This is a genomic window from Providencia sp. PROV_01 (assembly GCF_053098325.1).
Genome location: NZ_JBRFKD010000002.1, coordinates 57,345 through 115,015, shown reverse-complemented (window position 1 = coordinate 115,015; position 57,671 = coordinate 57,345). Strand labels below are relative to the sequence as shown.

53 protein-coding genes and 3 tRNA genes (2 of these 56 cut by a window edge) are annotated in these 57,671 nt (G+C 41.8%); 37 read left to right on the top strand and 19 right to left on the bottom strand.

Annotation, left to right across the window (positions count from 1 at the left end):
• Positions 1-464, bottom strand: partial view of a thioesterase family protein gene (locus ACU696_RS01190; protein ID WP_004907373.1) — the 5' portion only. 7 nt of this gene lie to the left of the window's left edge; the window shows 464 of its 471 coding nt (coding positions 1-464); the start codon lies at positions 462-464; the stop codon falls past the left edge of the window.
• Positions 465-618: 154 nt separating this feature from the next.
• Between ACU696_RS01190 and pldA the strand changes: the two genes are divergently transcribed.
• The 5 genes from pldA to ACU696_RS01165 all read left to right on the top strand — a co-directional run bounded on the left by pldA (position 619) and on the right by ACU696_RS01165 (position 6,351).
• Complete coding sequence (gene pldA / locus ACU696_RS01185) at positions 619-1,512, top strand: phospholipase A (protein ID WP_004907375.1); 894 nt, start codon at positions 619-621, stop codon at positions 1,510-1,512.
• A 110-nt stretch (positions 1,513-1,622) separates the two neighbouring features.
• A complete protein-coding gene (gene recQ, locus ACU696_RS01180; RefSeq protein ID WP_110731580.1) occupies positions 1,623-3,449 on the top strand; it encodes an ATP-dependent DNA helicase RecQ in 1,827 nt (608 codons plus the stop codon).
• 20 nt (positions 3,450-3,469) lie between these two features.
• A complete protein-coding gene (gene pldB / locus ACU696_RS01175) occupies positions 3,470-4,465 on the top strand; it encodes a lysophospholipase L2 (RefSeq protein ID WP_004907380.1) in 996 nt (331 codons plus the stop codon).
• Between the two features lie 13 nt (positions 4,466-4,478).
• Positions 4,479-5,291, top strand: a complete 813-nt coding sequence (gene yigL / locus ACU696_RS01170; protein ID WP_004907381.1) for a sugar/pyridoxal phosphate phosphatase YigL — start codon at positions 4,479-4,481, stop codon at positions 5,289-5,291.
• 256 nt (positions 5,292-5,547) lie between these two features.
• On the top strand, positions 5,548-6,351 hold the full coding sequence (locus ACU696_RS01165) for a tetratricopeptide repeat protein (protein ID WP_109912146.1): 804 nt from the start codon (positions 5,548-5,550) through the stop codon (positions 6,349-6,351).
• Positions 6,352-6,354: 3 nt separating this feature from the next.
• Here ACU696_RS01165 and ACU696_RS01160 read toward each other — a convergent pair whose 3' ends face one another.
• The 4 genes from ACU696_RS01160 to rsgA all read right to left on the bottom strand — a co-directional run bounded on the left by ACU696_RS01160 (position 6,355) and on the right by rsgA (position 12,182).
• Entirely contained in the window at positions 6,355-6,693 is a 339-nt protein-coding gene (locus ACU696_RS01160) for a hypothetical protein (protein ID WP_004907384.1), read from the bottom strand.
• 8 nt (positions 6,694-6,701) lie between these two features.
• A complete protein-coding gene (gene mscM / locus ACU696_RS01155; RefSeq protein WP_004907385.1) occupies positions 6,702-10,043 on the bottom strand; it encodes a miniconductance mechanosensitive channel MscM in 3,342 nt (1,113 codons plus the stop codon).
• A gap of 33 nt (positions 10,044-10,076) precedes the next feature.
• Positions 10,077-10,973 (bottom strand): archaetidylserine decarboxylase, encoded by an 897-nt coding sequence (gene asd / locus ACU696_RS01150; RefSeq protein WP_117162648.1) that lies wholly within the window; start codon positions 10,971-10,973, stop codon positions 10,077-10,079.
• A gap of 156 nt (positions 10,974-11,129) precedes the next feature.
• On the bottom strand, positions 11,130-12,182 hold the full coding sequence (rsgA, locus tag ACU696_RS01145) for a small ribosomal subunit biogenesis GTPase RsgA (RefSeq protein ID WP_109912144.1): 1,053 nt from the start codon (positions 12,180-12,182) through the stop codon (positions 11,130-11,132).
• A 110-nt stretch (positions 12,183-12,292) separates the two neighbouring features.
• Between rsgA and orn the strand changes: the two genes are divergently transcribed.
• From orn to ACU696_RS01125, 4 genes are all read left to right on the top strand, one after another.
• Positions 12,293-12,838, top strand: a complete 546-nt coding sequence (orn, locus tag ACU696_RS01140) for an oligoribonuclease (protein WP_110731581.1) — start codon at positions 12,293-12,295, stop codon at positions 12,836-12,838.
• 264 nt (positions 12,839-13,102) lie between these two features.
• A tRNA-Gly gene (locus ACU696_RS01135) sits at positions 13,103-13,178 on the top strand.
• A 40-nt stretch (positions 13,179-13,218) separates the two neighbouring features.
• A tRNA-Gly gene (locus ACU696_RS01130) sits at positions 13,219-13,294 on the top strand.
• Positions 13,295-13,333: 39 nt separating this feature from the next.
• Positions 13,334-13,409: transfer RNA gene (locus ACU696_RS01125), tRNA-Gly, on the top strand.
• 686 nt (positions 13,410-14,095) lie between these two features.
• Here the strand turns inward: ACU696_RS01125 and queG are convergent.
• A complete protein-coding gene (gene queG, locus ACU696_RS01120; RefSeq protein ID WP_110731582.1) occupies positions 14,096-15,277 on the bottom strand; it encodes a tRNA epoxyqueuosine(34) reductase QueG in 1,182 nt (393 codons plus the stop codon).
• Between the two features lie 287 nt (positions 15,278-15,564).
• Here queG and tsaE point away from each other — a divergent pair, with 287 nt between their 5' ends.
• From tsaE to rplI, 16 genes are all read left to right on the top strand, one after another.
• Positions 15,565-16,029, top strand: coding sequence for a tRNA (adenosine(37)-N6)-threonylcarbamoyltransferase complex ATPase subunit type 1 TsaE (gene tsaE, locus ACU696_RS01115; protein WP_004907392.1), 465 nt, complete (start codon positions 15,565-15,567; stop codon positions 16,027-16,029).
• 14 nt (positions 16,030-16,043) lie between these two features.
• Positions 16,044-17,330, top strand: coding sequence for an N-acetylmuramoyl-L-alanine amidase AmiB (gene amiB / locus ACU696_RS01110; RefSeq protein WP_196718309.1), 1,287 nt, complete (start codon positions 16,044-16,046; stop codon positions 17,328-17,330).
• 11 nt (positions 17,331-17,341) lie between these two features.
• Complete coding sequence (gene mutL / locus ACU696_RS01105) at positions 17,342-19,315, top strand: DNA mismatch repair endonuclease MutL (protein WP_196718308.1); 1,974 nt, start codon at positions 17,342-17,344, stop codon at positions 19,313-19,315.
• Complete coding sequence (gene miaA, locus ACU696_RS01100) at positions 19,308-20,249, top strand: tRNA (adenosine(37)-N6)-dimethylallyltransferase MiaA (RefSeq protein ID WP_109912139.1); 942 nt, start codon at positions 19,308-19,310, stop codon at positions 20,247-20,249. The genes mutL and miaA overlap by 8 nt, the downstream gene beginning before the upstream one ends.
• Positions 20,250-20,356: 107 nt before the next feature.
• Positions 20,357-20,650, top strand: a complete 294-nt coding sequence (gene hfq / locus ACU696_RS01095) for an RNA chaperone Hfq (protein ID WP_004906005.1) — start codon at positions 20,357-20,359, stop codon at positions 20,648-20,650.
• 92 nt (positions 20,651-20,742) lie between these two features.
• The gene (hflX, locus tag ACU696_RS01090) at positions 20,743-22,023 is read left to right on the top strand and encodes a ribosome rescue GTPase HflX (RefSeq protein ID WP_004907402.1); all 1,281 of its coding nucleotides are present in this window, start codon (positions 20,743-20,745) and stop codon (positions 22,021-22,023) included.
• 100 nt (positions 22,024-22,123) lie between these two features.
• Positions 22,124-23,329 (top strand): FtsH protease activity modulator HflK, encoded by a 1,206-nt coding sequence (gene hflK / locus ACU696_RS01085; protein WP_209101667.1) that lies wholly within the window; start codon positions 22,124-22,126, stop codon positions 23,327-23,329.
• A gap of 2 nt (positions 23,330-23,331) precedes the next feature.
• Positions 23,332-24,333, top strand: a complete 1,002-nt coding sequence (gene hflC / locus ACU696_RS01080) for a protease modulator HflC (RefSeq protein WP_109912137.1) — start codon at positions 23,332-23,334, stop codon at positions 24,331-24,333.
• 280 nt (positions 24,334-24,613) lie between these two features.
• Positions 24,614-25,915 carry an adenylosuccinate synthase gene (locus ACU696_RS01075; protein ID WP_004907406.1) on the top strand — a complete coding sequence of 434 codons (1,302 nt, stop codon included), beginning with the start codon at positions 24,614-24,616 and terminating at the stop codon, positions 25,913-25,915.
• A gap of 329 nt (positions 25,916-26,244) precedes the next feature.
• The gene (gene nsrR, locus ACU696_RS01070) at positions 26,245-26,667 is read left to right on the top strand and encodes a nitric oxide-sensing transcriptional repressor NsrR (RefSeq protein WP_004907407.1); all 423 of its coding nucleotides are present in this window, start codon (positions 26,245-26,247) and stop codon (positions 26,665-26,667) included.
• 42 nt (positions 26,668-26,709) lie between these two features.
• A complete protein-coding gene (gene rnr / locus ACU696_RS01065) occupies positions 26,710-29,178 on the top strand; it encodes a ribonuclease R (protein ID WP_209101670.1) in 2,469 nt (822 codons plus the stop codon).
• 85 nt (positions 29,179-29,263) lie between these two features.
• On the top strand, positions 29,264-30,013 hold the full coding sequence (gene rlmB, locus ACU696_RS01060; protein ID WP_004907412.1) for a 23S rRNA (guanosine(2251)-2'-O)-methyltransferase RlmB: 750 nt from the start codon (positions 29,264-29,266) through the stop codon (positions 30,011-30,013).
• A 155-nt stretch (positions 30,014-30,168) separates the two neighbouring features.
• A complete protein-coding gene (rpsF, locus tag ACU696_RS01055) occupies positions 30,169-30,564 on the top strand; it encodes a 30S ribosomal protein S6 (protein ID WP_004905988.1) in 396 nt (131 codons plus the stop codon).
• Positions 30,565-30,572: 8 nt separating this feature from the next.
• Entirely contained in the window at positions 30,573-30,890 is a 318-nt protein-coding gene (gene priB, locus ACU696_RS01050) for a primosomal replication protein N (protein ID WP_004907414.1), read from the top strand.
• 4 nt (positions 30,891-30,894) lie between these two features.
• Positions 30,895-31,122 carry a 30S ribosomal protein S18 gene (gene rpsR / locus ACU696_RS01045; protein ID WP_000135199.1) on the top strand — a complete coding sequence of 76 codons (228 nt, stop codon included), beginning with the start codon at positions 30,895-30,897 and terminating at the stop codon, positions 31,120-31,122.
• Between the two features lie 38 nt (positions 31,123-31,160).
• Positions 31,161-31,610, top strand: coding sequence for a 50S ribosomal protein L9 (gene rplI / locus ACU696_RS01040; RefSeq protein WP_164529242.1), 450 nt, complete (start codon positions 31,161-31,163; stop codon positions 31,608-31,610).
• Positions 31,611-31,734: 124 nt separating this feature from the next.
• On the opposite strand, the gene ACU696_RS01035 is transcribed toward rplI, so the two are convergent.
• Complete coding sequence (locus tag ACU696_RS01035; RefSeq protein WP_109912135.1) at positions 31,735-32,334, bottom strand: LysM-like peptidoglycan-binding domain-containing protein; 600 nt, start codon at positions 32,332-32,334, stop codon at positions 31,735-31,737.
• Between the two features lie 218 nt (positions 32,335-32,552).
• Between ACU696_RS01035 and ACU696_RS01030 the strand changes: the two genes are divergently transcribed.
• The gene (locus tag ACU696_RS01030) at positions 32,553-33,173 is read left to right on the top strand and encodes a peptidylprolyl isomerase (RefSeq protein ID WP_004907421.1); all 621 of its coding nucleotides are present in this window, start codon (positions 32,553-32,555) and stop codon (positions 33,171-33,173) included.
• A 124-nt stretch (positions 33,174-33,297) separates the two neighbouring features.
• Positions 33,298-34,038, top strand: a complete 741-nt coding sequence (gene cysQ / locus ACU696_RS01025) for a 3'(2'),5'-bisphosphate nucleotidase CysQ (RefSeq protein WP_004907423.1) — start codon at positions 33,298-33,300, stop codon at positions 34,036-34,038.
• A 44-nt stretch (positions 34,039-34,082) separates the two neighbouring features.
• Here the strand turns inward: cysQ and mqo are convergent, their stop codons facing one another.
• The 4 genes from mqo to ACU696_RS01005 form a co-directional block, all read right to left on the bottom strand.
• Complete coding sequence (gene mqo / locus ACU696_RS01020) at positions 34,083-35,576, bottom strand: malate dehydrogenase (quinone) (RefSeq protein ID WP_110731583.1); 1,494 nt, start codon at positions 35,574-35,576, stop codon at positions 34,083-34,085.
• An 8-nt stretch (positions 35,577-35,584) separates the two neighbouring features.
• The gene (locus ACU696_RS01015; RefSeq protein WP_004907427.1) at positions 35,585-35,974 is read right to left on the bottom strand and encodes a cupin domain-containing protein; all 390 of its coding nucleotides are present in this window, start codon (positions 35,972-35,974) and stop codon (positions 35,585-35,587) included.
• A 319-nt stretch (positions 35,975-36,293) separates the two neighbouring features.
• Positions 36,294-36,881, bottom strand: coding sequence for a GDP-mannose pyrophosphatase NudK (gene nudK / locus ACU696_RS01010; RefSeq protein ID WP_004907428.1), 588 nt, complete (start codon positions 36,879-36,881; stop codon positions 36,294-36,296).
• A gap of 114 nt (positions 36,882-36,995) precedes the next feature.
• Positions 36,996-37,400, bottom strand: coding sequence for a YgiW/YdeI family stress tolerance OB fold protein (locus ACU696_RS01005; RefSeq protein WP_447343220.1), 405 nt, complete (start codon positions 37,398-37,400; stop codon positions 36,996-36,998).
• A gap of 180 nt (positions 37,401-37,580) precedes the next feature.
• On the opposite strand from ACU696_RS01005, the gene qseB reads away from it, so the two are divergent.
• Both qseB and qseC read left to right on the top strand, forming a co-directional pair.
• Positions 37,581-38,243 carry a quorum sensing response regulator transcription factor QseB gene (qseB, locus tag ACU696_RS01000; protein WP_004907431.1) on the top strand — a complete coding sequence of 221 codons (663 nt, stop codon included), beginning with the start codon at positions 37,581-37,583 and terminating at the stop codon, positions 38,241-38,243.
• Positions 38,243-39,604 (top strand): quorum sensing histidine kinase QseC, encoded by a 1,362-nt coding sequence (gene qseC, locus ACU696_RS00995; RefSeq protein WP_164529382.1) that lies wholly within the window; start codon positions 38,243-38,245, stop codon positions 39,602-39,604. The genes qseB and qseC overlap by 1 nt, the downstream gene beginning before the upstream one ends.
• A gap of 169 nt (positions 39,605-39,773) precedes the next feature.
• Here the strand turns inward: qseC and ACU696_RS00990 are convergent, their stop codons facing one another.
• Complete coding sequence (locus ACU696_RS00990) at positions 39,774-40,334, bottom strand: YtfJ family protein (protein WP_164529239.1); 561 nt, start codon at positions 40,332-40,334, stop codon at positions 39,774-39,776.
• Between the two features lie 290 nt (positions 40,335-40,624).
• On the opposite strand from ACU696_RS00990, the gene ACU696_RS00985 reads away from it, so the two are divergent.
• Positions 40,625-40,831 carry a DUF1107 domain-containing protein gene (locus tag ACU696_RS00985; RefSeq protein ID WP_109912131.1) on the top strand — a complete coding sequence of 69 codons (207 nt, stop codon included), beginning with the start codon at positions 40,625-40,627 and terminating at the stop codon, positions 40,829-40,831.
• 75 nt (positions 40,832-40,906) lie between these two features.
• On the opposite strand, the gene ACU696_RS00980 is transcribed toward ACU696_RS00985, so the two are convergent.
• Both ACU696_RS00980 and msrA read right to left on the bottom strand, forming a co-directional pair.
• On the bottom strand, positions 40,907-42,274 hold the full coding sequence (locus ACU696_RS00980; RefSeq protein WP_109912130.1) for a hemolysin family protein: 1,368 nt from the start codon (positions 42,272-42,274) through the stop codon (positions 40,907-40,909).
• Between the two features lie 253 nt (positions 42,275-42,527).
• Positions 42,528-43,169 carry a peptide-methionine (S)-S-oxide reductase MsrA gene (msrA, locus tag ACU696_RS00975; RefSeq protein WP_196719594.1) on the bottom strand — a complete coding sequence of 214 codons (642 nt, stop codon included), beginning with the start codon at positions 43,167-43,169 and terminating at the stop codon, positions 42,528-42,530.
• 133 nt (positions 43,170-43,302) lie between these two features.
• Here msrA and tamA point away from each other — a divergent pair, with 133 nt between their 5' ends.
• Genes tamA through ACU696_RS00960 form a run of 3 tightly spaced genes read left to right on the top strand, consistent with a single transcriptional unit; the run spans position 43,303 to position 49,169 of the window.
• Positions 43,303-45,045, top strand: a complete 1,743-nt coding sequence (gene tamA / locus ACU696_RS00970) for an autotransporter assembly complex protein TamA (protein WP_004907439.1) — start codon at positions 43,303-43,305, stop codon at positions 45,043-45,045.
• The gene (gene tamB, locus ACU696_RS00965) at positions 45,042-48,818 is read left to right on the top strand and encodes an autotransporter assembly complex protein TamB (RefSeq protein WP_110731585.1); all 3,777 of its coding nucleotides are present in this window, start codon (positions 45,042-45,044) and stop codon (positions 48,816-48,818) included. Before tamA ends, tamB begins: the two co-directional genes overlap by 4 nt.
• Before the next feature lie 3 nt (positions 48,819-48,821).
• Positions 48,822-49,169: a gamma-glutamylcyclotransferase family protein gene (locus tag ACU696_RS00960; protein WP_004907442.1), complete on the top strand. Its 348-nt coding sequence runs from the start codon at positions 48,822-48,824 to the stop codon at positions 49,167-49,169.
• Between the two features lie 142 nt (positions 49,170-49,311).
• Here ACU696_RS00960 and ppa read toward each other — a convergent pair whose 3' ends face one another.
• Positions 49,312-49,842, bottom strand: a complete 531-nt coding sequence (ppa, locus tag ACU696_RS00955; protein ID WP_004905951.1) for an inorganic diphosphatase — start codon at positions 49,840-49,842, stop codon at positions 49,312-49,314.
• 206 nt (positions 49,843-50,048) lie between these two features.
• Positions 50,049-51,056, bottom strand: coding sequence for a class 1 fructose-bisphosphatase (gene fbp, locus ACU696_RS00950; RefSeq protein WP_004907443.1), 1,008 nt, complete (start codon positions 51,054-51,056; stop codon positions 50,049-50,051).
• Positions 51,057-51,219: 163 nt separating this feature from the next.
• Between fbp and mpl the strand changes: the two genes are divergently transcribed.
• The gene (mpl, locus tag ACU696_RS00945) at positions 51,220-52,602 is read left to right on the top strand and encodes a UDP-N-acetylmuramate:L-alanyl-gamma-D-glutamyl-meso-diaminopimelate ligase (protein ID WP_109912127.1); all 1,383 of its coding nucleotides are present in this window, start codon (positions 51,220-51,222) and stop codon (positions 52,600-52,602) included.
• A 5-nt stretch (positions 52,603-52,607) separates the two neighbouring features.
• Here the strand turns inward: mpl and ACU696_RS00940 are convergent, their stop codons facing one another.
• Complete coding sequence (locus ACU696_RS00940) at positions 52,608-53,060, bottom strand: DUF6122 family protein (RefSeq protein WP_004907447.1); 453 nt, start codon at positions 53,058-53,060, stop codon at positions 52,608-52,610.
• 87 nt (positions 53,061-53,147) lie between these two features.
• A complete protein-coding gene (gene argR, locus ACU696_RS00935) occupies positions 53,148-53,618 on the bottom strand; it encodes a transcriptional regulator ArgR (RefSeq protein WP_004907450.1) in 471 nt (156 codons plus the stop codon).
• Positions 53,619-54,110: 492 nt separating this feature from the next.
• Here argR and mdh point away from each other — a divergent pair, with 492 nt between their 5' ends.
• On the top strand, positions 54,111-55,049 hold the full coding sequence (gene mdh, locus ACU696_RS00930; RefSeq protein ID WP_004905937.1) for a malate dehydrogenase: 939 nt from the start codon (positions 54,111-54,113) through the stop codon (positions 55,047-55,049).
• Between the two features lie 72 nt (positions 55,050-55,121).
• Here mdh and ACU696_RS00925 read toward each other — a convergent pair whose 3' ends face one another.
• Positions 55,122-56,096: a LysR family transcriptional regulator gene (locus ACU696_RS00925; RefSeq protein WP_447343019.1), complete on the bottom strand. Its 975-nt coding sequence runs from the start codon at positions 56,094-56,096 to the stop codon at positions 55,122-55,124.
• Between the two features lie 260 nt (positions 56,097-56,356).
• On the opposite strand from ACU696_RS00925, the gene ACU696_RS00920 reads away from it, so the two are divergent.
• Positions 56,357-57,544 carry an amino acid permease gene (locus ACU696_RS00920; protein ID WP_227024203.1) on the top strand — a complete coding sequence of 396 codons (1,188 nt, stop codon included), beginning with the start codon at positions 56,357-56,359 and terminating at the stop codon, positions 57,542-57,544.
• A gap of 25 nt (positions 57,545-57,569) precedes the next feature.
• Positions 57,570-57,671, top strand: partial view of a cystathionine beta-lyase gene (gene metC, locus ACU696_RS00915; protein WP_110731587.1) — the 5' end (the start) only. The gene runs 1,071 nt beyond the window's last position; 102 of the gene's 1,173 nt are visible here — the first part of the coding sequence; its start codon is at positions 57,570-57,572; its stop codon lies off the right edge, out of view.

The following is a 57,671-nucleotide window of genomic DNA, read 5'->3' as shown; positions in this document are numbered from 1 at the left end:
ACCAGGTAAGTTGCCGTTGCTGTCGCAATATGCTGATTGTTTTCATTATGAAGTTCGCAGCGTGTAACGGCTATTTTATTACCATCTCTTAATAAGCTGGCACTGGCGGTAAAAAGTTGGCCTCGACCAGGGCGTAAATAATCAACTCGTAGGTCGATTGTTCCCATGCGAGACATTTTGTCGACAATCTCAGTATGAGTTAATGGATTAATGCGCTGCAAAATACGGTTAATACACACCATGCCTCCTGCAACATCTAAAACCGAAGCGATCACACCGCCATGTAAAATGTTCTGAGTGAAATTACCAATTAATTGCTGACGATTTTCAACGGTAAGCTGAACAAAATCATCATTTAGACTCATTAACTTAATCCCAAGTAATTGGTTAAATGGCATTTTATAAATAAATGCATGGCTCATTAACTCACTGGCTTCTTCTAAAGTATAAGTACGGTCATTCATCGTTTTCATCCTTTAAAAATATGTAAATAATAAGTTAACATTACGTGTAAATTATGTCTCTAACAAACGAATGAATAATCTTTCAACAGTTATTCAGTTTTGTGTGTAAAATAGGACAAACTTTTTTTGGACGATGTTGAAATAGGAATGACTAATGCGCGCTTTACCGATTTTGTTAAGTGCAGTGCTCAGCTTTTGGTCTGCTTCACTGTTTGCGACTGAAAATACAAGTATTCAGCCTGAACAAGATGTCAAAAATACCCTACCAATACGTGGAAGCATCATTTCAGGATTACTACAACACCATGATAATCCATTTGTATTGTATCCGTATGAATCGAATTACATCATTTATACCTATACCTCCTCGATGAATAAAAAAGCGATTTCTAGCTATAATTGGGGCGATGATGCGTTAAAGGATGAAGTTAAATTTCAACTAAGTTTAGCTTTTCCATTATGGGCCGGTATTGCTGGTGATGATTCCATTTTAGCCGTTTCTTATACTCAACGTTCTTGGTGGCAGTTAAGCAATAAAAAAGAATCTTCACCATTTAGAGAAACCAACTATGAGCCTCAGGTGTTTGTTGGCTGGCTAACTGACTACCAATTTGCGGGTTGGACGTTACGTGAGATTGAAACGGGCTTTAACCACGAGTCAAATGGGCGCTCAGAACCGACCTCTCGCAGCTGGAACCGTGTATATGCGAGGGCAATGGCGCAAAATGGTAATTGGCAAGTTGACCTTAAACCTTGGTACCGCATTCATGAAAGTGAAGGGCGTGATGATAATTCTGATATTACCAAATACATGGGCTACTATCGCTTAAAGGTAGGATATGCATTGGGAGATAGCGTATTTACTACGACTGGACGCTATAACTGGAATACCGGTTACGGTGGTGCAGAGTTGGGGTGGAGTTATCCAATTAGTAAACATGTGCGTTTTTATACCCAGTTGTTTAGCGGATATGGTGAGTCGATGATAGACTACAATTATCGCCAAACCCGTTTTGGTATCGGTGTTATGCTAAACGATATGTTGTAATGGAAGAAAAACTCAGTGCTCTATTCAGTTCTGAGTGAAATACCAAGTCATAAATCAACAACTTCGCTGCTCAATTGGGCAGCGGCTTGTTTTATCGATTGAGGAAGTTTGTGTCCACAGCTTGCGTCATTAACCAACTTTCATTGGCTGAACATGTGCTTAATAGTACATTTGGTTATCAGTCATTTCGCCCCGGGCAAGATGCTGTCATTGGGGCCATTTTAGATAACCGTGATTGCTTAGTGTTAATGCCAACAGGGGGCGGTAAATCCCTTTGCTACCAGGTCCCTGCTTTAGTTAAAGAGGGGGTCACACTGGTCGTTTCGCCATTAATATCATTAATGAAAGACCAAGTTGACCAATTAAGGTTACATGGGGTTAATGCGGCATGTTTAAATTCATCACAAACGTCACAAGAACAGCGTCAAATCATGGAGCTGTGCAGTCAGGGGGAAATAAAATTACTTTATGTTGCCCCTGAACGGCTATTAACTGATTATTTCCTAAGCCAATTAGCAGGGTGGAATATCACTTTGCTAGCCGTGGATGAAGCCCACTGTATTTCTCAATGGGGACACGATTTTCGCCCTGAATATCGTGCACTAGGCCAATTACGGCAATCATTACCTAATGTACCCGTGATGGCGTTAACCGCAACTGCAGATGAAACCACACGTGCAGACATTATTCGCTTATTGGAGCTACATGAGCCATTAGTTCATGTGAGTAGCTTTGATAGGCCAAATATTCGTTATACCTTAGTCGAAAAATATAAACCGTTAGATCAACTTTGGTTTTTTATTAAAGGCCAAAAAGGAAAAGCGGGTATTGTTTATTGTAACAGTCGCAGTAAGGTTGAAGAAACGACAGAGCGCTTGCAAAAACGAGGCCTAAGCGTTGCAGCATACCATGCAGGGTTAGAGGCTGCTCAACGGGAGTGGGTACAAGACGCATTTCTAAAAGATAATCTGCAAGTTGTCGTGGCGACAGTGGCTTTTGGGATGGGAATTAATAAATCAAACGTTCGGTTTGTTGCTCATTTCGATATTCCACGTAATATCGAAGCGTATTATCAAGAAACAGGGCGAGCAGGGCGTGACGGTGTTGAGGCCGAAGCCATTTTATTTTATGACCCGGCCGATATGGCATGGTTACGTCGTTGCCTTGAGGAAAAACCTGCAGGTATGCAGCAAGATATCGAACGGCATAAGCTGAATGCCATCGCGGCTTTTGCTGAAGCACAAACCTGCCGTCGTTTGGTGTTACTCAATTATTTTGGCGAAAATCGTCAGCAGCCTTGTGGTAACTGTGATATTTGCTTAGACCCGCCAAAACAGTACGATGGGTTAGTGGATGCGCAAAAAGCGCTATCCTGTATTTATCGTGTTGGTCAGCGGTTTGGTATCGGCTATATTGTAGAGGTATTGCGTGGTGCTAATAATCAACGTATCCGTGATTTAGGCCATGACAAACTGCCTGTTTACGGTATCGGTAAAGAACAAAGTAATGAACATTGGGTTAGTGTGATTCGCCAATTGATCCATTTAGGTATGATCACTCAGAATATTACGCATTTTTCAGCGCTTCAATTAACTGAGGCTGCACGGCCTATATTACGGGGTGAAGCGGCACTAAAACTAGCAGTTCCGCGTGTTTTAGTGGTAAAAAGCCGTAATCAACAAAACAAAATTTATCATGGCAATTATGATAAAAAATTATTTGCGAAACTGCGTAAATTACGTAAGTCCATTGCAGATGAAGAAAATATTCCACCATTTGTCGTGTTTAATGATGCAACATTAATTGAAATGGCTGAGCACACTCCAACTTCACCTGCCGAATTATTGTTAATTAATGGTGTTGGCGAGCGTAAACTCGAACGTTTTGGAGTGGCATTTATGGCACTTATCCAAGACCATCTTGAAGGTTATGAATGAATAAATAAGGAAACTGCAGGATGACGCCTGAAAACCTAAAAGAGAGTTGGCTGAATCGAGAAACTCAATTTTCTGCTTTTACAAATGGCCCGCTTTTAGATTTCTGGCAACATCGAGAAGAATCTCAATTTATGGGAGTTGATGATATTCCCATTCACTATGTCCGTTTTATTCATCCAAAGCACCATAAAGCGATAGTCATTTCACCGGGGCGTAGTGAAAGCTATGTGAAGTACCCTGAAGTGGCTTATGATTTTTATCATTTAGGCTATGATGTTTTTATTATTGATCATCGTGGTCAAGGGCGATCAGGGCGCATGTTAGCTGATCCTCAAAAAGGCCATGTTGAAAAATTCACTGATTACATTGACGATTTTGAAAAGTTCATTGAGCTTGAGGTTAAATATCGGCATTACCCAAAATGTTATGCATTAGCACATTCAATGGGAAGTGCTATTTTAGCAGGGTATTTGTTGCGAGATAACGTCACATTTGATGCCGCAACCTTATGTGCACCGATGATTGGTATTAATTTACCCATGCCTCGTTGGATGGCGAGCTTTATTGTTGATAGAGCGGAATCGCGCGAAAGCGTTCGTAATGATTACGCGGCCTCTACTGGGAAATGGCAGCCATTACCTTATTTAATCAATGTATTAACACACAGCTCGGAGCGTTATCGGCGCTACTTACGTTATTATGCCGATTATCCTGAATTACGCTTGGGTGGGCCAACTTATCATTGGCTACGTGAAAGTTTTGTGATTGGCGATGAGCTAATTGCGAAAGCGGGAGAAATTGATGTGCCACTGATGGTGTTGGAAGCCAGTGAAGAAAAAGTGGTCAGCAATAAAGAGCTACAAGCTTTTTGTCAAAGCCGACAAAAAGCGCAAATAGGACGAGAAGAAAAATTACCTCTCATTATTGAAGGGGCACACCATGAAATCCTATTTGAAGTGGATGCATTAAGAGCGATGGCGCTCAATGCTATCTGTGATTTTTTTGAGCAGTATTAGTTAGGGTTTGAATATGAAATATCCTGTAGTTGCTTCCGATTTGGATGGGACACTGTTATCTCCCAATCATGACTTAACGTCTTATACAAAAGACACTTTGAAACAGCTAGTAACTTCGCAAGATGTGCATTTTGTGTTTGCAACAGGCCGTCACCATGTGGATGTTGCTCAAATCCGTGATGGTTTAGGTATCGATGCGTATATGATCACGTCTAATGGTGCGCGGATCCATAATACCCGTGGTGACTTAATTTTTGAGCACAATGTTGCCCCTCAAATTGCTCATGAGCTGTGTTTAATGGAATTTGATAACCCTGAGCTTGTCACTAATTACTACCATGGTGATGATTGGTTTATCAACCGTGAAAGCCCTGAACAAAAAGAATTTTTTAAAGAATCGGTATTTAACTACCAGTTGTTTGACCGCCACAATTTTGTTACCTCTGAGGTCTGTAAAGTTTACTACACCAGTGAAGATCATGATTTGCTGGTGGATTTACAACGCCGTATTCAAGCTCGCTGGCAAGATAGAGTGAATGTAACGTTTTCACTGCGTAGCTGTTTAGAAGTTATGGCTGGTACTGTTTCTAAAGGGGAAGCTTTGAAGCAAGTAGCTGCTCTACATGGCTATACACCGAGTGATAGCATTGCGTTTGGTGATGGTATGAATGACAAAGAAATGCTGACGATGGCCGGAAAAGGCTGCATCATGCAAAATGCACATCAGTTGCTAAAAGATGCGTTACCACACATGGAAGTCATTGGCTCGAATAGTGATGATGCTGTTGCTCGTTATCTGAGAAATAAATACCTTAATAACGCATAATTCATTTTGTTATTTGAAATAGAGAAACCAGATAGGCAATATGTTTATCTGGTTTTTTATTATCGCAATTAGACTAGAAACGTAAGTTCCCACAGCGAAAATACAGCGAAACGTGCTTTTTGTGAAATTTAGGTCACTTTTCCTATTTTTTCTGACAAAAAGTAAATTTAAACTAGGAGGATGAGTGTTTAGGTCGATATTAATGGATAGCACTGTTTTCACAGGTTGCATATTGCACTGTTGAGGGTTCCTTAGGATGAAAAGAATTGCGTTAGTACTGTTGTTAGGCTCGATTTGTTTTAGTTCCGTTTTAACTGCTAAACCTACCACTGCGCCAGCATCGGCAACAGTAGCACAAGAGCCCTCGATTGAACAAATTACGCAGTTAGCGCAAAAAGGTGACCCTAAAGCCCAATTCCAGCTAGGTGAGCGTTATTTTAAAGGGTTAGGTGTTTCTCAAGATTCTAAAGCTGCGGCTGAGTGGTTCATCAAGGCAGGAAACCAAGGGAATTCAGATGCGCAATTCCGCCTTGGCACGATGTTCGTAAATGGTTTTGGTGTGCGTCGTGATTATGACAAAGCGATGCTGTGGTACGAACAAGCCGCTGCTCAAGGTGATACCCGAGCTGAAACAAACATGGCGATGATGTACGCGCAAGGCTTAGGTGTTACTCAAAACCTAGAAAAAGCGGCATTTTGGTTTAGAAAAGCTGCGCAGGGCGGGAATATACTGGCTCAATTCCAGATAGGCCAAATGTACTCGATTGGTAGTGGTGTTGATTTAGATGATGAGAAGGCGGTCTTCTGGTTTAGAAAAGCCGCGAAACAAAAAGATGCTAAGTCTCAAGACCGCTTAGGTGTCATGTACTCTGAAGGACGTGGCGTGAAGAAAAACTTGCAGCAAGCCTACGCATGGCTTGCAACTGCGGTTTACAGTGGTAACGCAGAAAGTCATCGTCTACAGAATAAGATTGCGGAGCAGTTAAGTCCTGAAGAATTACAGCAGGCACAAAAATTAGCGGAAGGTTATATTAAATCGTATGGTTTTAAAGCCAGCTAACGATTAAGCAGATGTGTGGGATACGATTTTGTATCCCACCAGTATGACAACCGATAATACAAGATAGCACCAAGAAAGCCGATAAAAACGGTTATTTCCCCAGCCTCGACGAATGGCAAGCTGCTGCTGTTTCGATGATAGCTTGCCACAAAGTACACGAAACCCGACGATATAAACCGCACAATACACTTGCCAAAGATATAGCGTATTAAATGCAAAAGCTTTTCCAACAATTAATAAGATAATTAATGGAATCAAAAAGAATAAAATCGACCCAACACGTTCAAGTTGGGCGATCCTCAAGATCACTAATTCGTCTTTTTCATCTAATTGTAATGGCATAATACGGCTTACAGTTCCCCAGATTTACGGCTTGGATTACGTCCTGAAAGATTGTTTGTCGCACTTTGCAGAGAGTTATCACGGACATCCACCCTTGCTTGGAATGGTGGGAATGGCAAGGTAATCCCTTGTTCAGCAAAGGATACTAGGATGTTTTGATGTATTTCATGGCGCGCAGGTAACCGGTGGCCCATTTCTGCGGCATAGACACGTAATTCAAAAATCTGAATACCTTGTTGTAAATCAACAAGATATACTTCAGGTGCCGGGTTGTCTAAAATCATCGTAGAGCGTTGAGCTGCACGTAAAATAGTATCTGTCACTAATTCACTATTGGCATCAGAAGGTGCAGGAATCGTCATGACAATACGTGTGATCGTGTCAGAAAGTGACCAGTTAATAAATTGTTCAGTAATAAATGCCTTATTTGGCACAATAATTTCTTTTCTGTCCCAATCTGTTAGCGTGGTTGCACGGGTATTGATCTTGGTAATACTGCCGGTCAAGTTACGGATAGTTACTGTATCTCCAATCCGGATCGGTTTTTCAAATAAGATCATCAACCCTGAGATAATATTAGCGAAGATTTCTTGTAAGCCAAAACCAAGCCCGACCCCCATCGCCGCTACAAGCCATTGTAGTTTTGACCACTCAATCCCTAACATAGAGAAGCCAACAATGGTCCCGATAATAGTAATCGTATACTTGGTTAGTGTGCTGATAGCGTAACCGGTACCTGGCGTTAAATCCAAATGTTGGAGTACTGCCAGCTCAAGTAAAGCGGGTAAGTTACGAACTAATTGGGCAGTAACGATAATAGTCAAAATAGCAATGAAAATAGAGCCCATGGTGATAGGTTGTACCGTATCAACGCCATTAACCGTTGAGGTCACATCCCATAAGCGAATATTTTCAAGGAAAGAGAATGCAGTATGTAGCTCAGACCATAGCCAAATTAATGAAACCAAGGCAATCATGGTTAAAATCGAACGAACTAACCCCACAGATTGGGTGCTAATGGTATCCAAGTCGATAACCTGTTCTTCGATATCAATATTTCCTTCGCTACTGGCGTTTGCTTGCTGGCTATCGTCTTCACCTTTAGCACGTTGCGCCAATATCTCAGCACGGCGTTGTTTCGCACGCTCGAAGGCTAATTTACGGCGCTGCATCGACATCCAACGGCGAATAGTATGATAAACGATAAGGATGACAAACCAAATGGCGACAGAAGTTTCTAAACGTGCAAGCAGGGCCTGTGAGGTTGAGAAATAACCTAAAATGGAGAAGAACCCAGCAACAATAGGTGCGAGTAATATCATCCACCACAAGGCCTTATTAACGATATTCTCACCGGACCCATGTCTATCTAAATAGAGAGGGATTTGTGAACGACGCAAGTTGTTGGTAATTAAGCTAAGTGCGACACATAAAAAGATAAAACAGAAACGACCAATACTGGCTGCAAATTCCCTATCGCTATAATGTTCAAAGGTAATAATTGCCATCACTAATGGAACGATGACAAAAATCGCCATTCGGTAATAACGCATCGCACGTTTAACGGAATCTTTGTCCCAACCGAAGTGAGAAATAAATAGCCCGGTTGGACGAGAAAAGGTTTCGCTGATCATAAACAACCACAATAAAGGTGTCGTCGCACTGACACCATAACCTATCGCCGCGGCCATGGGGTATTGCCATGCACTTTGTAAGCCATAGCCGATGGCTGACCACATCATAGGTAGAGGAAGAGCAACAATAATTGACCAGAAAATAGTTCGAATGGTTAAGTAGAACCGGTCTTGTGTCACCTTACCAATACGTAAACTGGAACGGTCAAGAAATGCTTGGTAGTGCTTACGCGTGCTAATACTGAAAATGACTAATGCTATCGAACCAAGAAGATACAAAAAGGTATCTTGAGTTGTCAGCATAACGTTCAGTGCACCAGCAAGTTGGGACAAGGTATCCAGTGAAAGTAATTGAGTAATATCAGTTACTAACATGACAGGATAGCTGATGCTTATTGGTGGAACATCTGCGACCCAGAAAAGATAACGGTTGGAAGCATCTTTGACTTCTTTTAATGCATCGGTTAATTGCCCAGTAGCGACATTAAGCTTCGTTAGCTCTAACATTTCAGCATCGAGGCCTGAAATTAAAGAGGTCAGTAGCTCTCGGCGGGTTTTAATTAATGACTGATAAACTTGCACTTGAGCTGCATTAAGCTCATGCTCGGTTTCTTGCTCGGTTGTATCTACTTTACCTAATCTATCGAGGCTATCTTCATAATTTAAGCGTTGTACGCGTAAATCAGCCATTTCACGATCAAGTTGTTGGCTTTTGGGGATATCAGGCAAACGAGAAAGCTGTGTTCTGAGAGCTTCCCCTAATGTACTTGAACTGCTGATCCACTGAGCTTGCTCGCGAATAGTTGTGAGTGCTTGGCGAGCATCACGGATACTGGTTGAAATTTCTGCTTGGCTATTGGTGATAGCGCTCATGCGCTGTGCCTGAGCGGTTAATTCCTGAGACATTTTGCGGTTAATATCAAGCTGCTCAGTTAAAAATGGCGTTAGTTCCCCTTGTGCGGCCAACATTTCCGTGTGTTCTAACGCTAAAATTGCTTTTTGTTGGCGTTGGGTATTTTGGAAATCACGTAGGTTTTGTAACTCAAGTTCCATACGTTGATAGCGTTTTTTGTATAATTCCAACGTAAGGCGTGAGATTTCTTGGCGGTTATTGGCAGAAAGCTGTGCCATTTCCAGTTCATTAACCGTTGACTTGCGAGCACTTACTTCGGCTTGAGCCAATGTATACTGGGCATCGGCTAATGGCGTTGACGGTGTACTCAGAGACTGAAAGCGCGAAGTGGCTTCAGTGAGTAAACGTCTGGCTTCAGAAAGCTGTTGTGGCAGAATATTTAATGATTCACTGATTTCGCGGCCTTTATCTTGCTCTTGCTGAGTTAAGCGGCTTTGATCGAGTAATTGGCTGCTAAGCTGAATAATACGTTGTTCAAGTTCACCTAAGCTGATACCCACTGGTATTGGGGCCGGCTCATCACTTTCATTAAGAATTTTTTGTCTTATTTCTTTGATAATTCTAGGAAAGTTATCAATGGCTTCTTGATAAGATTTGGCTTTTGCATCGGAATCACGTGTTTCACTCATCCAATTCAAAGCACCTTGTAATGCTTGTGCTATCTCTGCATCTTTGGGGTTGGTGCTTGACTCAAGTTGTTTGAGCTCCTGCTTAATCTGTGCTTCATCCTGCGCTGCAGTTGGTGCTGCAACGGAAGAGAAAACGATTAACAGACTAAGAAAAAAACTGATAATCACACGCACAGTGAGGAGCTCCTTCAAGAGATAATAATTTAACTAAACGTCGATGGATTCTTCTGTCACTGTATTTGCAACAGTTTCAGCGAGTAATTCGCCCATGCGAGTTGCATAACCGGGGATTAGTGATGAATTAAATGTCACTTTGTTAGGTTCAAATAAATTAATCACTGTTGAACCCAATTTAAACAGTCCCATTTCCTCACCTTTTTTCAAGAAAACAGCCCCTTCAGAGTCTAACTCAGGGTAAACCCAACGCTTAATGATGCCTTCACGAGAGGAGTTAACGCAACCGCTCCATACGGTTTCAATACTACCAACGATGGTTGCACCGACGAGGATCTGTACCATTAGGCCGACAGGGGTGTCAAAGACACAAATCAAGCGTTCATTACGTGCAAATAGATTGGGAACATTTTGTGCCGTCAACGGATTTACAGAGAATAAATCGCCAGGAACATAAATCATCTCTTTGAGCAAACCGTCACACGGCATGTGTACACGGTGATAGTCACTCGGGGAGAGGTAAGTGGTAATAAAGTCACCACCACGAAAACGTTCCGCTAATTGGTATTGGCCTGCAAGTAACGCTTCCACTGTGTAATTATGGCCTTTAGCTTGGAAGATAAGGTCATCATTAATCGGGCCTAATTGGCTAACTGCACCGTCAGCAGGTTGAGCAAGTTGGTGCTCTTTTTCGACAATCGGGCGTGCGCCTTCTTTTAGCAGACGGATAAAGAAATCATTAAAAGTGGCATAAGCAGTAAGTTCGCTTTTTTGCGCTTCATTCATGTTGACTTTATAGGCTTTTGCGAACAGTTTAATTGCCCATTGTGTCATGAAACCCGCATTGCGGCTTGCAAACCAGCCTGCAAATTCAGTAAGACATTGTTTTGGAAGCATATATTGCAAGCGAATTTTAATTTTATCTAGCACGTTAACCTCTGATTTTTAAAGGTATGTTAGCAAAAGGGCGGCTATTGTACACAGTTTACTCATCATATTTCAAACGGTCGCGTAACAGGCTAACCGTAATTAAATTATTTAGAGCTGTCTTAGCGTTAGGGAGTTAATTGTAAGCACTCACTAACATTATTTATCTTTTGCCGTAAAATTGCCACGAGGTTTGATTTGTTCCATGCTTTCTAAAATGCGATGGTAGTTTTCAAAACGTGATTCAGCAATTTTATTTGCTTCTACGGCTTCACGTAACAGACAACCTGGATCATCTAAATGTTTACAGTCACGGAATTTACAGCCACCAAGGTAATCTTTAAATTCGACAAATCCTTTGGTCACTTGTTCCGTTGTTAAATGCCATAAACCAAATTCGCGCACACCAGGGGAGTCAATCACATCGCCGCCCAACGGGAAGTGGTATAAACGAGCTGTTGTTGTTGTATGTTGCCCTAGCCCTGAGTTGTCTGAAACCTCATTGACTAAAATCATTTCTTCATTGTGAGGGAGTAATGCATTTAATAAACTTGATTTGCCCACACCAGACTGCCCAACAAATACTGAAACTTTACCTGCTAGCGCGTTAGTAAGTGCTTCCATGCCTTCGTTGGTATGGCTTGAAACTTCGAGAACTTGATAGCCAATATTGCTATAAATCGTCATTAAATCGCTTACCCACTCACGGTTTTCGTCGTCGAGTAGGTCGACTTTATTGAGAACGATAACAGGCTTAATCCCTGTGGTTTCGCAGGCAACTAAATAGCGGTCAATAATATTCAGCGAAAGCTCAGGTAAAATAGCGGAAACTACGACAATTTGGTCAATATTAGCAGCAATCGGTTTTAAGCCATCATAATAATCGGGACGAGTTAGAACAGAACGGCGTTCATGAACAGCTTCGACGATGCCATTTACTTTGATATCGCTCTGTGTGTTCAAGGCTGGCCGCCACACCACGTTATCCCCTGTTACGAGGGATGAAATAGTTCTACGCAAGTTACAGCGCTGGATAGTCCCGTCACTTGCTTGAATGTCAGCATGTTGCCCAAAACGGCTAATGACTAAGCCTTCTTGTGCTTCACCTAATTGGCTATCATCAATTTCAACTGTTTTTTGCTTTTTAAGTCTTTTTTGATGATTTTCTTGAACTCGGCGCTGTTGGCCTTTCGAAAGTTTCTGTTTAGCCACCTGTCCTCTCTTTACTATGGGCTGTATTTTAGGGGTTACTCACGCCTGTCACTGAAGGCATGAAGAGTGCTATCATACCTTAACTTCATAGAATGCAGTTAGGGTATATCATGCAAAAGAATGAGAATAATTTAATTTGGATCGATTTAGAAATGACGGGGCTCGATCCTGTTCGTGATCGTATTATTGAAATAGCGACTATTGTAACAGATAGCCATCTTAATATTTTAGCAGAAGGCCCTGTAATTGCAGTTCATCAAACGAATGAACAACTTGCTTTAATGGATGAGTGGAATGTAAGCACTCACACCAATAGTGGTTTAGTTGAACGTGTGCGCAAAAGTACCGTGAGTGAGCGTGAAGCTGAGCTAGCCACCATTGAGTTTTTAGAAAAATGGGTTCCCCAAGGGGCATCACCGATTTGTGGGAATAGTGTTGGGCAAGACAGGCGTTTTCTATTTAACTACATGCCTGAATTAGAACGCTATTTTCATTATCGTTATCTTGATGTTAGTACACTTAAAGAACTTGCACGTCGCTGGAAACCTGAAATTTTAGCAGGGTTTTCGAAGAAAAATACCCACCAAGCTCTTGATGATATTCGTGAATCGGTCGCTGAACTGGCTTATTATCGGGAAACATTTATTAAAGAATAAATGATTCGTTATGAAAGTCGCCATTGGCGACTTTCATTCGCGGTTTTTTCTCAATAAGTTAACAATGTTAACGTATTGAAATCAGTTTATTACAACGGGTGTTGATAAAATCACCATTGTGATTGAATTGTCAGCAAACGAATAAAAAAATAAAAATTTTGAGCGCAAGGGCTTGCTAGTATCTGAATTTTTCGTATAATGCGCTCCCCGTACCGATGAAGTTTTTGTTATTGAGTCGGCACGTGAAACATCCAGAAATGTGATGCGGGAATAGCTCAGTTGGTAGAGCACGACCTTGCCAAGGTCGGGGTCGCGAGTTCGAGTCTCGTTTCCCGCTCCAAATTTTCTTGATGTTTTAGCTAGAACACTATTTTCGTGATGCGGGAATAGCTCAGTTGGTAGAGCACGACCTTGCCAAGGTCGGGGTCGCGAGTTCGAGTCTCGTTTCCCGCTCCAAACTTTCTTAGTGTTTTAGTTCGATAGTACCCACCAAATGCGGGAATAGCTCAGTTGGTAGAGCACGACCTTGCCAAGGTCGGGGTCGCGAGTTCGAGTCTCGTTTCCCGCTCCAATATTTTCTTTATCTCTTAACTTTTCTTCTTAATTAAATCTCACATAATATTCATTTAACTTAATTTTATTTAAGTAAAATCACTTAGTGCATATGAACTGCGTTTGTTCACTGTTTTTATCCCTTGAACACTGGGATCTAAAAGGGTTTCGCGATCTTTTTTGGATCATATCCAGATTTGTGCTTGCATTCATTTTCAGGGCGCCATAGAATAGCCACCCCTTAGCAATAGGGTGTTTTACTTCCATCTCTAAGATGAAAACATGAAGTTTAAATAATAAACAAAAATATGCTTTTTTATTTACTTCGAGTGTTTTTTCATTTTAATCTTACTTTTTGGTCACTTTTGTATTGCTAGTTAACGTAAAATCAGTGTTTTTCTTTTCAACGCGACATTAGAAAGTTATCCACAGCTAACTCAATCAATCTGAGTTTTTATTGCGATTTGAAATAACTTATTACACAGAGTTATCCACAGGCTAATTAACAAATTCCTGCTGTGCTATTTAATTCTAGCGTTTAAGTTGTATTATTATAACTTGTTGATTTTATTGGTCTGTGAATTATTTTGTCAAAATGAGGCTAGCACAGCTTGCAAATTCTTTACCTATTGTCAGGTAAGCATTTTTTATTTTATTCACATCAATTTGACAATTCTTCATTCCGGATATATAGCAGGCTTTTTTCTAGGCGTCTCTCGGTAAACCTTTGTTAATAGCGCGTACAAGGCGTTTTTGCTGTGAAGTTTGAATTGTGACTTGGTTTGCATCGCGTCGGTTAAGCTGTTGTTGTATAGACCATTGGAAGTGCTCATCTAGCATTTCGTTGATCCCCAATCTATTTTGTAAAGCCAGTACAATACGGTCTTGATAAGGTGCATTACCTAGTGCCACACTGATATTTCGCAGCCACTTAATATAACCAATGCGGCGGATTGCAGAGCCTTCGGTCACCTTTAAAAAGGTTTTTTCATCCCATGAGAACAAGTCAAGTAGCTCTGGTGTATGTAAGTCCTTTCTTGGACTAAAATCATCTTCATCAGTAAGCTGGGAAAAACGGTTCCACGGGCAAATGAGCTGGCAGTCATCGCAACCATAGATCCGATTTCCCATGAGTGGACGAAATTCTTCTGGGATAGCACTATCTAGCTCGATTGTGAGATAAGAAATACAGCGTCTTGCATCGACGGTGTAAGGTTCAACAATCGCACCTGTTGGGCAGGTTGTCATACAAGCAACACAGCGACCACAATCTTCTTCGACAGGTTTATCAACAGGAACGGGTAAGTTAATCAATAACTCACCGAGAAAAAACCAAGATCCTGCTTCACGATTTAAGACTAATGAATGTTTCCCTGTCCATCCTAAACCTGCTTTAACTGCAAGAGGGCGTTCTAAGATTGGAGCGGAATCGACAAAAGGTCGAAAATTAAGATCATCGCTACTGGTGCCATCGGGCAGTATCACTCCGTTAAATTCACGACAATAGTCTAAAATACGATCTGAAAGTTGTTTTAGGCGTTTTTTTAATAGCTTGTGGTAGTCTCGTCCTAGGGCATAACGGCTGATATAACCTAATTCGGGGTTATTTAATGTACTGGCAAATGCGGCTTTGGCGGGCAAGTAATTCATACGCACACTAATGACACGTAACGTGCCTGGGTGCAGTTCGTGTGGTCTGGCTCGCATCATTCCATGGCGGCTCATCCATTCCATCTCGCCATGAAATTGTTTGTCTAGCCATGCTTGTAATTTGGGCTCTTCCGCAGAAAGGTCAGTATCGCAGATCCCTACTTGTTGGAAACCTGCTTCAATGCCCCATTGTTTAATATTCTGAGCGAGAAGATCGAGATCGAGGTATCTTGCCATCAGATCCTATCTTGATAAAGATTAAAACGGCAGGCACTCTATCATGACCTGCGTTGTTCATCAAAATGCATGAAAAATACCGTCAATATTGAGAACAATTATAGGATATTTCTGAACTCATCATTCAAGCAATGTTAATTAAGAAAAAAGCCCCATCTTAGGTTAATATAAGCGGTAATATTGATGTTTGTTGATATCTCTTTATGCATTTTGATCAGCAATATAAACTATGCATTTAAAGGATAAACAGGCGACACCGCCTATTAATGACATAATAAAAGAACAATATGAAAGAATGTACAATACAACTTGCCAATGAAGCGCAAACTGTTGCGTTAGGTAATGCTATCGCTAAGGCTTGCCATCAAAGCACTGTGATTCACTTATACGGTGATCTTGGTGCAGGGAAAACCACCTTTAGCCGAGGTTTCTTACAAGCGCTAGGTCATCAAGGCCATGTAAAAAGTCCAACTTACACATTGGTTGAACCCTATGAATTAGCAGATCGTCAAGTTTTCCACTTTGATCTCTATCGGTTAGCCGATCCTGAAGAACTTGAATTTATGGGAATTCGTGACTATTTTTCTGGAAATTCGATCTGTTTGGTCGAATGGCCGCAACAAGGTAAAGGTTTTTTACCTGAAGCGGATCTTGAGCTCCATCTGACCTATCAAGGCGAAGGGCGTCAGGCTCACTTTGTTGCTTTTTCTGCCAATGGGGAGTCGTTGTTAGAAGCATTACCCCTACTCTAAGGAAGCTATTGCTCATGTTGAATGCATCAATGCACAGAATAACAAAAAAGGGTTTTTTTACTGTTTTCGTCTTGTTTATGGTATCCGTTATGTGGCTGTTTGCTGCAAAAACACAAGCGGCAACATTATCGAATATTCAAGTTAACAATAGTCCATCACAAGCAGAAGTGGTACTAAGCTTTGTTGATGGTAAGCCTGATTACTCCTATTTCCCATTGCATTCACCTGAGCGCCTTGTTGTTGATATCAAACAGCGAGGCGAGATTATTGGCCTACCGCTTAAAGTTCCCGCAGGGGATCTTGTAAAACTAGTACGGGCAAGCCAACCTTCTGATAATCAACACAAACGCTTAGTTTTAGAGCTATCTCGTGCAGCTAAAACGAAAGCAGTACTTAAACAAGTTTCAGGTGAATATCAGTTGGTATTAATGATATCGACGGGAAATTCATCCGGTTCTACTTCCTTTAATCAAACCAATAATACGATTAAAGCAGCGGCAAATAGCGCTCAAGATAAGCCATTGAAGATAAATAATCCTGCGCCTGTTGCCACGCCAACACCGACTAAATATAAAAATATGCCGAAGGGCAGCAAGCAGGTAGTTATTGCGATTGATGCAGGGCACGGTGGAAAAGACCCTGGTGCGATTGGTAAGAATGGTTATAAAGAAAAGGATGTGACTCTTAGTGTTGCACGTAAGTTATACCAACGTCTTGAAGCCGACCCAATGTTTAAACCTGCGATGACACGTGATGGAGACTATTTTATTTCCGTTAGTGGCCGTTCTGATGTGGCACGTAAGAAAGGGGCTAATATGTTGGTGTCAATTCACGCAGATTCGGCTCCGAATAGCAGTGCACGAGGAGCATCAGTGTGGGTATTGTCTAATCGACGTGCAAACAGTGAGCTGGGTAGTTGGCTCGAACAACGTGAAAAACAATCTGAATTATTAGGTGGGGCGGGTGATGCGCTTAGTGGTGCGGACCCTTATTTAAGCCAAGCTGTTTTAGATCTACAATTCGGCCATTCTCAGCGTGTGGGGTACGATGTTGCGGTTAAAGTGATCGAACAGCTGCGAAAAGTGGGTAATATTCATAAAAGAACACCTGAGCATGCAAGTTTAGGTGTATTGCGCTCCCCAGATATCCCATCGATTTTAGTCGAAACTGGTTTTATTAGTAATACGGCAGAAGAACAGTTGCTAAAATCTAATGAATTCCAAGACAAAGTCGCAGAAGCTATCCATTTAGGATTACGTCAATATTTCTTGGCGAATCCAATACAAGCGGCACCACAATAAGGGGGGAAGACATGGCAATACATATTCTCTCCCCACAGCTAGCCAACCAAATTGCGGCAGGAGAAGTGGTCGAAAGGCCTGCGTCAGTGGTTAAAGAGCTCGTTGAGAACAGTCTTGATGCCGGGGCAACGCGTATTGATATCGACATTGAGCGTGGTGGAGAAAAACTGATCCGTATTCGTGATAATGGCTGTGGTATCGGTAAAGATGAACTGATTCTCGCATTAGCTCGCCATGCGACCAGTAAAATTGCCACTTTGGATGACCTTGAAGCTATTATGAGTATGGGGTTTCGCGGTGAAGCGCTAGCGAGTATCAGTTCCGTTTCACGTTTAACATTGACATCCAAGCCCGCAGACCAAACAGAAGCATGGCAATCATATGCCGAAGGCCGGGATATGGAGGTGATGGTTAAACCTGCAGCGCATCCCAATGGCACAACGGTTGAAGTATTAGATTTATTCTATAATACGCCAGCTCGCCGTAAATTTATGCGCACAGAAAAAACCGAGTTCGGCCATATTGATGAAATTGTTCGCCGAATTGCACTTTCTCGTCCTGATGTGGCTATTAACCTGACTCACAACGGGAAATTAGTAAAGCAATATCGAGCCGCTCATGATGAAGCGCAGCAAGAGCGGCGTCTCGGGACGATTTGCGGTACGGGTTTTCTGCAAGGCGCTTTGGCGTTATCTTGGGAACATAGCGACCTTGCTATCAAAGGGTGGGTTGTTTCTCCATCAATGACATCAGGTAGCGAAACGCAATATTGCTATGTTAATGGCCGTATGATGCGTGACCGCCTGATTAACCATGCTATTCGCCAAGCCTATGAAGGGCATTTAGACGAAAACCAACAGCCTGCTTATGTCTTGTATTTGACGATTGATCCAAAACAAGTTGATGTTAACGTACACCCAGCAAAACATGAGGTTCGTTTTCACCAAGCTCGCTTGGTACATGATTTTATTTATCAAGCGGTACGAACGGTATTATTAGAAGCTGCATCTATTGATGAGCTTCCGGGTATTGAACCAGCAAATATAGGGTTAGAAAATCGACCTTCTGCGGGGGAAAACTATTTTTCTTCACCAAACGTGACTCCCAAGCAGCAACATAAGACAGAAAATCATACGCTCATTGAAAATACCGTTCGAGAGTCTAAAATACCTTATGACCAGCCCAGCCACTTAAAGGATAGTGCCGCAAATCACGCTTTTTCTTCACCGAAGACAACGTCAGGTTTTTCAGAAAATGCGCCAGCAAAAACGTTTGGTTCAACGTATGACAAAAAAGCGGGTGAGCTGTATCAGAGCTTAATGTCAATTCCCGTTGCCTCTGAAGATAAAAAACCGCTTTTTCCTGAGCGTAAACCGATAAACTCGCCACCAATATCGTCACAACCTGTAGCAAAAAATGCGGATAACTACCTTTTTGGCAAGGTATTGACAATTTACGCAAAAAACTTTGCATTAATTGAGTCTTCGTTGGGGCTAATCCTGTTATCCTTAACGGAAGCTAATTATTTATTGAAATTGTCACAATTGTCACCGGGTGGCGGAGCCTTAAAGCCTCAGCCATTGTTAATACCTCTAAAAGTGTCACTTAAAAATGATGAAATAGAGGTTTTACAGCGGTACAAGGAACAATTGACAATATTTGGTATCGAAGCCACGATATTACATGGAAAAGTAACAATTCATACGGTATCGTTACCATTAAGAACACAAAATTTATCACAGCTTTTTTCTGAACTACTCGATTTTTTATCGAGAAAAGAAAGTGTCACTGACGAAGAGATTGCACAATGGCTCGCTAAAGCAGTTTCACAGGTTAAAACAGAAGAAAGTTGGAGTTTAGCACAGGCTGTTCAGTTGCTGGCTGATGTTGAGCGGGTATGCCCTCAGTGGGTAAAAAATCCCCCACCAACATTATTACAATTAATTAATTTACAATCCGTGGTAGCTACACTAACAAATGAGTGATTTAGCAACTCAGAAAAAACCTGACGCAATATTCCTAATGGGTCCAACGGCCTCAGGTAAAACCGCTTTGGCGATCGAACTTCGCAAGCATTTGCCTGTGGAAATTATTAGTGTCGATTCGGCATTAATTTACCGAGGAATGGATATTGGCACAGCAAAACCAACAGCGGAAGAACTCAGCCAAGCTCCCCATCGTCTGATTGATATCCTCGATCCGTCTCTACCATACAGCGCTGCCGATTTTCGCCGTGACGCATTAAATGCCATGGCTGAAATTACCTCACAAGGTAAAATTCCGTTATTAGTTGGCGGCACTATGTTGTATTTTAAAGCCTTATTAGAAGGACTTTCACCACTTCCTTCAGCTGACCCAACAGTTCGTGCTGAAATTGAACACATTGCGAAAGAACAAGGATGGGGAGAAATTCATCGTCGTCTTACTGAAGCTGACCCAGTTGCCGCGGCAAGGATCCACCCTAACGATCCACAAAGATTATCCCGTGCTTTAGAGGTATATCTCATTTCGGGACAAACTTTGACTGAAATGACACAAACAGCTGGGGAAGAATTACCTTATAATGTGTTTCAGTTTGCTATTGCGCCACAAGATCGTAAAATTTTACATGAGCGCATAGAACAACGTTTTCATCTGATGATAGATGCGGGTTTTGAAGAAGAAGTTCGCAAATTGCATCAACGAAATGATTTACATGTTGACCTCCCTTCAATCCGTTGTGTGGGATATCGGCAAATGTGGTCATATTTAGATGGTGAAATTAGCCATGATGAAATGATTTATCGGGGAATTTGTGCAACTCGCCAATTGGCAAAACGTCAAATTACCTGGTTAAGAGGCTGGGAGAATGTTCATTGGTTAGATAGTGAACAACCTCAGCAAGCGCTTAGCACCGTTATGCAGGTTATGCGTGCATAGGACTGATGTTTGTGTACAATTAGAACGTTAAGCGCAATTTTTGAGTAGTTACTTTTTGGAATCTAAAAGATTCTCTTTTAAAAACAACAAAATAAGGAAAACATAGAATGGCTAAGGGGCAATCTTTGCAAGATCCGTTCCTGAACGCATTACGTCGTGAAAGGGTTCCGGTCTCTATTTATCTCGTTAATGGCATCAAATTGCAGGGGCAAATTGAGTCTTTTGACCAATTTGTCATTTTATTAAAAAACACAGTTAGCCAGATGGTTTATAAGCACGCTATCTCGACTGTTGTCCCTGCTCGCCCTGTTTCTCATCATAGCGGTACTGCGGGTAGCACTGGCAATGGTAATTACCATTCAGGTAACCCTGCAGCGCAAGATGGCGAAGTAACTGAGTAAGTTTGTACGCTAAAAGACAAGGAAAGCATGGGTAGGGAGACTGTACCTGTGTTTTTCCTTTGCAATTATTGTTTAGCCTAAGAGGTTACACCTTGTTTGATAGGTATGAAGGCGGTGAACTAGCTGTATTAGTCCATGTCTTTTTTTCTCAAGAAAAAGATGTTGATAATCTGGCAGAATTTGAGTCACTTGTGACATCTGCTGGCGTAAAACCAGTACAAATAGTCACGGGCAGTCGTAAAGCCCCTCATCCAAAGTTTTTTGTTGGGGAAGGTAAAGCAGAAGAAATTGCCCAAGCTGTTGAGGAAAGTGGTGCAGATGTGGTGTTGTTTAATCATACTCTAAGCCCTGCTCAAGAACGTAATCTCGAAAGGATTTGCCAATGTAAGGTGGTTGACCGTACAGGGGTAATTTTAGATATTTTTGCTCAACGCGCACGTACACACGAAGGTAAGCTTCAAGTTGAATTGGCTCAGTTAAGGCATTTATCGACTCGCTTAGTGAGGGGATGGACGCACTTAGAGCGACAAAAAGGCGGGATTGGCTTACGAGGTCCCGGTGAAACTCAACTTGAGACTGACCGCCGGCTATTAAGAGATAAAATTAAACAAATCTTATCTCGTCTTAGTCGGGTGGAAAAACAGCGTGAACAAGGGCGTCAAGCGAGAAGTAAGGCTGATATCCCGACTATTTCGCTTGTCGGTTATACCAACGCTGGTAAGTCTAGTTTGTTTAACCGCATGACGGCCGCTGATGTTTATGCTGCTGACCAGTTATTTGCAACACTTGACCCAACACTTCGTCGTATTGATGTAGAAGATGTTGGTGTTGTCGTTCTTGCAGATACTGTGGGTTTTATCCGTCATTTACCCCATGATTTGGTTGCAGCTTTTAAAGCAACCCTGCAAGAAACACGTGAAGCAACGTTACTGCTGCACGTTATCGATGCAGCTGATAATCGCTTGGATGAAAATATTCATGCAGTTGAAAGTGTGTTAGAAGAAATCGAAGCGGATGAAATACCAACACTTTTAGTGATGAACAAAGTTGATATGCTGGAGGATTTTGTCCCGCGTATTGACAGAGATGAGGATAACAAGCCGGTTCGTGTCTGGGTTTCAGCGCAAACGGGCGATGGTATCTCATTGCTGCTACAGGCATTGACGGAACGTCTTTCAGGTGAAATCGCACATGTTGAATTGCGTTTACCACCGAATGAAGGCCGTTTACGTAGCCGTTTCTATCAACTTCAGTCAATCGAACGTGAATGGCAGGAAGAAGACGGCTCAATTGGCCTTGAGGTGCGTATGCCAATGGTGGATTGGCGGCGTCTGTGCAAACAAGAGCAGCAATTACCTGACTACGTTATTTAATTGTTTTGGTGATTAATGATGTAGTTAGGCAATGGAATTGATATTAAGAGCCCTATCGCTCTTAGCCCTGAAAATCAATCATAAAGAATGGAGCTAAAACATGGCGTGGAATCAGCCCGGTAATGACGGACAAGACCGCGATCCGTGGGGAAGCGGCAATAAAGGCGGCAACTCTAGCGGGAACAAAGGTGGTCGAAAACGTGGGGCTTATGATCTCGACGATCTCTTTCGTAAACTAGGCAGCAAGCTTGGTGGAAATAAAGGCAGCGGTGGTGATGGCGATAATAAACAACCATCACAAATCAGCGGCCGTTTAGGTATGTTAGCTCTTGCTGCTATCGTTGTTGTATGGGCAGGTTCAGGCTTCTACACCATCAAAGAAAGTGACCGTGGCGTAGTATTACGTTTTGGTGAATATAGTGGTGTTGTTGGGCCTGGTTTGAACTGGAAACCAACCTTCATTGATAGAGTTATTCCTGTCAACGTAGAAACCGTACGTGAACAAGCGACAAATGGCATGATGTTAACGTCAGATGAAAACGTGATCCGCGTTGAAATGAACGTTCAATATCGTGTTACCGACCCTGCGCAATATTTATTTAGTGTCACAAACCCAGACAATAGTCTGCGTCAGGCGCTAGATAGTGCTGTGCGTGGTGTAATCGGTCAGTCTGCGATGGAGCAAGTACTGACTACGAATCGTGCTTTTATCCGTGATGTAACACAAAAAGAGCTCGAAGCAACAATTGCGCCATACAAAATGGGTATCACACTGCTTGACGTCAACTTCCAGGCAGCGCGTCCGCCTGAAGACGTTAAAGCCGCATTTGATGATGTAATTGCAGCAAGGGAAGAAGAACAAAAAACCATTCGTGAAGCACATGCTTATCGAAACGAAGTTCTTCCTCTGGCAAAAGGTAACGCACAACGCTTAATTGAAGAAGCTGAAGCTTATAAAGCCAGTGTGGTCTTCAAAGCAGAGGGTGAGGTGGCAAGTTTTGCAAAAATGTTGCCTGAATATCGTGCTGCACCTGAGATTACCCGTGAACGTCTATATATCGAAACGATGGAACGTGTATTAGGTAATACACGTAAAGTGATAGCAAATGATAAGAGCAACAGCATGTTAGTGCTGCCGCTTGATCAAATCATGCGTGGTGCTAATACGAACGCTACATCAGCACCGAAAGTCAGTCCATCAGCCAGAATGGCGACGCCAAATAATAACGCGTCATCTAATGGCGCAACATCAGCTCAGCCAAACAGTGCTGTTCGTGGTGATGCAGTTAGAGTAGGGAGACAATAATCATGCGTAAATCGCTAATTGTTATCGTTCTGGCCATTTTGGCAGTCGCATACGCATCTATCTTTATTGTTCCTCAAACTGATCGCGGCATTGTCTTGCGTTTTGGTAAGGTTCTGCGTGATTCTGAAAACAAACCGATCATTTATGAGCCGGGTCTGCATTTCAAAGTACCATTTATTGAAACGGTAAAAATGTTGGATGCACGTATTCAGACACTGGAAATTCAGGCTGACCGCTATCTGACAAGTGAAAACAAAGACTTAATGGTGGATTCCTACCTGAAATGGCGCGTTACTGATTTCAGTCGTTACTATGTAGCGACTGGCGGTGGTAATCCATTCCAAGCGGAAACCCTGTTAAAACGTAAATTTAGTGACCGTTTACGTTCTGAGTTTGGTCGCTTAAGCGTAAAAGATATCATTACTGACTCACGTGGCCGTTTGACCATTGATGTCCGTGATGCTTTGAACAAAGGTACAGCAACTGACGATGCAACCAAAGAAGCGGATGCAGCGATTGCGGATGCAGCAAAACGTGTTGAAGAAGAAACAAACCTGAAGCCACTGGTTGTGAATGCAAACAGTATGGCGGCGTTAGGTATTGAAGTTGTCGACGTACGTATTAAACGTATCGAGCTACCAAACGAAGTTTCTGAAGCTATTTATGCGCGTATGCGTGCAGAACGTGAAGCAGTTGCACGTCAACACCGTTCACAAGGTCAAGAAGAAGCGACTAAGATCCGCGCTGTTGCAGATAAAACAGTAACAGAAACGTTGGCTGAAGCGGAGCGTACCGCACTGACTTACCGAGGTGAAGGTGATGCGATGGCAACAAAATTGTTTGCTGATGCATTCAACCAAGACCCAGAGTTCTATGCGTTTATTCGTAGCTTACGTGCTTATGAACAAAGCTTTAAGAGTGGTGATGACGTGATGGTCATGAGTCCAGACACTGACTTCTTCCGCTTTATGAAGGCACCAACTAAGCTTCGCGCGACAGATTAATAACAAGCTAAGTTGCGTGCAACCTAGCAAAATAACTGTTAATCTATTAAAGAAAAGCCCGCTTCGGTGGGCTTTTTTTCGCCTGTCGTTTTAAGTATAAGATTTTTCAGGGAAAATTTGAGCTGCTCAACTGATGGCATTCATTTTGAGTTTACGGCAGAAATAAAAAATACCATTTTACTTGCTTTCCAGAAAAAAATTTTTGTATTGCCAAAATATCACTGGAACAGTTCATTTTTGATGGTAGAATTCATTTTTAAGCAACCGAGTGTATTTCAAAATGGGTAAGAACGTTGTCGTACTGGGCACCCAATGGGGTGACGAAGGGAAGGGCAAGATCGTTGACTTGCTGACAGAGCGTGCTAAATACGTAGTTCGCTATCAGGGCGGCCATAATGCTGGCCATACTCTTGTTGTAAACGGTGAAAAAACCGTTCTCCACTTAATTCCATCCGGTATTCTTCGTGAAAATGTCATCAGTATTATTGCTAATGGTGTTGTTTTAGCGCCAGACGCATTAATGAAAGAGATGAAAGAATTGGAAGACCGCGGTGTTCCTGTTCGGGAACGTTTACGTCTTTCTGAAGCATGCCCACTGATCCTGCCTTATCATATCGCATTAGATAATGCGCGTGAAAAAGCACGTGGTTCCAAAGCGATTGGAACAACAGGTCGTGGTATTGGTCCTGCTTATGAAGATAAAGTTGCACGTCGTGGTCTACGCGTTGGTGATTTGTTTGATAAAGCCACGTTTGCAGAAAAATTAAAAGAAATTGTTGAATACCATAACTTCCAACTTGTTCATTATTATAAAGAACCTGCTGTAGATTACCAAAAAACGTTAGATGATATTATGGCTGTAGCGGATATCCTGACTGGCATGGTAATTGATGTTTCTGATCTGCTATATAAAGCAAATCAGAAGAATGAATTAGTGATGTTTGAAGGTGCACAAGGGACATTATTAGATATCGACCACGGTACTTATCCTTATGTAACCTCTTCAAATACGACCGCTGGTGGTGTAGCGACAGGTTCTGGTTTAGGCCCTCGCTATGTCAACTACGTATTAGGTATCATCAAGGCTTACTCAACGCGTGTTGGTGCAGGTCCATTCCCAACTGAGCTGTTTGACGAAGTGGGTGAGTTCCTGCGTGAAAAAGGCCAAGAATTTGGTGCAACTACGGGTCGTAAACGCCGTACTGGTTGGTTAGATATCGTTGCGATTAATCGTGCGGTACAAATTAACTCACTGTCAGGCTTCTGTATGACTAAACTGGATGTTTTAGACGGTTTAGAAGAAGTCAAAATCTGCGTAGGCTACCGTCGTCCAGATGGCAAAGTGCTTGAAACAACGCCTTTAGCTGCTGATGAGTGGGATGGCTTAGAGCCAGTTTATGAATCAATGCCAGGTTGGAAAGAAACAACTTTTGGTGTGAAACAAAGAGAATTACTGCCACAAGCAGCTCTGAATTACATCAAACGCGTTGAAGAACTAACGGGTATTCCAGTTGATATTATTTCAACCGGTCCAGATCGTTCAGAAACCATGATCCTGCGTGATCCATTTGACGTTGAGTAATAACACTGACTGCGCCTAATACAGGCGCAGTTTTTTACTGCTTTACCTCCTTCCACTATGCAGCTTCTTTGATAAAACAGTCAAAATTCCCCATAATGATTGAATCAAGTCACTTTTGTGTGCAAATTATGTGCAATTAAGTGCATATTTGACTTGTGTTATACGTTAAACTTTATTTAACGACATATAATTTATTAGCATGCTATATTTTGTTCAGAAAACTGAAAGTGTTGGGTTAGAAATAGCAAGCGTGAATTTTAAAATGAGTCGCATTTTTTAGGCCAATGATTTGCGGCCAACAGCGTTATAGCTAAAATTTTGAGGTGATTGTGCAACTGACTAGTTTTACAGATTATGGGTTACGAGCTCTTATTTACCTGGCATCCCTAGGTGAAGGGAAAATGACCAGTATTACAGAGGTCACCGAGGTTTACGGTGTATCGCGTAACCATATGGTAAAAATTATTAATCAGCTCAGTCACCTAGGTTATATTAAAGCCACTCGTGGCAAAAATGGCGGGATTACACTAGGACAACCAGCGGAATCAATTCGTATAGGGGACGTTGTCAGAGCATTAGAGCCCCTGACTCTTGTTAATTGTAGTGGCGAATTTTGCCACATTACACCTGCGTGTCGTTTAAAAGGTGTGCTACACCAAGCAATACAGCAGTTTTTACAAGAACTTGATCAATACACGCTGGCGGACATGGTGAAAGATAACAGCCCGCTCTATCAACTACTGCTTGACTAGCATTTGCGGTAGTTATGAATTCTGATGACAACGGAGGTAACGATGTCACAAGATCCTTTTCAGGAAAGAGAAGCAGAAAAATACGAGTCCCCAATTCCAAGTCGAGAATACATTCTTGACCTTATCTCGAAGCGTACTGCACCCGCTAATCGCGAAGAAATCGCACAATTATTGAATTTATCGACAGAAGATGAATTAGAGGCACTGCGTCGTCGGTTAAGAGCCATGGAACGGGATGGGCAATTAGTCTTCACTCGCCGTCAGTGTTATGCATTACCGGAGCGTTTAGACTTATTAAAAGGGAAAGTGATTGGCCATCGTGATGGCTACGGCTTCCTGCGTGTTGAGGGTAAAAAAGAAGATTACTATTTATCTCAAGACGAAATGAAACGCGCCCTACATGGTGACGTTATTCTAGCGCAACCTTATGGGCAAGACCGTAAGGGGCGGACAGAGGTTCGTGTTGTTCGTGTGTTAGAAGCGCGTAATAACCAAATTGTTGGCCGGTATTTTATTGAATCGGGTATGGGGTTTGTCGTACCGGATGATAGCCGTTTAAGCTTTGATATTTTGATTCCGAAAGATCGCGTCCTTGGCGCTCGTATGGGGAATGTGGTGGTGGTTGAATTAGTCACCCGCCCACAACGTCGCTCGCAAGCGGTGGGGAATATCATTGAAGTATTAGGCGAAACAATGGGAACAGGTATGGCGGTAGAGATCGCTTTACGTACCCATGAAATTCCACATTCATGGCCACCACAAGTTGAAAAACAAGTTGCGGACCTGAGTGAGAATGTCCCTGAGTCTGCAAAAAAAGGGCGCGTTGATTTACGTGATCTCCCTTTAGTGACCATTGATGGCGAAGATGCCCGCGACTTTGATGATGCGGTTTATTGTGCACCGAAAAAAGGCGGTGGTTGGCGCTTATGGGTGGCGATTGCGGATGTCAGCTATTATGTCCGTCCGCAAACAGCTCTAGATACAGAAGCTCGTAGTCGCGGTAACTCGGTATATTTTCCATCTCAAGTTGTTCCTATGCTCCCGGAAGTCTTATCGAACGGCCTGTGCTCACTGAATCCTGGTGTTGACCGCCTGTGTATGGTGTGTGAAATGACAGTATCGGCATCCGGTAAGCTTTCGTCATACAAGTTCTATGAAGCGGTTATGAGCTCTCATGCAAGGTTAACTTACACGAAAGTGTGGAAAATCTTGGAAGGAGACGAAGAGCTGCGTGAGCATTATAAAGCCTTAGTGCCGCATATTGAGCATCTGCACCAATTATATAAAGCACTGGATGCTGCACGTATTGAGCGTGGTGCAATTTCCTTCGAATCCGAAGAAGCGAAATTTATTTTTAACGCAGAACGCCGTATTGAAAGTATCGAACCGGTTGAGCGAAATGATGCACATAAATTGATTGAAGAGTGCATGATTTTGGCTAATATTGCGGCGGCTCGGTTTGTTGAGAAAAACGAAGAGCCTGCTTTATACCGTGTGCATGACCGTCCTAAAGAAGAAAGCGTGATGAATTTACGCTCAGTATTCAGTGAATTAGGGTTGACCCTACCGGGTGGAATGAAGCCAGAGCCGAAAGATTATGCGCAGGTAATGAATGAAGTGGCTGAGCGCCCTGACCATGAATTACTGCAAACCATGATTTTACGTTCGATGAAACAAGCGATTTATGATCCTGAAAACCGCGGGCACTTTGGCTTAGGTTTGAAATCGTATGCTCACTTTACATCACCAATTCGTCGTTATCCTGACCTGACGTTACATCGTGGGATAAAATATTTACTGGCGAAAGAACATGGTCATTCAGATAAGCGCTGGACGGAAACAGGTGGCTGGCATTCAGATATGGATAGCATGTTACAGCTTGGTGAGCACTGTTCAATGACTGAGCGCCGTGCGGATGAAGCGACGCGTGATGTGGCTGACTGGCTTAAATGTGATTTCATGCAAGACCAAGTTGGCCAAACCTTTACAGGTTTAATCACAAGCGTCACTGGTTTTGGTTTCTTTGTGCGTCTTAATGATTTATTTATTGATGGTTTAGTGCATATTTCAACGTTGGATAATGACTACTACCGTTATGATGCGGTCGGTCAGCGTTTAATTGGTGAGTCATCAGGTACCACTTACCGTCTTGGTGATGAAGTGGAAATTCGTGTCGAAGCTGTGCATATGGATGAGCGCACCATTGATTTCGCTTTAATTTCAACTACTCGTAAAGCGAAAAACCCGGGTAAAACAGCGCGGGACAAAATGAAGCAAGAAGTGAAAAACGCGACGCGTCCAGCTCGTCGAAAAGCGGATGCGAGCAAAGATAAAAACTTCGAGCCTGATTCTGCATTTCGTCGCTCAGAGAAAAAAGGGAAAAAAGCTGAAGCTAAGCCCGAGGCGAAAGGGAAAGGAAAAGGCAAAAAACCGTCTGATAAAACCAGAAAAATTACAGCAAAATTAAAAGCTAAGCGTGTTGCAAAAAAATCCCAAAAACAAGAGGGATAATGGTATTGCTGTAGTTATGAACCATCGTTATTAACCAAAGTGGCGTATTAGCGCCACTTTACTATTTATATAAATAAGAAATTTTATGAGCGAAATGATTTATGGCATTCACGCAGTGAAAGCCTTACTGGAGCGTTCACCGCAACGCATCAAAGAAGTCTATATTCTGAAAGGTCGTGAAGATCGCCGATTAATGCCGTTGGTGCATGAAATTGAAGCATTAGGTGTCGTCGTTCAAGTGGCGAATCGTCAATGGATGGATAGCCAAACTGAAGGTGCGGTTCACCAAGGCATCATTGCGAAAGTACTACCAGGTAAACAATATCAAGAAGGTGACCTGCCTGATTTATTGGAGAGCACACCATCGCCATTTTTATTGGTATTGGATGGCGTGACAGACCCACATAACTTAGGTGCATGTTTACGTAGCGCTGATGCGGCAGGTGTTCATGCTGTGATTGTTCCTAAAGATAAATCCGCTCAGCTTAATGCAACTGCGAAAAAAGTGGCCTGTGGTGCGGCAGAAAATATTCCTCTTATTCGTGTGACGAATCTAGCAAGGACATTGCGCTTGCTACAAGAATACAATGTATGGATTGTGGGAACGGCAGGTGAAGCTGACCACAATTTATATCAAAGCAAGTTAACGGGCCCGATAGCTCTGGTGATGGGAGCTGAAGGTGAAGGTATGCGTCGTTTAACTCGTGAGCATTGTGACGAGTTAATTAGCATTCCAATGGCAGGTTCTGTGTCATCATTGAACGTCTCTGTAGCAACAGGGGTTTGCTTGTTTGAAGCCGTGCGTCAGCGCTTATCCGTTTCTGTAGAAAAATAATATTTAGCGTAAAATTGCATCCATCTCTTGAGTTTTATATCAGGGATGGGTATAGTTACGCGTCAATTTTTTAGCCGCACTCAACAAGTTCCTTGCCTCCGCGGGCCGCGGTTAACCCAGACAGGAGGCTAATAATCCGTAAGGAGCAACTACTAATGCGTCATTACGAAATCGTTTTTATGGTCCATCCTGACCAAAGCGAACAGGTTCCGGGCATGATCGAGCGTTACAGTGCTGTTATCACTAACGCACAAGGTCAGATTCACCGTCTGGAAGACTGGGGCCGCCGTCAACTGGCTTACCCAATCAACAAACTGCACAAAGCACACTATGTTCTTCTGAACGTAGAAGCGCCGCAGGAAGCGATTGATGAGCTGGAAACTAACTTCCGCTTCAACGATGCCGTTATCCGCAGCATGGTTATGCGCTTAAAACACGCAGTAACAGAAGCTTCTCCAATGGTCAAAGCTAAAGACGAACGTCGTGGCCGTGACATGTCTGATGAATATCAGGATGAAGAAGTAGAAGAAACTGGGGATTCTGAAGAGTAATTGCGCAAGTGACCACTAATCGTTTGGTGCTCACAGGCACAGTCTGTAAAGCATTGATTCGAAAAGTGAGTCCGTCAGGCATTCCTCACTGCCAGTTTGTTTTAGAACATCGTTCGGAGCAACAGGAAGCGGGGTTGTCAAGGCAAGCATGGTGCAGAATGCCCATTATCGCCAGCGGACAAACCTTACAAGCTCATACTCACAGTATAACGGTCGGCAGTTGGATTACAGTAAGCGGTTTCATTAGTACCCATCAGGGTCGCAATGGGATCAGCAAGATTGTCCTCCATGCCGAGCAGATTGATTTGATAGATTCTGGAGACTAGCCATATGGCACGTTATTTCCGTCGTCGCAAGTTCTGCCGTTTCACAGCGGAAGGCGTTCAAGAGATCGACTATAAAGATATCGCAACGCTGAAAAACTATATCACTGAAAGTGGTAAAATTGTACCAAGCCGTATCACCGGTACTCGTGCAAAATATCAACGCCAGCTCGCTCGTGCTATCAAGCGCGCTCGCTACCTGTCTCTGTTACCATACACTGATCGTCATCAGTAATTGGTACAGTCCATTAACGACTAATAGAGGATAAGGTAATGCAAGTTATTCTGCTTGATAAAGTAGCTAACCTAGGTAGCCTGGGTGACCAAGTTAACGTTAAATCGGGCTATGCTCGTAACTTCTTAGTACCACAGGGCAAAGCTGTTCCTGCAACTAAGAAAAACGTTGAATTTTTCGAAGCTCGCCGCGCTGAACTGGAAGCTAAATTAGCTGACGTTCTGGCAGCAGCACAGGCTCGTGCAGCAGCTGTTACTGCACTGGGTTCTGTAACTTTAGCTTCTAAAGCTGGTGACGAAGGTAAACTGTTCGGTTCAATCGGTACTCGTGATATCGCTGACGCAATCACTGCGGCTGGCGTTCAAATCGCGAAAAGCGAAGTTCGTCTGCCAAACGGCGTTCTGCGTACTACTGGTGACCACGAAGTTCACTTCCAGTTACACAGCGATGTTTTCGCAGAGCTGAACGTTATCATCGTTGCTGAGTAATCAATAATGATGATATGCATCATTGGGTTATCCATGGTGCAAATAAAAAACACCGGCTAAGTCCGGTGTTTTTTGCTTTTTAGATATCTGTTTTTTTTATTTCATAAGCGTTTTTGCACTAATACTAAGGCGTTCTGTAATAACTCCCATCGCTTAATCGCGCAAAGCTATAGGTTTTTCCATCAGAACCGGTAGTTTCTAATAATTGAACTTCACCTTTTGAATTGGCTTTTAATCGAATTTTTTGCCCTTGACGTAAATTACTCAGTGGTTTTTCTGCACCTTCTACGCGAGCCATAATAAAAGCGTCATTGGCTTGTAAGTTATTATCACGAAACAGTTGTGCGAGAGTCTTCCCTTTTTGAACTCGGTAGTTTTGCCATTCGCTAGTTGAAGGGCGAGTGGTTTTGGGCTCAGGCGCTTTTTCTGGTGAAGTCACTATTGGAGGCTCATTGGGTGTGGGCTCAATAGGTTCTGGAATAATCTCAGGCTCAGTAGGTAAAAGTGGGGAATTACCTTCAGGTGTCGGCACTGGCTCTGGTACTGGTGGTGTAATAGTAGATTCAGGCATGACCTCAGGGGTAGTGGGTGGGGGAATGACAATCGGTTGGTTTTGAACAATATCGCTGGGGGATTTATCACTTGTAGGCCAAAAAAAAGCGACCACGACAATTAGAGCGAGCAGTGCAATACCATAGCGATGAAATTTTGAAAGTTTAAACATCACTCCTCCTTGATGAGGCAATGAGTAAATTAGACCGTATTAATACGCATACTAGCACCCTTTTTAGACATTTTTAGCGTTTAGCTGAATTTTTCAGAGAACACTGAATAAATTTGTCGGGAATCAATCAGTTTTATTCTTTAGATTCATTGTTTGGGTTTACCCATAAGGGTGAGGCTGCTATTCTTGGTTTTTCTCAAAATCATATGGGTATTTTCATGGCAAACCAAAATTTCGATTCGGTAGAAGCTCAAGCGAGTTATGGCATAGGTCTACAAGTTGGGCAGCAATTATTAGAGTCAGGGCTAGAAGGTTTAGTGCCAAATGCAATCCTAGCAGGTCTCGTTGATGCTTTAGAAGGCAATATGCCATCGGTACCTGTTGAAACTCTGCACAAAGCATTGCGTGAAGTGCATGAGCGTGCCGACGCTGTCCGTGTCTCTCGTCAGGCAGCATTAGCGGAAGAAGGCCAAAAATTCCTAGATGAAAACCAAAAACGTGATGGTGTTTCAACGACTGAGTCAGGCTTACAATTTTCAGTGATTAACCAAGGTGATGGTGCTATCCCATCCCGCTCAGACCGTGTACGTGTTCATTACACAGGGCGTTTAATTGATGGCTCTGTGTTTGATAGCTCAGTACAACGTGGTCAGCCAGCAGAATTTCCTGTAAGTGGTGTTATTCCTGGTTGGATTGAAGCATTGACTCTGATGCCAGTTGGTTCTAAATGGGAATTGTATATTCCTCATCAATTAGCTTATGGTGAGCGTGGTGCAGGCGCATCAATCCCGCCATTCAGCACATTAGTATTTGAAGTTGAATTACTTGAAATTTTATAATTTCTGTTAATTCAGTTCACAGCTAAAAAGCCTCATTGTCTTTGGACTTTGGGGCTTTTTTTATGGCGTTAATTTCACACAATTGCTACTCTTGCTATAAAGGGTCATCAGAGAGGTGAATAATATGCTACAGCAAATTTGCGAATTAGCTCAAGAAGCGGGTTATGCGATTATGGAAACTTATAATGCGCAAGAACCTTTACAGGTTGAACATAAAAGTGATAATTCGCCTGTGACCGAGGCTGATATTGCCGCCCACAATGTGATTACAGCAGGCCTTGCTCGCATTGCCCCTGATATCCCTCAACTGTCTGAAGAAGACCCTCCACAGTGGTCAACCAGGCAGAATTGGCAACGTTATTGGTTGATTGACCCATTGGATGGAACGAAAGAATTTATTAATCGTAATGGGGATTTTACGGTTAACATTGCACTGATTGAGAATGGCGTACCAACGATGGGGGTGGTATATGCCCCCGCGAAAGGGTTGCTATATTATGCGGAAGGAAATCAAGCCTGGAAGGAAGAAGGTGGCCACAAGCAACTTATTCATGTGAATGATGCTAAGCCTCCGGTGATTGTTATTAGCCGTTCTCATCAAGACAATGAATTAATGGATTATTTAAAACAAATGGGTGAACACACGACAGTAGAAATTGGTTCTTCACTCAAATTTTGTTTGGTTGCGGAAGGAAAAGCACAGCTTTATCCACGTTTTGGGCCTACGAATATTTGGGACACTGCTGCGGGTCATGCGGTTGCCATTGGTGCAGGTGCGAAAGTCGTTGATTGGCACGGAAAAACGTTAGACTACACACCGCGAGAATCCTTTTTGAACCCAGGTTTTCGGGTCATTTTATTCTAAATATTGGTAAAGGTTGGGAAGTGATTTCCCAACCTAATTAATAACTAATTATCTAGTTTCAGCACTTTGGCAGTAGCTGTACGAATATCTAAACAGGCTTTTGCATCCGTTTTTAAATCAATCCCATAGGTTGGAATGATATCTTTTAAACGTGTTTCCCATCCATCGGCTTTGAGTTGGTCATCAAAACAGGTTTTTAATACATTTAGTGCAATAAATGCCGCAGTGGAGGCCCCCGGAGATGCGCCCATCAATACAGTAAATGATTTATCCGCACTGGTAATCAGTTCTGTACCAAATTCTAAAACCCCTTTCTTATCATGGTCAGGCTTAATAATTTGTACTCGTTGCCCTGCAACCACCTCTTTCCAATCCTCATGCTGTGCTTCTGGGTAGAATTGTTGCAACATGGCAAATTGGTGAGCAGAAGTTTGCAGAACTTGGCCTACTAAGTATTCTGCGAGTGACCAGTTATCTTTCGCAACCGCAAGCATTGGTTCAATGTTATTCAATTTAACCGATTCAAACAGGTCTAAATAAGAGCCGTGCTTAAGGAATTTACTCGAAAAACCGGCATAAGGCCCAAATAATAGAGAACGTTTACCTCCAATAATGCGAGTGTCCAAGTGTGGAACAGACATTGGTGGTGAGCCTTTATCTGCTTTACCATAAACTTTTGCATGGTGGCGAGAAGCAATTTCTTCGTTATCACAACGCAACCAGATACCACTAACAGGGAATCCACCATACCCTTTTCCTTCAGGGATCCCAGATTTCTGCAGTAATTCGATTGCCCGCCCGCCTGCACCAACGAACACAAACTTCGCGGAAGTGATCGTTTTTTCATGCGTGAGTAGATTTTTAACTTCAATATTCCATCTGCCATCGGGGGTCTTTTTAACATCGATGACTTCATGTTTATAGTGAATTGAAAAACCGGATTGTTCGCTTAATTGTGCAATTAATAAATGCGTTAGTGCACCGTAATCGACATCAGCACCAGTATTAACACGGGTAACCGCAATCGCTTCTTTAGGGTCACGACCCTCCATGATCAAGGGAGCCCATTCGTTGATCTGTTTTGGATCATCACTGTATTCCATATTGTGGTAACAGTGGTGAGCAGACATCTGTTGGTAGCGTTGTTTTAAGAATTTTACATTGTCTTCACCCCAAACAAAGCTCATATGTGGGCATGGGTGAATAAAGTCACGTGGATCTTTAATTTTACCTTTGGTGACTAGATAAGACCAAAGCTGGCGAGAGAGATCGAACTCCGTATTGACTTCAAGCGCTTTACTGATATCCACCGTACCATCTGGGTTTGGTGGAGTATAGTTCATCTCACAGTTAGCGGCATGACCTGTTCCCGCATTGTTCCACGGATGGGAGCTTTCTTGGGCACAGTCGTTTAGCCTTTCAAAAACAGCAATCGTTAGCGAAGGCTCTAGTTCTTTGAGAAATGTACCAAGCGTTGCACTCATGATCCCTGCGCCGATGAGAGCAATATCGACATTTTCAGCAATCGGTTTATTCATGATGGCCTCTATTTTTTTGTTGGAGTAAAGCTAAGATTGGTACCTTCTTGATAGACAACATAAGCACGACGCCATGGCTCATCACCAATAAGCCGCCATTTATGGCCGGTTCCTGTATTATCTTGCGCAAGTAAGATATCACCAGGATTGATGATAAATTTAGAACCATCTTTAGTTTCGAATTCTAAAGTGCCGGAAAGGGTAATGACATAACGAGGAACAGGGTCTTGATGCCAATCAAAAGAACCGCCGGAAACTGTTTCACGGAAGGTCAGTTCACTGGCTGCAATGGCGGAGGTTTGGCTATCTCCTCCTGTGACATTATTGAGCTCAAGAGTGCCTTCTTCAAATAGAGAATTTCCATCTTCTCCTGTCCACATACGAACGCAGCGTATCATTTTATTTAGCTCCTTAATCACCGATTGTAGTGTATAACAATTATTTGATATTAATTGGATACAAAAATAAGACTCTTAAAATGATGATAAATAAAATTAAATATTATTTAAATTTAAGGTTTTTTAGCGGATAGGTCAAAGTGAAATATGTTTTATCTTGGAATTATGGTTTTATTTTTTAATAAAAGAATAAAATAATAAAAGTTGATTATCTTTTTACGATTATTTTTATTTTTATCGTTCGTTTAATGATTGATAAAAAATAGGAAAGCTCACTATGACTTTATTTTATCATTATGAGCTATCAGAGCTGGATTAGCTATTTGAGAATAGCGTTTAGGGCGAGGTATTGGATCAACATGATGGTTTTACCATCAACAATTTCTCCCGTTTTAATCGCATCAATGGCTTTAGAGAAAGGCCACTCTAAAACTTCAATATCTTCGCCTTCTTCCTTAAGTCCACCACCCGCGTTTTGACGATTATTATCACTGTATTCAGCGATGTAAAAGTGGAGTTTTTCGGTGACAGAGCCTGGGCTCATAAAGGCTTCAAAAACTTTTTGAATTTTATCGACTTTAAAACCCGTTTCTTCTTCGGCTTCAGCAATAATTCGTGTTTCTGGTGAGGCGTTTTCGAGTAAACCTGCGGCAGCTTCAATTAGAAAATCAGAATAGCCATTTATATAGACTGGCATACGAAATTGGCGAATTAATATAATGCTATTCTTTATTTTGTTATATAACAAAATAACGGCACCATTGCCTCTATCATAGACTTCGCGTTCTTGTTGTTGCCAACTACCGTCTCGTCGTTGTAACTCATAAGTATATTTTTTTAAAATATACCAATTGTCTGAAAGCAGTTTCTCTCGAATATTACGTATGTTGGGGAGTTTTACAGTCATTAAGCAGCCTTAGTAAGCAAAAATGATTTTGTTAATTTAACACTGTTAATTTCTGTATGAAATAGGATTTAGATGGGACCTACTTTAAAGCAGATCCCATTGTAAAGCTGTGAATTATTTAATGATTTGGATTTGTTTAACTTCGACTTCTCTTGAATTCCAGTCTTTATCAATTTTACCGCGAATTTCAACTTTGTCTTTTGGCGTTACGTTGATACCGTTCCAACGCTTTTCACTGATTTCTAAATTAATGGTGCCAGTACCATCAGTGAACTCATAATGTTTATTATCGAGTTGTTTAACGATATTACCACGTAAAATAACCCAGCTATCATCTGACATATCAAGTGCTTTTGCGACCGTCATTTCCCCACTATTTGGGCCGATGAAACCACCCGTTTGAGTCGTTTGAGTCGTTGTATTTATGGCTGCACCTGGGCCATCAAATCCACCATTTGCAGCGAAAGCAGGGGCACTTGCGAGTGCAGCAACTAAAGCGATTACAGGTAATTTTTTCATCATCAGTATCTCCAAATGGACATGAACTTGTTGTTTGTATGGAGGGTATTAAACCAAGTAAATCTTAACAGGATCTTAAGAAACATAATTAACGAATTATATTTTTAATTTTATTAATTATAGCTAGTCATCTCAAGACTGATGGGATAAATATAATAATATGCTGAGGTGGAGGATATTATGCGTATTCTATTAATTGAAGATGACAGGCTAATTGGTGATGGTCTAAAAGTGGGATTAACACAGCTAGGGTTTACGGTTGATTGGTTTATGGATGGTAAACAAGGGCAAATCGCTTTATTTGATGCACCCTATGATGCTGTTGTACTCGATCTTTCATTACCAAATATTGATGGCATGGATATTTTAAAATATTGGCGCAAGGAGGGGCGTGATGAACCTGTCTTGATTTTGACGGCACGAGATGCACTGGATCAACGTGTTCAAGGGTTACAACAAGGGGCTGATGATTATCTTTGTAAACCTTTCGCTTTAATGGAGGTTATGGCACGTTTACAAGCGTTGATCCGTCGTCGAAGTGGGCAATTGTCGTCTAAGCTTACACATGGTGATGTTGAAATGGACCCGATTGCAATGACAGTGACACAGCAAGGCGAACCTGTACAGCTAAAGGGTAAAGAGTTTGCCTTACTATCTTTATTTATGCATAACCCAAATAAAGTTTTCTCTCGTCCTTTAATAGAAGAAAAATTGTATAACTGGGATGAAGAGGTCTCTAGCAATTCTGTTGAGGTACATATCCACCATTTAAGGCGTAAATTAGGTAATAAGTTTATTCGAACCATTCATGGTGTTGGCTATCGATTAGGTGATGATAAATGATGAAGACATTTAGTCTTAGGCTGAAACTCACTTTAATGCTGCTCCTGTTAGCTTTGCTGACATGGGGGATCGCCAGTTCGTTAGCGTGGTACCAAAGCTATAAAACGATTAATGAGCTATTTGATACCCAGCAAATGGCGTTTGCTAAACGGCTATCTGTTTTACCATCAGACTTTGAATTGAGCCGGCCTTCCCTGACTAAAACCAAAAAATTATTGCGCAAGAACCGTGGCCATCAGGATGACGATGCATTGGCATTTGCTATCTTTTCACAGAATGGCGAAATGGTATTAAACGACGGTGATAACGGTAGAGATATTGTCTACCAATTTAAGCGAGAAGGGTTTACCGATGGGATGCTCCAAGGAAGTGACGACCCTTGGCGTTTGGTGTGGTTAAAATCTCAAGATGGTCAATATGTTATTGCAGTAGGGCAAGAGTGGGAGTACCGGCAAGAAATGGCGACCGATATTATGGTTGCACAATTTATGCCTTGGTTGATGGCTTTGCCAATTATGTTATTGCTATTTTTATGGCTGCTCACACGTGCTTTACGTCCATTGAGGGATGTAGCAAAGCAGTTATATCACCGAAAGCCAGATGAATTAACCCCAGTACAAGTAACGCGCATCCCCAGTGAAGTAAGACCCATTATTGACTCCATGAATGTGCTATTTGGCCGTATTAATGACATGTTTGCTCGCGAGCGACAATTTACATCGGATGCCGCTCATGAATTACGTAGCCCACTCGCAGCGTTAAGAGTACAGGCGGAAGTGGTACAAATTGCGGGGAATAATACAGATATCCGTAATCATGCAGTGGCTAATTTATCGGAAGGTATTGATAGGGCAACAAGGCTTGTTGACCAACTACTCATGTTGTCTCGGTTAGAGTCATCCTCGCAACTTGATGATATTACGGCGGTATCTTGGCCCATATTAATTGAAACAGCAATAAAGGATGTTGAACCCGAAGCTCAAGAGCAGCAAACAACGATAATAAACACCTTAATAAGTCGTCCCCCTGATTTTCAAGGTCAGCCATTACTACTCAATGCGTTGCTGAGAAATTTACTCAATAATGCAATACGTTATGGAAAAATAGCTGGGCGAGTGGAGATCATTTTGTATGCTGACCACCTTGAAATTCAAGATGATGGTAATGGTGTGACACCTGAAGTTTTACAGCGTCTAGGTGAGCGTTTTTATCGTCCACCAGGACAAGAAAAGACAGGGAGTGGTTTAGGACTCTCTATTGTTAAGCGGATTGCGCAATTGCATCATTTGCAGGTTATTTTTACTCATGGCACTAATGGCGGGTTTTGCGCCAAAGTGTATTGGAATGAAACTAAAGCGTGATAATGCGCACATTAGTCATGATTATTTATGAAAAAAACAATCATAATTATGCATGTTTAATGTAAGGGTATTTTAGCATAACTCACTATTTTTGACGTAATAGAGATAGACTGAATTGTAAGTGTAGTGTGCGAAATTACGCACACTACATAATAGTAAAAGTTTGACCTTATTGGTTTAGTGATGAGCTTAACAAACTAATGACTTTTTGAATTTCTTGGGGATTTAATTCACCATCTTTGAAAAACAACACCTTTCCGTGATTATCCAATACGATAATTGCTGAACTTTCTGGTTTCAAACCCCATGCACTCTTCACCGTACCCTCGCTATCAACAATAAATTGTGAATAAGGGAACTCTTTTTTGCTATCTTCAACACTATTTTTAACAAATACACCCGTACCGAACATTGCATCATCAGTATTAATGATTGTTGTTGTTTGATAGGTATCATGCGGGAATTTGGCTTGTTTGATGGCTTCAACTAAAGGGGCATTGAGCTCTTTTGCGGAAGAACGGCCAGCAATATGTTGAATTGTCCGTACTTTTCCAACGAGCTGTTGGCTTTTCCACGGTTGATAATCCAACTTCCCTTCATTATTTATGACAAGCTCACCTTTGTCGATGACAGAAATGGTAGGAACAGATTGGCTTAATTGAATATTTGCAGCAGAAGCTATCGCTGATGCCCCTAGCAAGCATATTAAAAGTAAATAATTTCTTATCATAACAGCCTCTTGATTGATTATTTTGTCATGTGAGCCTAACGGTTTGTCTGATTACTGCTATTTATAGCATAGCTCATCGGATGAGTTACAAGAGGTAATTTAACATTTTTTTAAAATTCAGAATAAAAACAATGTTTATAGGGTTTTAACAGTTAGTTTACAGTGTCATGTTATGTCAGTAAATTGAATAAAACTGCAATTTTAGAACCAAAGTGAAAATTTCTGGTCTATGATTATTGTACGGTATGAGTTATTGAATATCGTAAGAACAAAGGGGAGGCAAAGTTCTAATGAAAATTTTTAACCGTTATAACCCATCAAAGATTGCTCTTTACGTCAAAACGCTATTCCGTGGCCGGCTCTATATTAAGGATTTTGGGGCATTTGAGTTTAACTATGGGAAAATTCTACCACCTAAAATTAGTGATAAGCGCCATTACAATGTGATGAGTGAGGTCAACAAACAGGTTTCATTATTGCAGGCAGAAATGGGGTAGGTTAATCAAGAAGGTTTTGGTTAACAACGCGCCACATGGGTGGCGCATTGAAAGAAACGGCTTCGCCATCAAGCACTAATGTTCAGTATCTTTTGTTTGTTGTTTTGCGTCAGCCGTTTCAATAGTATTTTTTCCGGGCTGTACAACGACAGGTGATGGCACCGTAGTAAGACGAGTTACGAGTAATTGGTCAATTTTGTAATTATCAATATCGACAACTTCAAATTTGTATCCCGCATATTTCACATAATCTGTCCGCTTTGGCATTCTTCTTAACCGGTACATCATAAACCCTGCGATGGTTTCATAGTTGCTAAAGTCAGGGAAATCATCAATATCCAAAATGCGCATCACATCTTCGATCGGTGTTCCACCTTCAACTAACCAAGAATTCTCATCACGTACCACGATTTGCTCTTCTTGTCCTGGACCAATTAAGTCTCCCATTAAAGTGATCATTACATCATTGATGGTAATGATACCCATGACTAATGCATATTCGTTAAGAATAACAGCAAAATCGACGGCGTTTGTTTTAAATGCTTCTAAGGTATCTGATAATGAGAGAGTGTCAGGGATCATTAGCGTATTTCTAATGTGAGCACCATCTTTTAAACTTAAGCTCTGCCCATTGAGCACGCGATTAAGTAATTCTTTTGAATCAACATAACCGATAACATGATCGATATCCCCTGCACACACTAGGAACTTAGAATGGGGTTGGGTTGAAATTTTATGTTTGATACTGTCTTCTGACTCATCTTTGTCAAAATAAATAATGCTCTCACGTGGGGTCATGGCTGATGGCACAGTACGTGATTCCAGCTCAAACACATTCTCAATTAATTCGTGTTCTTGCTTACGTAATACACCCGCTACAGCACCCGCTTCAACGACCGCAAAAATATCATCAGAAGTGATATCTTCATTACGTGACGTCGGTAATTTGAATAACTTAAAAAAGAGGTTCGCAAGGCCATTAAAAAACCAGACGAATGGGCCCAGTACCACTAAACAGAAGCGCATTGGATTCACAATGCGAATCGCAATGGCTTCAGGTTTTACCATACCGATACGTTTAGGTGTTAAATCTGCCACTAAAATAAACAAGCTCGTCACAATGGTGAACGACAGTACTGATGAAACTTGCTGAGCCCAGCTTGGCGATAAAAATTGAATAAAGATATCGTACAAAGCTGGAGAAAAAGCAGACTCTCCCACAATACCGGCAAGGATAGCAACGGCATTTAAACCAATTTGAACGACGGTAAAAAACATTCCCGGCATTTCTTGTAATTTAAGCACGCGAGCCGCATTAATGTTGCCTTCATCGGCCATAAGTTTAAGTTTAATGCGGCGGGAAGCCGCCAGAGAAATTTCTGACAAAGAAAAGAATGCGCTGATTGCACATAATAATAGAACAATTAATAAACTGTTGAGCATAAGTTATCCAGCCAATCAAAGGAAGAATCCATAAAATTCAAAAATCTCTGAAGGCATAGTCTCGTGTATTTAAATATATTGAGTATGCAAATATATGTTGCGCGATATGCGCAAATTGTTGATATGTTGCATTAGTATAGCACTGAGGTGATTTATCTGCCTAGATATTCATCATCATTCAAGCTGCTTTAAGTCATATTGAAAAGCAGCTTGAATGGTTGGGAAGATGAACTCACTGTAATAAGTTATTGATTTAATTGTTTAACGAGGGTGGTAAACAGATACCAATTCCTCCTAATCCGCAATATCCATTCGGGTTTTTGTGTAAGTACTGCTGGTGGTAATCTTCGGCAAAATAGAAAGTGTCTAATGGCGCTATTTCGGTCGTGATTACACGAGTGTCATGCTGCGCTTTCATTGCATTTTGGTAAGCTTGCAGTGTGTCCATCGCTTGCTTATCTTGTTCGTCTGACACAGTATAAATGGCAGAGCGATATTGGCTGCCCATATCGTTCCCTTGGCGCATGCCTTGTGCTGGGTCATGGTTTTCCCAAAATAACGTCAATAATTGGGAGTAACTGATAACTTGTGGATCAAAAACAACCCGTACTGCTTCCGAGTGGCCAGTTCGTCCTGAGCAAACTTCTTCGTAGGTTGGGTTAGGGGTCACACCACCACAATACCCCGCAGAAGTTGAATAAACCCCAGCTTGCTGCCAAAATAATCGTTCAACTCCCCAAAAACAGCCCATGGCAAAATACGCAATTTCCATATTCTTAGGAATAATCTCAATCGAATGATGGTTAAGCGCATGATATGGTGAGTAGGTCATAGCAGTTGCTCTGCCGGGCAGAGGTTGTGCAATACTTGCAGAGTGAAATTTATTAAAAGGCATAATGATTCCTATATATAGTGACCACACAAATAATCTAAAAATAGGGATAAAAACTTGTGTCTATGGCGAATTTTACTCAAAATAAATTGATATGAAGTATTTAGTCAATCGAACAATCACCTTAGGAGTAGGCGTGTCGAAATACCCTCTAATTTGTTTTCTCTGCCTAACTGCGGCAGTGCCAGTGGTACACGCAGCTAATCTTCGTCTTAATATTGAAGGCCTTGAAGGACAACTTAATCAAAACGTTCGTGTACAACTGTCTAATATATCGCAAGATGAAGTTGTGCCAAACGGTCGTTTTCGAGCCCGTGTTGAGAAAGCAATTAAAGAAGGTTTAAAGCCTTTAGGCTATTACCAACCCACGGTTGAATTTAGCTACGAAGAAAAAACACCCCCTGCTCGTTCTGTTTTAACCGCCAAAGTCACTCCTGGGGAACCTATTTTATTAAAAGGGGTGAATGTTGAATTGCAAGGTGGCGCTAAAACGGACCCTGACTATGAAAAGATGCTCAAACAATATACGCCAAAGCTCGATACAGTTCAAAATGATGGTGAATACGAAGAATTTAAAGGGCGCTTTAGCAGTTTAGCCGTTCGCAAAGGTTATTTTGATGCGATGATGGAGAAAAGCCAACTGGGTATTTCTCTTGACCACCATGCGGCTTATTGGGATTTTGATTTTAACAGTGGTGAACGTTATCGGTTTGGCGCCATTTCTTATTCAGGCTCACAAATCCGTGAAGATTATCTGAACAACCTTGCGCCTTTCAAAAAAGGGGAATACTACACATCAGAGCAACTTGCTGAATTTAACCGCCGATTAGCTGAAACAGGGTGGTTCTCTTCTGCGATTGTGACTCCGCGTATCGTGAGTGCCCGAAAAGATAACTCCTATGAATTACCGATGGAAGCGGTGATGACGCCTAGAGCCAAAAATTTTATTGAGCTCGGTGGGGGTTATGCAACAGATGTAGGCCCTCGCGTTAAAACGACATGGAATAAGCCTTGGATTAACTCTCGTGGGCAGAGTTTAACGTCAAATATTAGTTTATCCCAACCAGAACAATTAATAGATGCAAGCTATAAAATTCCATTAAAAGCGAACCCACTTGAGCAATATTATGCGGTTCAAGGGGGCTTTAAACGGACAGATTTAAATGATACGCAAGCGAATACAACAACCTTGAATGTGTCTCGTAACTGGGATTATTCATCCGGTTGGCAATATGGTGTGAATATGCGTTGGATGCTGAGTAACTTTACTCAAGCCAACGTGACGAATACGACGATGTTGCTGTATCCCGGGGCCTATGTGAGCCGAATTCGCCAACGCGGCGGTGTGATGCCAACGTGGGGGGATAGCCAACGTTACTCTATTGATTACTCGAATAAAATTTGGGGTTCAGATATCGACTTTGCGGTACTACAAGCCAAAAATGTGTGGATCAGAACGCCATGGGAAGGTCATCGCTTTATTGTTCGTGGAAATATCGGTTGGATTGAAACCAATGATTTCGATAAAGTTCCACCGGACTTACGCTTCTTTGCGGGTGGTGATGGCAGTGTGCGTGGGTATGGGTATCAAAAAATCTCTCCAGAAGATAGCAAAGGTAAGTTGACAGGGGCATCAAAATTGGCCGTAGGCTCTGTGGAATACCAATATAACTTTACCGGAAATTGGTGGGGAGCAACCTTTATTGATAGCGGTGAAGCTGTTGATAACTTTAAGGACAATGATTTTAAAACAGGTGCGGGAGTCGGTATCCGTTGGGTCTCACCGGTTGGGCCAATAAAATTAGATTTAGCCAAACCTATTGGCGATCCAGATAACAACAAAATACAGTTTTATATCGGCTTGGGGACTGAGCTATGAGGTGGTTGAAGTGGCTAAAATGGACCAGTCTTTCCATTTTATTAATTCTTGTTCTGGTTGTTGCCGCACTCAGTTGGGTGATTGGAACGCAATCAGGTCTTCACTTTGCATTAAATACAGCGACACGTTTTGTTCCTGAATTAACCATTGATAAAATTGACGGTGATATTAGTGACTTAACGTTAAGTGGCGTTAAATATCAAATGCCAGGCATCGATGTTAATGCGGGGAAATTAAATTTAGCGGTACGTCTAGGTTGTTTAACAAGCCGTGAGCTATGTGTCGACAACTTAGGCACGGAAAATGTCACTGTTACTGTCGATACCACTCAATTCCCCCCTTCAGAAGAAACGCCACCATCTGAACCACTGACTGAACTCAAGGCACCTTTGACCATTCGTTTGAATCAATTGGCTTTGGTTTCAACACACGTCAATGTAGATGGCATGGATATCGATTTAGCGAAATTTACTACAGGGGTAACGTGGGAAGGAAAAGCGATCACGATCATTCCAACCGACATCATTGATTTGGCGATTAATTTACCTGAAACCAAATCAGATGCCGTCGTTGAAGAGAAACAGCCAGACCCAATGCCGATTAACGAACAAAAATCATTGGCAGACGAATTAAAAACGCTATTTTCTAAACCGTTACTCGCTGAATTACCAGAAGTTATTTTACCTGTTGATTTAAATGTTGATGGAATTAATGCTTCGAATTTTCAGTTAACGGGGGCGGCTGAGCTAAAAATTAACCAATTGCACCTTAGTCTTTCGAATGAAGGGCAACAAGTCCTCGTTAAACAGCTAAAAGTCGATGCACCGCAAGGGAATATTGCGTTATCTGGCTCGGCAACTTTGCAAGATAAATGGCCAGTCTCATTATCAGTCGTGGGTGAAAGCCGTTTAGAAGATTTAAATGGGCAAAAAATAGACCTCTCCTTAAAAGGCGGTTTGATTGATGAACTAAAATTGGCCTTGAACTTACATGGGCCAATTAATGCAAAATTAGATGCAGAAACGGATTTGTCACAAGCAGACTTGCCGATTCTACTCACACTAGAAAGCGATAAGTTAACGTGGCCTTTAGTCGGAGAAGCGCAGTATCAATTAGATGGCACACGCATACGCTTGAACGGCCGCCCATCCGCTTATGATATGTCTGTACGTTCAGCTATCACTGGGCAGGATTTACCACCTTCGACCTTGCTATTAGATGCGAAAGGTAATGAAGAGCAAATTAATTTAACTCGCTTACGTTTAGCTGCTTTGCAAGGTCATGCTGATATTACTGGCGTTGCGGACTGGAGCAAGGCAATTAGTTGGAATGCAGTATTGACCCTTTCAGGTATTAATACTGCCAAACAGTACCCTGAATGGCCTGCTAAAGTGGAAGGTAAAATTGCCACGCGCGGAAGTTTATACGGAGGTAGTTGGCAGTTGGATATTCCTGAAATTGTTTTAGACGGCAATGTTAAAAATAACCTCTTAAAAGCGCGCGGTAAAGCTAAAGGTAACGCAGCTGGTCAATGGGATATTCCAAACTTTAATTTGGCACTGGGTAAAAACCATGTCGATGTAAAAGGCTCTCTTGCCGATAAATGGAACCTTGATGCCAAAATTAATGCCCCTGCTCTCAATGGCTTGCTACCCGGCTTAGGGGGAGTGATTGCCGGTGATGTGAAATTGCGTGGTAATTTACAGACACCAGAAGCCCTTGTTGACCTTACGGCACGCGGCGTGAAGTGGCAGGATGACCTTGCTATCGAGAATGTTGTTATCAAAGGAAATGTAGCAACAGGCGAGCAAATTAAAGGGGATTTATCCGTTGTTCTTCGTCAGTTGAAGCAAGGTGATCTTGTCGTCAATAACCTAACTTTAGACGCGAAAGGAAGTGAAAAACAGCACACGCTTAAGTTGAACATGAAGGGCGAACCGGTTTCTGGGCAATTAGCATTAGCAGGTAGTTTTGACCGGCAGACTGAAGTGTGGAAAGGGAATTTAACCAATACCTTATTTGATACGGTGGTGGGTGAATGGCGCTTAAACCAAGCGATGTCACTCAATTATGCTAACCAAACGCAAGAAGTGACTATCGGCAGCCATTGTTGGGTCAACCCGAATGCCCGTTTGTGTGTACCAAAACCGATTAAAGCAGGTAAAAGTGGTAGTGCAGATATCGTGCTAGAACGTTTTGACCTCGCGATGATCAAACCGTTTATGCCACAAGATACTCGAGTCAGCGGCGTATTTACGGGTAAAGCCAATGCGATTTGGAAAGCAGATGGCAGTATGCCGCAAGTGAAGTTGGACTTGCGAGGAAATGATGTCAAAGCGGTTCAGTTTGTGGATGGCACTCGTTTACCTGTTGCTTTTGATACCTTAACGTTAAGCGCGGGCTTGAAAAATGGCAAGGCAGACCTTAACTGGTTGTTTGGGCTAACGAATAATGGCCAAATGCGCGGCAATATTCAAATTTCTGATATTGAAAAGCGCCGCTTACTGTCGGGTAATGTTGAAATCAATTCAGTGACATTAGATTTAATCAAGCCGTTGCTGGGCCAGAAGGAAGTGGCGAATGGGCGTTTGAGTGCGAACTTACGTTTAGGTGGGTCAGCGAATAACCCATTATTAAATGGTAATTTAGCGCTTTCGAGCTTAGAAGTGAGATCGGCAATGATCCCGTTTGATATCAAAAGTGGTCATTTAGGTATTAATTTCAACGGCACAAGCTCAGTAATGAATGGTCAGATAAACACGCCAGAAGGCTATCTGAACATTGATGGTGATGCAGATTGGCGCAATGTTAATGCATGGCGTGCAAAAGTCATGGCACGAGGTAATAACCTTCGAGTTTCTTTACCGCCGATGATCCAAATTGATGTTCAACCGGACATTGTATTTGATGCATCACCTTCGGTACTCACGCTAAACGGTACCGTCAATATTCCGTGGGCACGAATTACTGTTCAAGAACTCCCTGAGTCAGCGGTAAGCCCATCATCGGATGTGGTGATGTTAGATAGCAACCTGCAGCCAATTGAACAAAAAGCGCCATCCATTCCTATTCAGACCAATTTAGATATTAAAATTGGTAATGATGTTCGATTGGATGCGTTTGGCTTAAAAGCGCGCCTGACGGGTTTATTGAAAGTGGTTCAGAATATCCATGGCTTGCACATCAATGGCCAAGTGGATATTCCAGCCGGTCGTTTCCGTGCTTATGGGCAAGATTTGATTGTCCGTAAAGGCCAAATTCAATTCTCAGGCCCTGCGGACCAACCATTCTTAAACTTAGAAGCCATTCGTAACCCAGACAACACGGCAGATGGCGTGATTGCTGGGGTGAAGGTCACAGGGCTTGCGGATAAACCGAAAGTAGAAATATTCTCTGAACCGGCGAAAACACAACAAGAAGCGCTGTCTTATTTATTAAGAGGAGAGGGCTTAGATAGTGGAGACGCAAATGGTTCACAAATGACATCTATGTTAATAGGCTTAGGTGTAGCACAAAGTGGGCAACTCGTGGGTAAAATAGGTGAGACATTTGGAGTCTCTGATTTAGCCGTCGATACCCAAGGTGTGGGGGATGGTTCTCAAGTCGTTGTAAGTGGTAAGATCACTAATGATTTACAAGTGAAGTATGGAGTTGGTATCTTTGACTCATTGGCGACGTTAACTTTACGTTATCGGTTGATGCCAAAACTGTATTTAGAAGCTGTGTCTGGTGTTAATCAGGCATTGGATCTCCTCTACCAATTTGAGTTTTAGATTATGCGTGTAATTGTTTATGGCAGCTTAAGACAAAAGCAAGGAAATCATCACTGGATGACTTATGCTCAGCTACTCGGTGAGCATAAGCTAGAAGGCTATGAACTGTATGATCTTGGATATTATCCTGCGGTTGTCAAAGGAGATGGGGCAATAGAGTGCGAGGTTTATCGAATCAACCCGTCCATTTTGACAGAGTTAGATGAGTTAAAGAAAAACTCTCAAGACTATGTGAGGGAGCTCATCCCAACGCCGTATGGCAACGCTTGGATTTATCTGTATAAACATTCTGTTGATGGTCTACGCCAAATAAAAAGTGGCGATTGGCTGAAACGTGATGAAGAAGTATAACGGCTCAATAACCACTATCGAGTCGTAAAAATAAAAAACGCCAGCATTATTGCTGGCGTTTTTTATCAACGAATTGGCTTGTTAGGGCCCATAAAAAAGCTCTGGTATTAACCAGAGCTTTCATAATGTTCCGAGAGGGAGATTATTTTTTTGCAGCGCGTTCGAAAGATTCGATGATCTCTGCTTTTGCAGACGCAGCATCTTCCCAACCATCAACTTTAACCCACTTACCTTTTTCTAAGTCTTTGTAATGTTCAAAGAAGTGAGTAATTTGAGCACGCAGTAATTCTGGCAGGTCGTTCACATCTTTAATGTGATCGTACTCTTTGCTTAATTTAGTGTGCGGAACAGCAACTAATTTTGCATCTTCACCAGATTCGTCAGTCATTTTCAGTACGCCAACAGGGCGGCAACGAATGACTGAGCCTGGTTGTAATGGGTATGGTGTTGGGACTAATACATCAACTGGGTCGCCATCTAGAGACAGGGTGTTGTTGATGTAACCATAGTTGCATGGATAGAACATCGCTGTTGACATGAAACGGTCTACAAACAGCGCACCAGACTCTTTATCAACTTCATATTTGATAGGATCTGCGTTCGCTGGAATTTCGATGATAACATAGATATCTTCTGGCAGATCTTTACCTGCCGGTACATTGTTCAGGCCCATTTAAATGTATCCTTTGTGTGAATAATGAATTTACCCTTGCTAACTTGTTGGAGGGCATCACATTTATGGCGGCCTTCAGACAAATTAAATACTCGGGTAGATAGCGTGGGGAACATTATAGCCGTAAAGAGGGGTAAAACTCACTAGTTGGTGAAAAAAAGGAACAAAAAAGGCGGGAAGCCCCGCCTTATAATTAATGAATTAGATTATTCCGTGTCAGGGAATTCACGCATAAATGATTCTGCTTTCTCTACCATCGACTCAGTTCCGACAAAGAACGGTGCGCGTTGGTGTAATTCGCTAGGCATGATATCTAAAATGCGGTTTGCTCCGTCACTGGCTTTACCACCGGCTTGCTCTGCTAAAAATGCAATTGGGTTGCATTCGTACAGAAGGCGCAGTTTTCCATTTGGATGGCTTGCGGTACTTGGGTAAATATAAATTCCCCCTTTGAGCAAGTTACGATGGAAGTCTGCAACCAAAGAACCGATATAACGAGTGGTATACGGGCGATTTGTTGCTTTATCTTCTTCTTGGCAATATTTAATGTACTTTTTAACACCCATCGGGAACTTGATATAGTTTCCTTCGTTGATGGAGTACATTTTCCCTTCGGAGGGGAACATCACTTTTTCATGAGATAAGCAGAAAACGCCCAATGATGGGTCGTAAGTAAACGCATGAACACCAACACCAGTGGTGTAAACCAACATTGTTGATGAACCATAAACCACGTAGCCCGCAGCCACTTGGCGATTACCTGGTTGCAGGAAATCGGCTTCTGTAACCGGTTGACCAATCGGTGTAATACGATGGTAAATGGAGAAAATTGTTCCAACGGAAACGTTTACATCGATGTTCGAAGAACCATCAAGCGGGTCCATTAAAACAACATATTTTGCGTTTTCTGCACGGTCTCCTTCGAAAATGACAATTTCGTCTTCTTCTTCAGAGGCGATACCGGCGACTTCTCCGCGTGCTTTTAAAGCCGCTTTTAGTTTTTCGTTTGCATACAGGTCAAGCTTCATCTGAACTTCACCTTGAATATTCGAAACACCGTTAGTGCCAAGAATATCGACAAGTCCAGCTTTATTAATATCACGATGGATAATTTTAGCGCCCAGTTTGATAGCTGATAATAAAGAAGTCAGCTCACCTGTTGCATGAGGAAAATCTTGTTGCTTTTCGACGATGAATTCGCCTAATGTTTTCATGACGAAGGTCCTGAATAAAATTGACAGAGGTTTTGCGGGGCATTTACCCTCGCGCGGGAAGAGTTTAACTAAATAAAAAAAAGATTAATAGGTTAATGCATTTATAAACCTGTTTTTGATGGGTAGAATAGTGACCAACCTCATGCTAATTGGATGAAAAAGAATGCACATACATATTTTAGGTATATGCGGTACCTTTATGGGAAGCTTAGCAATATTGGCTCGTTCTTTAGGACATAAAGTGACGGGTTCGGATGCCAATGTATATCCACCGATGAGCACATTACTTGAAAATCAAGGAATTGAACTCATTCAAGGGTATGATCCGGCTCAGCTTGACCCAATACCGGATATGGTAGTGATTGGTAATGCAATGACGCGTGGTAACCCTTGTGTCGAAGCCGTGTTAGAAAGAGGTTTGCCGTATACATCTGGCCCACAGTGGCTTCATGACCATGTCTTACCTGAACGTTGGGTACTGGCTGTGGCGGGAACTCATGGTAAAACAACCACCGCGGGAATGCTTGCATGGATTTTAGAAGACTGTGGTTACAAGCCTGGTTTTCTAATTGGCGGTGTTCCAGGGAATTTTGATGTCTCCGCTAAGATAGGTGAAAGCCCGTTTTTTGTTATCGAAGCGGATGAGTATGACTGTGCATTCTTTGATAAACGTTCTAAATTTGTGCATTACAGCCCGAAAACCTTGGTATTGAACAACCTTGAATTCGACCATGCGGATATCTTTGAAAACCTCGAAGCGATTCAAAAACAGTTCCATCATCTTGTACGTATTGTGCCAGCCAGCGGCAAAATTTTCACACCTGACAACGACAATCATTTAAAACAAGTGATTGGAATGGGCTGCTGGAGTGAACAAGAGCTGGTGGGTGGAGAGCATGGCGGATGGCAAGCTGAGAAGCTCAGCCACGATGGCAGCCACTTTGCTGTGTACTACCAACAAGAAAAAGTTGGAGAAGTCACTTGGTCACAAGTGGGTAATCACAATATCCAAAATGCACTGATGGCGATTGCAGCGGCTCACCATGTGGGCGTTCCAGTAAAAGAAGCTTGCCTCGCTTTGAATCGTTTTATCAATGCACGCCGTCGCCTTGAGCTACGTGGTGTTGAAAATGGTGTCAGTGTTTACGATGATTTTGCACATCACCCAACTGCTATTTTAGCGACGTTAGAAGCACTTCGCAGCAAAGTTGGCGGAACTTCACGTATTCTTGCGGTGCTCGAACCTCGCTCGAATACGATGAAAATGGGTATCAATAAAAATGATATTGCGCCTGCGCTAGGCCGTGCAGATGAAGTATTTCTGTTCCAACCTGCCAATATCCCTTGGATGGTCACAGACATCGCTGAAAAATGTGTTCAACCCGCGCGTTGGAGTGCAGATATTGAGGCATTCACCAATATGATTATTGAAACCGCACAGCCGGGCGATCATATTTTGGTGATGAGCAACGGTGGCTTCAGCGGTATTCATGGCAAATTACTCGCAGGTTTGAAAGCCAAATCAGAAACAGAGCAAGATGATTAATTCTATTAGCTAGCTATTTGATAACCCCAGTGATTCTTATGATTGCTGGGTTTTTTTATGTTTGGCATACCTAATGGGCGCTGTTCTATGACGAGACTTAATGTTATTGGGCTATTCATTTCTTTTTTTAAGCTTCCCATATAACAATCTAGTGAGTCAGTAAAAAGGTGGAATAAACAACCAACGGCAATGGCTTTAAGTTTCCATGATGGCATGAATAATAACACCACATAGATAACAGCAGCCCAAAAAGAATGAAGCGGGTGGAATCCGATGCCACAGCGCTCTGGGTCGAAAATCGGATCAGCCAGCAGATGATCTAAGTCGATAGCCATTGTGGCAATCATAATCAGGGCGGCTAGTTTCCAATTTTTTCGCCAAAACAGGTAACCAAAGGCAATTGGCATCAGAAAATGAAAGCCGTAGTGTATGAAGTTACGAAAAATATCAAATAGCAAAATGATGTCCCAAAATCGAATAGAAATAGATAAAAACAAAAAGAGGGAAATTCAATTTCCCTCTTTTGATGCTTAAATTAGTATGGATTAGAGCTCTTGTTCAAACAACGCTAAAATCGCTTCATATAGCTCTTTTGTGGTAAAATTGTTTGCTGGCGTTGAGAAGATAGTATCATCACCAGCAATACTACCTAAAATTCCTTCCGCTTTACCTAATGAATCTAACAAGCGTGCAATAAGCTGTGCAGCCCCTGGGCTCGTTCTGATCACGACAACAGAAGGGTTATAGTCTATATCCAAAACCAAATTTTTGAGTGGGCTGGTGGCGGTAGGAACACCGGGCTCTGTAGGTAGGCAATATACCATTTCCATTTTTGCATTACGGGTGCGAACAGCACCAAATTTAGTTAGCATCCTGGAAATTTTTGATTGGTTAATATTTTCGAAGCCTTCTTCTTGCAAAGCCGTGACGATCTCAGCTTGCGAGCTAAATTTTTCTTCTTTAAGTAGGGCTTTAAAAGCCTTAACCAAGTCTTCTTGTTTAGACGGAGTGCGCATAATTAACCCATTCTTTTGCATTGAACTAAGTTGTATTATCCGTAAAAGTGCATTTTTATGCAACAAAATTGCGTTATGATGATTTTATAACCAGTAATCACTTGAAGTTAGGTAAGCGTGTTTTGAGTTGATAGTCAGAAGTATTTATTTATCGTAAATTATGGAAATGAAAAATTAGCATGATAGAGCAATGAATTTTTCAGATATTCGTTGTAAATTTATTGTTAATAAAAATGTTTTTGATTGAATAATATACACTAAAAACAACTTATTGTGCGAAATGCAATAGCTAGAAAAACTATTTGTTAAAAAAGTGCCCGTTATCTCATTAACAGATAAGGAATTTGTTTAGAATACTGGCAATTATTAAACAAGTTCTCTTGCGTTAAACTCTCTCTCTATCTGTTAACAAATTGTTTTTTATACGTAATGTGTTAAGTGTATAACAAATAAAGTGATATCTTTTTAAAGTACAAATTAAGGAGTTTCAGAATGAAAGTTGCAGTCCTAGGTGCAGCAGGTGGTATCGGTCAGGCTCTCGCCCTTCTTCTCAAAAACCAGCTCCCAGCAGGTTCAGAACTCTCCCTCTACGACATCGCACCAGTCACTCCAGGTGTTGCTGCTGACTTAAGCCATATCCCTACTGATGTTAAAGTGACAGGTTTTGCTGGCGAAGATGCAAAACCTGCATTGAAAGGTGCTGACATTGTCCTTATTTCTGCGGGTGTTGCTCGTAAACCAGGTATGGACCGTTCTGACTTATTTAACATCAATGCGGGTATTGTCCGTAACCTGATCCAACAAATTGCTGAAACTTGCCCTAAAGCATTGATTGGTATTATCACTAACCCAGTGAATACCACCGTTGCTATCGCTGCAGAAGTCCTGAAAAAAGCAGGCGTCTATGATAAAAACCGTTTATTCGGTGTGACGACATTAGATATCATTCGTTCTAATACGTTTGTTGCTGAATTAAAAGGCAAAAATGTTAATGATCTTGAAGTGCCTGTGATCGGCGGCCACTCTGGTGTGACCATTCTGCCTCTGTTATCTCAAATTGAAGGTGTTAGCTTCACTGACGAGGAAGTTGCTGCGTTAACTAAACGTATTCAAAATGCAGGTACAGAAGTCGTTGAAGCGAAAGCGGGTGGCGGGTCTGCAACTTTATCTATGGGCCAAGCAGCTGCACGTTTAGGTTTATCTTTAATTCGTGGTCTCCAAGGCGAAAGCAATGTGGTTGAATGTGTTTACACCGAAGGTGATGGTGAACATGCTCGCTTCTTCGCACAACCTGTTGTTTTAGGCAAAAACGGTATCGAAAAGCATTTACCAATCGGTAAATTAAGTGCATTTGAAGAAAAAGCACTGAAAGATATGCTAGATGTATTAAAAGCAGATATCGAATTAGGTGAAAAATTCATTAATGGCTAATGCCAATTAATTTTTCCTAATAGTAAAAGGTTGAGTTTCGTTTTGAACTCAACCTTTTTTATTGGTAAGTCATCATGAAGCATGCTGCCGCATCCAATGGTCCCAATGCGGATCTGATGGTATTTTCTCTACTAAAAAATCAATAAATGTCCTGATTTTAGGTGAGTGAGTGTGGGCTGGGTGGTATAAGGCATATAGGGCAAATGGAGTGGATTTAGGGTCATAATCCAATAAAACAGGGAGCAATTCCCCATTTTCAATATAATTGCCTAGCATATAAGTTGGTAAACAAACGATACCTTGATGGCAGCGAGCCGCCTCTAATAACCCTAAGCTACTATTTACCTCAATCATATTATTAATTTCTAGAGGATATACGCTACCGTCTTTATCTGTCATGCGCCAAGTGTCAGGAATATTTGGGTTAATTAAACAATTGTGTGATGCAATATCGGCAGGAGATTGAGGAATACCATATCGTTCGAAATAAGTACGGCTCCCACAGTATACCCAATTAATATTACAAATTTTTCGTAACGCAAAGTTTTCGGGGGGATGGCTGGTAATTCGTAACGCAATATCAAAATCGACTTCATTTAAATTAATGAGCTCATCATTAAGGTCAACAGACAAACTCACTTTCGGATTGGTTTCTCGGTATTCACTGTATATTTGCATTAAATGACAGACTCCAAATGCAATAGAACAGGTAATTTTTAATTGCCCTTGAGCATGTTGATAGAAGCTGGCGGTATTGACCAATGAGTCATCGAGATCGGCCAATAAGTTTTGCGATCGTTGCAATAAATAGCGCCCTGCATCCGTTAAAATAAAATTTCGCGTTGTGCGCTTTAGGAGTACAACCCCCAACTGATCTTCGAGTTGTTGAAGACCTCGACTAACTGACGATGGTGTTACATTCAGCTTCTTGGCGGCAAGGCTGAAGCTATTGCACTCGACGATTTTAATGAATAACTCTAAATGCCGAAAAATCGCGTAGCTGTCAATTTTTGCTTTAAACGCAAAAGTGTTTTTATTTATTAGCATTGTCATGCCCTATTAAACCCGTTTATTCCAGCATACTATAATTGTGAATTTATCGCAGTTTACTCATGCCACACCAGTTTTAAAAAGAAACCTAGTTCCTACACAATAATGTTGTTCCTAACTTTTTTAATAATTAAATCTATAACGTTGAGGAATAGACTATGTCTAATAGTATTCAGGCAAGTGCAGATAATCCGATTAATACGAAAAAGATCCCCTTTACAAAATATGATGTTGGTTGGGTTATTTTGTGCATTGGCATGGCAATTGGTTCAGGAATTGTTTTTATGCCTGTGCAAATTGGTATCAAAGGTATTTGGGTCTTTATTGCAGCGACAATGCTTTCTTATCCAGCAATTTATTGGCTACAAAATTTATATCTAAGAACATTATCAGAATCTGAAGAATGTAATGATTACGCGAGTGTTATTACACAATATTTGGGGAAAAACTGGGGGATAGCATTAGGAATTGCCTATTTCTTGATGTTATTGCACGGGATGTTTTCTTACTCGCTGGCGGTCACCTTCGATAGCGCTTCTTACATTAAAACGTTTGGATTAACGGAAGGGCTATTATCTGATTCTGTTTGGTATGGGCTGATTATTATTTCGGTATTAGTCGCCATTGCTGCACAAGGGGAGCGGTTACTGTTTAAAGTCTCTGGTCCAATGGTTATTGTAAAATTTGGCATTATCGTACTGCTTGGTATAGTGATGGTGCCATATTGGAATTTTGCGAATATCACGGCTTTTCCTGATTTTCTCCCATTTATGCGGGATGTTTTTTTAACACTCCCATTTACCCTATTTTCTATATTATTTGTGCAAATATTGAGTCCTATGAATATTGCGTATCGTAAAATAGAAAGTGATAAACGCATTGCGACATACCGTGCAATACGCGCTAACCGTGTTGCATATATTATTCTCGCTGTTGCAGTCTTGTTTTTTGCTTTTTCTTTTACTTTTTCAATTAGCCATGAGCAAGCGGTATCGGCTTTTGAACAAAATATTTCAGCATTAGCGATTGCTGCGCAAGTGATACCCGGTGCCGTTGTAAAAGTAATGACCGCATTACTCAATATTTTTGCTATCTTGACGGCATTCTTAGGCATTTATTTAGGCTTCCAAGAAGCGATAAAAGGCATCGTAGTCAATTTACTGAGTCGATTTATTCCTGAAGAACGTATCAACCAAACAGTGCTACATTATGGGGTATGCTTAGGCGTTATCATTGCACTGTGGTTTTGGGTTTCAACACGGTTCTCAATTCTATTTTTTATGCAACTTGGTGGCCCATTATTTGGTATCGTTTCTTGTTTAATTCCTTGCTATCTGGTTTACAAAGTCCCTGCATTACACAAATTTAAAGGCCCAACAGTGTGGTTCATCATTTTCTTTGGTGTGTTGTTATGCCTATCTCCATTCTTTAAATTTTTCGAATAAATAATAATGTTGTTGAGAGGATCTCATGAAGAAAAAAGCGGTATCTGAATTTCATGTTGATACACAAGTTACCCAGTTAGGGAGAGACCCCGCTAAGCAAGCTGGGTTTGTAAATGCCCCCATTTAT

Bases quoted from the DNA above. Each gene is read 5' to 3' on its own strand.
- pldA (WP_004907375.1), top strand. From the start codon at position 619: ATGCGCGCTTTACCGATTTTGTTAAGTGCAGTGCTCAGCTTTTGGTCT.
- argR (WP_004907450.1), bottom strand. From the start codon at position 53,618: ATGCGCACTCCGTCTAAACAAGAAGACTTGGTTAAGGCTTTTAAAGCC.
- ACU696_RS01075 (WP_004907406.1), top strand. From the start codon at position 24,614: ATGGGTAAGAACGTTGTCGTACTGGGCACCCAATGGGGTGACGAAGGG.
- tsaE (WP_004907392.1), top strand. From the start codon at position 15,565: ATGAAAGAATGTACAATACAACTTGCCAATGAAGCGCAAACTGTTGCG.
- rpsF (WP_004905988.1), top strand. From the start codon at position 30,169: ATGCGTCATTACGAAATCGTTTTTATGGTCCATCCTGACCAAAGCGAA.
- nudK (WP_004907428.1), bottom strand. From the start codon at position 36,881: ATGACTGTAAAACTCCCCAACATACGTAATATTCGAGAGAAACTGCTT.
- qseC (WP_164529382.1), top strand. From the start codon at position 38,243: ATGAAGACATTTAGTCTTAGGCTGAAACTCACTTTAATGCTGCTCCTG.
- cysQ (WP_004907423.1), top strand. From the start codon at position 33,298: ATGCTACAGCAAATTTGCGAATTAGCTCAAGAAGCGGGTTATGCGATT.
- fbp (WP_004907443.1), bottom strand. From the start codon at position 51,056: ATGAAAACATTAGGCGAATTCATCGTCGAAAAGCAACAAGATTTTCCT.
- queG (WP_110731582.1), bottom strand. From the start codon at position 15,277: ATGGCAAGATACCTCGATCTCGATCTTCTCGCTCAGAATATTAAACAA.
- rplI (WP_164529242.1), top strand. From the start codon at position 31,161: ATGCAAGTTATTCTGCTTGATAAAGTAGCTAACCTAGGTAGCCTGGGT.
- ACU696_RS00925 (WP_447343019.1), bottom strand. From the start codon at position 56,096: ATGCTAATAAATAAAAACACTTTTGCGTTTAAAGCAAAAATTGACAGC.
- ACU696_RS00920 (WP_227024203.1), top strand. From the start codon at position 56,357: ATGGCAATTGGTTCAGGAATTGTTTTTATGCCTGTGCAAATTGGTATC.
- mdh (WP_004905937.1), top strand. From the start codon at position 54,111: ATGAAAGTTGCAGTCCTAGGTGCAGCAGGTGGTATCGGTCAGGCTCTC.
- rlmB (WP_004907412.1), top strand. From the start codon at position 29,264: ATGAGCGAAATGATTTATGGCATTCACGCAGTGAAAGCCTTACTGGAG.
- tamB (WP_110731585.1), top strand. From the start codon at position 45,042: ATGAGGTGGTTGAAGTGGCTAAAATGGACCAGTCTTTCCATTTTATTA.
- ACU696_RS01015 (WP_004907427.1), bottom strand. From the start codon at position 35,974: ATGATACGCTGCGTTCGTATGTGGACAGGAGAAGATGGAAATTCTCTA.
- hflC (WP_109912137.1), top strand. From the start codon at position 23,332: ATGCGTAAATCGCTAATTGTTATCGTTCTGGCCATTTTGGCAGTCGCA.
- qseB (WP_004907431.1), top strand. From the start codon at position 37,581: ATGCGTATTCTATTAATTGAAGATGACAGGCTAATTGGTGATGGTCTA.
- mutL (WP_196718308.1), top strand. From the start codon at position 17,342: ATGGCAATACATATTCTCTCCCCACAGCTAGCCAACCAAATTGCGGCA.
- ACU696_RS01030 (WP_004907421.1), top strand. From the start codon at position 32,553: ATGGCAAACCAAAATTTCGATTCGGTAGAAGCTCAAGCGAGTTATGGC.
- amiB (WP_196718309.1), top strand. From the start codon at position 16,044: ATGTTGAATGCATCAATGCACAGAATAACAAAAAAGGGTTTTTTTACT.
- yigL (WP_004907381.1), top strand. From the start codon at position 4,479: ATGAAATATCCTGTAGTTGCTTCCGATTTGGATGGGACACTGTTATCT.
- ACU696_RS00960 (WP_004907442.1), top strand. From the start codon at position 48,822: ATGCGTGTAATTGTTTATGGCAGCTTAAGACAAAAGCAAGGAAATCAT.
- ACU696_RS01160 (WP_004907384.1), bottom strand. From the start codon at position 6,693: ATGCCATTACAATTAGATGAAAAAGACGAATTAGTGATCTTGAGGATC.
- hflK (WP_209101667.1), top strand. From the start codon at position 22,124: ATGGCGTGGAATCAGCCCGGTAATGACGGACAAGACCGCGATCCGTGG.
- ppa (WP_004905951.1), bottom strand. From the start codon at position 49,842: ATGGGCCTGAACAATGTACCGGCAGGTAAAGATCTGCCAGAAGATATC.
- pldB (WP_004907380.1), top strand. From the start codon at position 3,470: ATGACGCCTGAAAACCTAAAAGAGAGTTGGCTGAATCGAGAAACTCAA.
- ACU696_RS01165 (WP_109912146.1), top strand. From the start codon at position 5,548: ATGAAAAGAATTGCGTTAGTACTGTTGTTAGGCTCGATTTGTTTTAGT.
- msrA (WP_196719594.1), bottom strand. From the start codon at position 43,169: ATGCCTTTTAATAAATTTCACTCTGCAAGTATTGCACAACCTCTGCCC.
- miaA (WP_109912139.1), top strand. From the start codon at position 19,308: ATGAGTGATTTAGCAACTCAGAAAAAACCTGACGCAATATTCCTAATG.
- ACU696_RS01035 (WP_109912135.1), bottom strand. From the start codon at position 32,334: ATGTTTAAACTTTCAAAATTTCATCGCTATGGTATTGCACTGCTCGCT.
- hfq (WP_004906005.1), top strand. From the start codon at position 20,357: ATGGCTAAGGGGCAATCTTTGCAAGATCCGTTCCTGAACGCATTACGT.
- mpl (WP_109912127.1), top strand. From the start codon at position 51,220: ATGCACATACATATTTTAGGTATATGCGGTACCTTTATGGGAAGCTTA.
- ACU696_RS00985 (WP_109912131.1), top strand. From the start codon at position 40,625: ATGAAAATTTTTAACCGTTATAACCCATCAAAGATTGCTCTTTACGTC.
- orn (WP_110731581.1), top strand. From the start codon at position 12,293: ATGCAAAAGAATGAGAATAATTTAATTTGGATCGATTTAGAAATGACG.
- mqo (WP_110731583.1), bottom strand. From the start codon at position 35,576: ATGAATAAACCGATTGCTGAAAATGTCGATATTGCTCTCATCGGCGCA.
- rpsR (WP_000135199.1), top strand. From the start codon at position 30,895: ATGGCACGTTATTTCCGTCGTCGCAAGTTCTGCCGTTTCACAGCGGAA.
- rnr (WP_209101670.1), top strand. From the start codon at position 26,710: ATGTCACAAGATCCTTTTCAGGAAAGAGAAGCAGAAAAATACGAGTCC.
- ACU696_RS01005 (WP_447343220.1), bottom strand. From the start codon at position 37,400: ATGAAAAAATTACCTGTAATCGCTTTAGTTGCTGCACTCGCAAGTGCC.
- ACU696_RS00990 (WP_164529239.1), bottom strand. From the start codon at position 40,334: ATGATAAGAAATTATTTACTTTTAATATGCTTGCTAGGGGCATCAGCG.
- ACU696_RS00980 (WP_109912130.1), bottom strand. From the start codon at position 42,274: ATGCTCAACAGTTTATTAATTGTTCTATTATTATGTGCAATCAGCGCA.